At 70.0% G+C, this 55,961-nt stretch carries 57 protein-coding genes, 1 tRNA gene and 1 pseudogene (1 of these 59 running past the window's edge); 26 read left to right on the top strand and 33 right to left on the bottom strand.

The genetic code is table 11. From position 1 onward, the window contains the following. Both H489_RS36625 and H489_RS23870 read left to right on the top strand, forming a co-directional pair. Positions 1-101, top strand: the final stretch of a protein-coding gene (locus tag H489_RS36625; protein WP_017886200.1) for a M23 family metallopeptidase. The gene continues 559 nt to the left of window position 1, outside the view; 101 of the gene's 660 nt are visible here — the last part of the coding sequence; the start codon falls outside the window, past its left edge; it ends in the stop codon at positions 99-101. Positions 102-162: 61 nt separating this feature from the next. Beyond that, positions 163-1,011, top strand: coding sequence for an NAD(P)-dependent oxidoreductase (locus tag H489_RS23870; protein WP_268743723.1), 849 nt, complete (start codon positions 163-165; stop codon positions 1,009-1,011). A gap of 76 nt (positions 1,012-1,087) precedes the next feature. Here H489_RS23870 and H489_RS23865 read toward each other — a convergent pair whose 3' ends face one another. Continuing rightward, complete coding sequence (locus tag H489_RS23865) at positions 1,088-1,291, bottom strand: hypothetical protein (RefSeq protein ID WP_017886198.1); 204 nt, start codon at positions 1,289-1,291, stop codon at positions 1,088-1,090. A 10-nt stretch (positions 1,292-1,301) separates the two neighbouring features. Beyond that, positions 1,302-1,820 (bottom strand): MarR family winged helix-turn-helix transcriptional regulator, encoded by a 519-nt coding sequence (locus tag H489_RS23860; protein WP_031259287.1) that lies wholly within the window; start codon positions 1,818-1,820, stop codon positions 1,302-1,304. A 131-nt stretch (positions 1,821-1,951) separates the two neighbouring features. Between H489_RS23860 and H489_RS23855 the strand changes: the two genes are divergently transcribed. Then, a complete protein-coding gene (locus tag H489_RS23855) occupies positions 1,952-2,845 on the top strand; it encodes an alpha-E domain-containing protein (RefSeq protein WP_017886196.1) in 894 nt (297 codons plus the stop codon). A 182-nt stretch (positions 2,846-3,027) separates the two neighbouring features. On the opposite strand, the gene H489_RS23850 is transcribed toward H489_RS23855, so the two are convergent. The 5 genes from H489_RS23850 to H489_RS23830 form a co-directional block, all read right to left on the bottom strand. Continuing rightward, positions 3,028-4,365: an MFS transporter gene (locus tag H489_RS23850; protein ID WP_017886195.1), complete on the bottom strand. Its 1,338-nt coding sequence runs from the start codon at positions 4,363-4,365 to the stop codon at positions 3,028-3,030. Continuing rightward, the gene (locus tag H489_RS23845; RefSeq protein WP_017886194.1) at positions 4,362-4,772 is read right to left on the bottom strand and encodes a MarR family winged helix-turn-helix transcriptional regulator; all 411 of its coding nucleotides are present in this window, start codon (positions 4,770-4,772) and stop codon (positions 4,362-4,364) included. Before H489_RS23845 ends, H489_RS23850 begins: the two co-directional genes overlap by 4 nt. 200 nt (positions 4,773-4,972) lie before the next feature. Then, a complete protein-coding gene (locus tag H489_RS23840; RefSeq protein WP_017886193.1) occupies positions 4,973-5,914 on the bottom strand; it encodes an acetamidase/formamidase family protein in 942 nt (313 codons plus the stop codon). Positions 5,915-6,070: 156 nt separating this feature from the next. Continuing rightward, positions 6,071-6,340, bottom strand: a complete 270-nt coding sequence (locus tag H489_RS23835) for a hypothetical protein (RefSeq protein ID WP_017886192.1) — start codon at positions 6,338-6,340, stop codon at positions 6,071-6,073. 11 nt (positions 6,341-6,351) lie between these two features. Further along, positions 6,352-7,512, bottom strand: coding sequence for an inorganic phosphate transporter (locus H489_RS23830; protein WP_017886191.1), 1,161 nt, complete (start codon positions 7,510-7,512; stop codon positions 6,352-6,354). A gap of 106 nt (positions 7,513-7,618) precedes the next feature. Here H489_RS23830 and H489_RS23825 point away from each other — a divergent pair, with 106 nt between their 5' ends. Further along, positions 7,619-8,488: an alpha/beta hydrolase gene (locus tag H489_RS23825; RefSeq protein WP_017886190.1), complete on the top strand. Its 870-nt coding sequence runs from the start codon at positions 7,619-7,621 to the stop codon at positions 8,486-8,488. A gap of 131 nt (positions 8,489-8,619) precedes the next feature. Then, positions 8,620-9,669: a biotin/lipoate A/B protein ligase family protein gene (locus H489_RS23820; RefSeq protein WP_017886188.1), complete on the top strand. Its 1,050-nt coding sequence runs from the start codon at positions 8,620-8,622 to the stop codon at positions 9,667-9,669. A 3-nt stretch (positions 9,670-9,672) separates the two neighbouring features. On the opposite strand, the gene H489_RS23815 is transcribed toward H489_RS23820, so the two are convergent. Further along, positions 9,673-11,268: an AAA family ATPase gene (locus H489_RS23815; protein ID WP_017886187.1), complete on the bottom strand. Its 1,596-nt coding sequence runs from the start codon at positions 11,266-11,268 to the stop codon at positions 9,673-9,675. Between the two features lie 176 nt (positions 11,269-11,444). On the opposite strand from H489_RS23815, the gene H489_RS36620 reads away from it, so the two are divergent. After that, on the top strand, positions 11,445-11,774 hold the full coding sequence (locus H489_RS36620; RefSeq protein ID WP_017886186.1) for a hypothetical protein: 330 nt from the start codon (positions 11,445-11,447) through the stop codon (positions 11,772-11,774). 24 nt (positions 11,775-11,798) lie between these two features. Here the strand turns inward: H489_RS36620 and H489_RS23810 are convergent, their stop codons facing one another. After that, positions 11,799-12,089: a GNAT family N-acetyltransferase gene (locus H489_RS23810; RefSeq protein WP_017886185.1), complete on the bottom strand. Its 291-nt coding sequence runs from the start codon at positions 12,087-12,089 to the stop codon at positions 11,799-11,801. A gap of 93 nt (positions 12,090-12,182) precedes the next feature. On the opposite strand from H489_RS23810, the gene H489_RS23805 reads away from it, so the two are divergent. Beyond that, positions 12,183-13,073 carry a DNA-methyltransferase gene (locus H489_RS23805; protein ID WP_031259284.1) on the top strand — a complete coding sequence of 297 codons (891 nt, stop codon included), beginning with the start codon at positions 12,183-12,185 and terminating at the stop codon, positions 13,071-13,073. A gap of 115 nt (positions 13,074-13,188) precedes the next feature. Here H489_RS23805 and H489_RS23800 read toward each other — a convergent pair whose 3' ends face one another. From H489_RS23800 to H489_RS23750, 11 genes are all read right to left on the bottom strand, one after another. Then, positions 13,189-15,600 (bottom strand): MDR family MFS transporter, encoded by a 2,412-nt coding sequence (locus H489_RS23800; protein ID WP_017886183.1) that lies wholly within the window; start codon positions 15,598-15,600, stop codon positions 13,189-13,191. A gap of 222 nt (positions 15,601-15,822) precedes the next feature. Beyond that, complete coding sequence (gene pgm, locus H489_RS23795) at positions 15,823-17,442, bottom strand: phosphoglucomutase (alpha-D-glucose-1,6-bisphosphate-dependent) (RefSeq protein WP_017886182.1); 1,620 nt, start codon at positions 17,440-17,442, stop codon at positions 15,823-15,825. Positions 17,443-17,588: 146 nt separating this feature from the next. Beyond that, positions 17,589-17,834 carry a hypothetical protein gene (locus H489_RS23790; RefSeq protein WP_017886181.1) on the bottom strand — a complete coding sequence of 82 codons (246 nt, stop codon included), beginning with the start codon at positions 17,832-17,834 and terminating at the stop codon, positions 17,589-17,591. A gap of 122 nt (positions 17,835-17,956) precedes the next feature. Then, positions 17,957-18,553, bottom strand: coding sequence for a DNA-binding response regulator (locus H489_RS23785; RefSeq protein WP_017886180.1), 597 nt, complete (start codon positions 18,551-18,553; stop codon positions 17,957-17,959). Then, positions 18,550-19,731: a sensor histidine kinase gene (locus tag H489_RS36615; RefSeq protein ID WP_017886179.1), complete on the bottom strand. Its 1,182-nt coding sequence runs from the start codon at positions 19,729-19,731 to the stop codon at positions 18,550-18,552. The genes H489_RS23785 and H489_RS36615 overlap by 4 nt, the downstream gene beginning before the upstream one ends. Next, positions 19,728-20,714 carry an alpha/beta hydrolase gene (locus tag H489_RS23775; protein WP_017886178.1) on the bottom strand — a complete coding sequence of 329 codons (987 nt, stop codon included), beginning with the start codon at positions 20,712-20,714 and terminating at the stop codon, positions 19,728-19,730. The genes H489_RS36615 and H489_RS23775 overlap by 4 nt, the downstream gene beginning before the upstream one ends. A 101-nt stretch (positions 20,715-20,815) precedes the next feature. Continuing rightward, positions 20,816-21,478 carry a class I SAM-dependent methyltransferase gene (locus H489_RS23770; RefSeq protein WP_017886177.1) on the bottom strand — a complete coding sequence of 221 codons (663 nt, stop codon included), beginning with the start codon at positions 21,476-21,478 and terminating at the stop codon, positions 20,816-20,818. Further along, entirely contained in the window at positions 21,475-22,140 is a 666-nt protein-coding gene (locus tag H489_RS23765) for a DUF2064 domain-containing protein (protein WP_017886176.1), read from the bottom strand. Before H489_RS23765 ends, H489_RS23770 begins: the two co-directional genes overlap by 4 nt. After that, the gene (locus H489_RS23760) at positions 22,137-22,886 is read right to left on the bottom strand and encodes a glycosyltransferase family 2 protein (RefSeq protein ID WP_017886175.1); all 750 of its coding nucleotides are present in this window, start codon (positions 22,884-22,886) and stop codon (positions 22,137-22,139) included. Before H489_RS23760 ends, H489_RS23765 begins: the two co-directional genes overlap by 4 nt. A gap of 384 nt (positions 22,887-23,270) precedes the next feature. Further along, a complete protein-coding gene (locus H489_RS23755) occupies positions 23,271-24,341 on the bottom strand; it encodes an NAD-dependent epimerase/dehydratase family protein (protein WP_017886174.1) in 1,071 nt (356 codons plus the stop codon). Further along, the gene (locus tag H489_RS23750; RefSeq protein ID WP_017886173.1) at positions 24,338-25,297 is read right to left on the bottom strand and encodes an MTAP family purine nucleoside phosphorylase; all 960 of its coding nucleotides are present in this window, start codon (positions 25,295-25,297) and stop codon (positions 24,338-24,340) included. Before H489_RS23750 ends, H489_RS23755 begins: the two co-directional genes overlap by 4 nt. Positions 25,298-25,403: 106 nt before the next feature. On the opposite strand from H489_RS23750, the gene glp reads away from it, so the two are divergent. The 8 genes and pseudogenes from glp (at position 25,404) to H489_RS23715 (ending at position 31,239) form a co-directional block, all read left to right on the top strand. Further along, positions 25,404-26,648 carry a gephyrin-like molybdotransferase Glp gene (gene glp / locus H489_RS23745; protein ID WP_017886172.1) on the top strand — a complete coding sequence of 415 codons (1,245 nt, stop codon included), beginning with the start codon at positions 25,404-25,406 and terminating at the stop codon, positions 26,646-26,648. Further along, positions 26,645-27,172, top strand: a complete 528-nt coding sequence (moaC, locus tag H489_RS23740; RefSeq protein WP_017886171.1) for a cyclic pyranopterin monophosphate synthase MoaC — start codon at positions 26,645-26,647, stop codon at positions 27,170-27,172. The genes glp and moaC overlap by 4 nt, the downstream gene beginning before the upstream one ends. After that, the gene (locus H489_RS23735; protein WP_017886170.1) at positions 27,169-27,681 is read left to right on the top strand and encodes a molybdenum cofactor biosynthesis protein B; all 513 of its coding nucleotides are present in this window, start codon (positions 27,169-27,171) and stop codon (positions 27,679-27,681) included. The genes moaC and H489_RS23735 overlap by 4 nt, the downstream gene beginning before the upstream one ends. After that, positions 27,678-28,118: a molybdenum cofactor biosynthesis protein MoaE gene (locus H489_RS23730; RefSeq protein WP_017886169.1), complete on the top strand. Its 441-nt coding sequence runs from the start codon at positions 27,678-27,680 to the stop codon at positions 28,116-28,118. The genes H489_RS23735 and H489_RS23730 overlap by 4 nt, the downstream gene beginning before the upstream one ends. Then, on the top strand, positions 28,115-28,792 hold the full coding sequence (locus H489_RS23725; RefSeq protein WP_152427167.1) for a hypothetical protein: 678 nt from the start codon (positions 28,115-28,117) through the stop codon (positions 28,790-28,792). Before H489_RS23730 ends, H489_RS23725 begins: the two co-directional genes overlap by 4 nt. Then, positions 28,789-29,187: a PLDc N-terminal domain-containing protein gene (locus H489_RS23720; RefSeq protein WP_017886167.1), complete on the top strand. Its 399-nt coding sequence runs from the start codon at positions 28,789-28,791 to the stop codon at positions 29,185-29,187. Before H489_RS23725 ends, H489_RS23720 begins: the two co-directional genes overlap by 4 nt. A 204-nt stretch (positions 29,188-29,391) precedes the next feature. Then, a pseudogene (locus tag H489_RS38805) lies at positions 29,392-29,860 on the top strand (ATP-binding cassette domain-containing protein); the annotation flags it as partial. A gap of 56 nt (positions 29,861-29,916) precedes the next feature. Then, on the top strand, positions 29,917-31,239 hold the full coding sequence (locus tag H489_RS23715) for an ABC-F family ATP-binding cassette domain-containing protein (RefSeq protein ID WP_411910164.1): 1,323 nt from the start codon (positions 29,917-29,919) through the stop codon (positions 31,237-31,239). Between the two features lie 6 nt (positions 31,240-31,245). Here H489_RS23715 and H489_RS0118410 read toward each other — a convergent pair whose 3' ends face one another. Together H489_RS0118410 and H489_RS23710 are read right to left on the bottom strand one after the other, a co-directional pair. After that, positions 31,246-31,722 carry a VOC family protein gene (locus H489_RS0118410; protein WP_152427166.1) on the bottom strand — a complete coding sequence of 159 codons (477 nt, stop codon included), beginning with the start codon at positions 31,720-31,722 and terminating at the stop codon, positions 31,246-31,248. Between the two features lie 47 nt (positions 31,723-31,769). Continuing rightward, entirely contained in the window at positions 31,770-32,264 is a 495-nt protein-coding gene (locus H489_RS23710; RefSeq protein ID WP_017886164.1) for a MarR family winged helix-turn-helix transcriptional regulator, read from the bottom strand. Positions 32,265-32,343: 79 nt separating this feature from the next. Here H489_RS23710 and H489_RS23705 point away from each other — a divergent pair. Beyond that, positions 32,344-32,415: transfer RNA gene (locus H489_RS23705), tRNA-Gln, on the top strand. 442 nt (positions 32,416-32,857) lie between these two features. On the opposite strand, the gene H489_RS37620 is transcribed toward H489_RS23705, so the two are convergent. Further along, a complete protein-coding gene (locus H489_RS37620; protein ID WP_152427165.1) occupies positions 32,858-33,898 on the bottom strand; it encodes a hypothetical protein in 1,041 nt (346 codons plus the stop codon). 220 nt (positions 33,899-34,118) lie between these two features. Between H489_RS37620 and H489_RS37615 the strand changes: the two genes are divergently transcribed. The 5 genes from H489_RS37615 to H489_RS23690 all read left to right on the top strand — a co-directional run bounded on the left by H489_RS37615 (position 34,119) and on the right by H489_RS23690 (position 40,184). Then, complete coding sequence (locus tag H489_RS37615) at positions 34,119-34,298, top strand: hypothetical protein (protein ID WP_152427164.1); 180 nt, start codon at positions 34,119-34,121, stop codon at positions 34,296-34,298. An 80-nt stretch (positions 34,299-34,378) separates the two neighbouring features. After that, positions 34,379-38,155, top strand: a complete 3,777-nt coding sequence (locus tag H489_RS23695; protein WP_152427163.1) for a hypothetical protein — start codon at positions 34,379-34,381, stop codon at positions 38,153-38,155. A gap of 132 nt (positions 38,156-38,287) precedes the next feature. Continuing rightward, complete coding sequence (locus tag H489_RS38725) at positions 38,288-38,389, top strand: DUF5131 family protein (protein ID WP_268743725.1); 102 nt, start codon at positions 38,288-38,290, stop codon at positions 38,387-38,389. A 358-nt stretch (positions 38,390-38,747) separates the two neighbouring features. After that, positions 38,748-39,221, top strand: coding sequence for a hypothetical protein (locus tag H489_RS37610; protein WP_152427162.1), 474 nt, complete (start codon positions 38,748-38,750; stop codon positions 39,219-39,221). 6 nt (positions 39,222-39,227) lie between these two features. Continuing rightward, complete coding sequence (locus H489_RS23690; protein WP_017886160.1) at positions 39,228-40,184, top strand: P-loop ATPase, Sll1717 family; 957 nt, start codon at positions 39,228-39,230, stop codon at positions 40,182-40,184. A 70-nt stretch (positions 40,185-40,254) separates the two neighbouring features. Here the strand turns inward: H489_RS23690 and H489_RS0118400 are convergent, their stop codons facing one another. Continuing rightward, positions 40,255-41,358, bottom strand: coding sequence for a hypothetical protein (locus tag H489_RS0118400; RefSeq protein ID WP_152427161.1), 1,104 nt, complete (start codon positions 41,356-41,358; stop codon positions 40,255-40,257). A 311-nt stretch (positions 41,359-41,669) separates the two neighbouring features. Here H489_RS0118400 and H489_RS23685 point away from each other — a divergent pair, with 311 nt between their 5' ends. After that, complete coding sequence (locus tag H489_RS23685; RefSeq protein ID WP_152427160.1) at positions 41,670-43,127, top strand: hypothetical protein; 1,458 nt, start codon at positions 41,670-41,672, stop codon at positions 43,125-43,127. A 491-nt stretch (positions 43,128-43,618) separates the two neighbouring features. On the opposite strand, the gene H489_RS23680 is transcribed toward H489_RS23685, so the two are convergent. From H489_RS23680 to H489_RS23665, 4 genes are all read right to left on the bottom strand, one after another. Further along, positions 43,619-45,085 (bottom strand): SDR family oxidoreductase, encoded by a 1,467-nt coding sequence (locus tag H489_RS23680; RefSeq protein ID WP_017886157.1) that lies wholly within the window; start codon positions 45,083-45,085, stop codon positions 43,619-43,621. Positions 45,086-45,115: 30 nt separating this feature from the next. After that, positions 45,116-45,571 carry a GNAT family N-acetyltransferase gene (locus tag H489_RS23675; RefSeq protein ID WP_152427159.1) on the bottom strand — a complete coding sequence of 152 codons (456 nt, stop codon included), beginning with the start codon at positions 45,569-45,571 and terminating at the stop codon, positions 45,116-45,118. A 61-nt stretch (positions 45,572-45,632) separates the two neighbouring features. Then, positions 45,633-46,610, bottom strand: a complete 978-nt coding sequence (locus H489_RS23670) for an SDR family NAD(P)-dependent oxidoreductase (protein WP_017886155.1) — start codon at positions 46,608-46,610, stop codon at positions 45,633-45,635. After that, positions 46,607-47,533 (bottom strand): alpha/beta hydrolase family protein, encoded by a 927-nt coding sequence (locus tag H489_RS23665; protein ID WP_040419100.1) that lies wholly within the window; start codon positions 47,531-47,533, stop codon positions 46,607-46,609. Before H489_RS23665 ends, H489_RS23670 begins: the two co-directional genes overlap by 4 nt. A 154-nt stretch (positions 47,534-47,687) precedes the next feature. Here H489_RS23665 and H489_RS23660 point away from each other — a divergent pair, with 154 nt between their 5' ends. Continuing rightward, positions 47,688-48,290, top strand: a complete 603-nt coding sequence (locus tag H489_RS23660; RefSeq protein WP_017886153.1) for a TetR/AcrR family transcriptional regulator — start codon at positions 47,688-47,690, stop codon at positions 48,288-48,290. Between the two features lie 121 nt (positions 48,291-48,411). On the opposite strand, the gene H489_RS23655 is transcribed toward H489_RS23660, so the two are convergent. From H489_RS23655 to H489_RS23640, 4 genes are all read right to left on the bottom strand, one after another. Next, the gene (locus H489_RS23655; protein ID WP_017886152.1) at positions 48,412-48,603 is read right to left on the bottom strand and encodes a hypothetical protein; all 192 of its coding nucleotides are present in this window, start codon (positions 48,601-48,603) and stop codon (positions 48,412-48,414) included. Next, positions 48,600-49,622: an arsenic resistance protein gene (locus H489_RS23650; protein WP_162243005.1), complete on the bottom strand. Its 1,023-nt coding sequence runs from the start codon at positions 49,620-49,622 to the stop codon at positions 48,600-48,602. The genes H489_RS23655 and H489_RS23650 overlap by 4 nt, the downstream gene beginning before the upstream one ends. Beyond that, on the bottom strand, positions 49,622-50,749 hold the full coding sequence (locus H489_RS23645) for an NAD(P)/FAD-dependent oxidoreductase (protein WP_031259274.1): 1,128 nt from the start codon (positions 50,747-50,749) through the stop codon (positions 49,622-49,624). Before H489_RS23645 ends, H489_RS23650 begins: the two co-directional genes overlap by 1 nt. A 107-nt stretch (positions 50,750-50,856) precedes the next feature. Further along, positions 50,857-51,189, bottom strand: a complete 333-nt coding sequence (locus H489_RS23640; RefSeq protein ID WP_017886149.1) for a hypothetical protein — start codon at positions 51,187-51,189, stop codon at positions 50,857-50,859. 65 nt (positions 51,190-51,254) lie between these two features. Here H489_RS23640 and H489_RS23635 point away from each other — a divergent pair, with 65 nt between their 5' ends. The 3 genes from H489_RS23635 (at position 51,255) to H489_RS38065 (ending at position 53,337) form a co-directional block, all read left to right on the top strand. Next, positions 51,255-52,181: a serine hydrolase domain-containing protein gene (locus H489_RS23635; RefSeq protein ID WP_017886148.1), complete on the top strand. Its 927-nt coding sequence runs from the start codon at positions 51,255-51,257 to the stop codon at positions 52,179-52,181. Positions 52,182-52,238: 57 nt separating this feature from the next. Beyond that, a complete protein-coding gene (mtnN, locus tag H489_RS23630; RefSeq protein ID WP_017886147.1) occupies positions 52,239-52,946 on the top strand; it encodes a 5'-methylthioadenosine/S-adenosylhomocysteine nucleosidase in 708 nt (235 codons plus the stop codon). Positions 52,947-53,181: 235 nt separating this feature from the next. Beyond that, positions 53,182-53,337, top strand: a complete 156-nt coding sequence (locus tag H489_RS38065) for a hypothetical protein (protein ID WP_017886146.1) — start codon at positions 53,182-53,184, stop codon at positions 53,335-53,337. Between the two features lie 54 nt (positions 53,338-53,391). Here H489_RS38065 and H489_RS23625 read toward each other — a convergent pair whose 3' ends face one another. After that, entirely contained in the window at positions 53,392-55,815 is a 2,424-nt protein-coding gene (locus H489_RS23625) for an excinuclease ABC subunit UvrA (RefSeq protein WP_017886145.1), read from the bottom strand. Between the last annotated feature and the right edge of the window lie 146 nt (positions 55,816-55,961).

Genomic DNA, 55,961 nt, shown 5'->3' with positions numbered 1-55,961 from the left:
ACACGGGTGTCTCGACCGGCGCCCACCTGCACTTCGAGGTCATCGTGGCCGGCATCCCCATCGACCCCGCCGCCTGGCTGCAGGCTCGCGGGCTCCTCTGACGGCGTCGGGCGTAGCGTCGGGACGGTCGCGGCACGGTGTCGCGCCAGGACGGAGACGCGCGTGCGAGTGACGGTGTTGGGGACGGGTGCGATGGGTGCCGGCGTGGCGGGATCGCTGCTGCGCGAGGGCCACGAGGTCACGGTCTGGAACCGGAGCGCCGACAAGGCCGCACCCCTCGGTGCCCACGGCGCGACGGTGGCGACCGACCCGGGCAGTGCCGTCGAGCACGCCGAGGTCGTCCTGCTCACCCTGTTCGACACCGACGCGGTCGTCGACGTCCTCGAGCAGGCCGCCGGTGAGGCCCCGACCGACGCCGTGTGGGTGCAGGCCTCGACGATCGGGGTCGACGGCACCGCGACGGTCGTGCAGCTGGGGGAGAAGTACGGCATCACCCTGGTCGAGGCGATGATGCTCGGCACGAAGGCCCCCGCCGAGCAGGGCAAGCTGACGATGCTCGCGGCCGGCCCGGCGGACCTGCTCGACCGTGTCGATCCCGTGCTCGACGCGATCGGTGCGAAGACCGTCCGCGCTGGCGACCACGTGGGCGACGGCACCGCGCTCAAGCTCGCCGCGAACGCCTGGATCGCCTCGATCACCGCGGCGACCGGGCAGTCCCTGTCCCTGGCGGCTGCCCTGGGCCTCGACCCTGCGCTCTTCCTGCAGGCCATCGAGGGCAGCGCGAGTGACTCCGCCTACGCCCACACCAAGGGTGCCGCGATGATCGCTCGGGAGTTCCCCGCGCAGTTCGCTCTCGACGGGCTGCGGAAGGACATCGGACTCATCACCGACGCCGCCCGGACCGCAGGGGTGTCGACGACGCTGCTCGAGGCGCTCGGGCGCGTGTACGCCGACGCCAGTGCGGCCGGGCACGGGGGTGACGACATCGCCGCGGTCGGCACCGCGTTCTGAGGCACAGACGCGCGCAGGTGGAACGACCGATCGGTCAGCCGGCGAGGATCAACCCCGCCGGATCAACCCCGTCGGATCAACCCCGCCGGAACAACTGCCGCAGACGTTTCGTGAGCCGCCCCACGGCCTCGTCGTTCATGGTGTTGGCGAGGTCGAAGGCTTCGCGTGCCGGATCGGAGCCGGCCTGGATCCGCCGGAGTGCGGCGTCGGCACGGGCGCGCGAGTCGAGCTCGGCGAACGGCATGTCGTCCTCGGGGTGGTGCTCGCCACGAGGGTCCATGTGGGCCAGGTTACGCGCGACGGGAGTGGTCGGGCGTGACGTCGAGTTCGTCCACGACCCGGACCATCTCGTCCAGGAAGTCCACGACGACGGCCATCTCGTTGCTCGGCAGGTGCTCGGTGACCTCGAGCGCGCGGGCGTCGAGCTCCTCGATGACGCGCAGCGCGTGCCGCATCGAGGTGCCGGTGGCGGTGAGGATCACGCCACGGCGGTCGTTCGGGTCGGCGTGCCGTTCGACGTGACCGCTGCGGACGAGCCGGTCGACGAGCGCTGACGTCGACGCCGCGGTGATCTCGAGCCGTTCGGCGAGGTCCTTCGCGTTGACGGTGCGGCCGTCGTGCTCGGCGTCGATCAGGAACCGGATCGCCAGCAGCGCGTTCTCGCCGATCCCGAGTGCTTCACGCGCACGGCGCTGCGCTGCGCTCTCGGCCGTCCGGTACCGCCGCAGGGCGTTGAGGACGTCCACGGCGGAGACCGCGGAGTCCTCGTACCAGTACCCCGCGGTGCTGGTCATCACCTCGGACGTCATGCACCAATGCTAGACGCTCTAGTTAGATTGTCTAGCGAGCGTGGAGAGGGGACACCTGCAACACCCGTGACGCGGTTCCGTAACACCCCGGCAACGCCGGCTCGTTAGGTTCTCGACATGCAGGAGCAGCCGTGCTGAGCCGCCTCGCGGGGAACGTCTTCCACGTGGGGAGCGCGGTGGAGCGCACCGACGTCGTCGCACGGTTGCTCGACGTCTACGTTGCCCGCCGGGAACCAGGCACCCTCGACGACGACCGGCTCGTGTCCACCGAGCTCCGTAGCATCATCGGCACCACGGGCCCCGCGAACGACCCGGACCGCGCCGCCACCGTCGACGCCCTGGCACTCGACCGGCACGAACCCGCGTCCATCGCCGTCGCCGTCGCCGTCGCCCGCGACCACGCACGCCGTGCCCGCGAGGTCGTCTCGAGCGAGCTCTGGGACTGCCTCGACGTCACGCGGTCGCGGATGCCCCGGAAGATCGCCCCCGACCGCGCGCACGAGTTCCTGGGCTGGGTGCGGGAGCGCAGTGCCCTGGCCATCGGGGTCGTCGAGGGGGATGCCAGCCGGGATGAGGTGTGGGAGTTCTTCACCCTCGGTCGGTCACTGACCCGCTGCGCCTCCACGGCACGGCTCCTGGCGTCCCGGCTGCTCGAACCGGACTCGGTCACCTCGTGGACGGCGGCGCTCCGGGCGTGCGGTGCGGGCGAAGCGTTCCTGCGCGGCCGTGACCACGCGCCGGTGCCGTCCGACGCCGCAGCCTTCCTGCTCCTCGACGTGCACAGCCCGCGGTCGTTGCGCTTCACGGTGCACCGCGCGGCCGAGTGCCTGGCCGACGTCGCCCCGTCCTGCGTCGCGGACGAGGTCGCCGCGTTCGACGAGGTCCGCGCGCTGCTCGACGCGATCCCCGAGGAGTCCGCGCTCGCCGTGGCGGGGGACGTCGGGGAACGCCTGGCGGCGGCGGCCGACCGCGTCGCCGCGGCACTCGACGAGCGCGTGTTCGCGTCGTCCGCGCCCGTGCTCTGACCCGACCGGGCGCGCGCGACGGAACGGGGCCAGTCAGTGCGTCGCGACCGCGACCGCGACCGCGGCCGTGGACGTGGGACGCGTCGGACGGGAGGCCCGTGGCGGCGCCGGCACGGGCCTCCCGTCCGACGGTCGGTGGCGTCGCGGACCGCTGGCCGACGCGCAGGTCGTCAGCCGGTCCGTCAGACGGCGCTGGAGCGGTCGGCGAGCGTCTCGTCGCGTTCCAGCTCGCGGCGGAGCGCGGCACGCGAGCCGACCACCGGCACGGCGTGCGTGATCGCCAGGTGCAGCCGCGAGTCGGCGTCGTAGCGCAACCGGACCCGCTGGTACCGGACGAGCCACACGAGTGCGATCGCGAGCGCCACGAAGCCCGATGCCGCGCCCACCACGATCGCCCAGCGGGGCCCGAAGGCGTCGGCGACGGCACCGACGAGCGGGGCGCCGATGGGGGTGCCGCCCGCGAAGATCGCCATGTACAGGGCCATCACGCGGCCGCGCATCGCGGGCTTCGTCGTGGTCTGCACCAGGGCGTTCGCGGTCGTCATGAAGGTCAGCGACGCGAGCCCGACGAACATCAGCACGATCGCGAAGGTCCAGTACGTCGGTGCGAGGGCGGCACCGGTGCACGCGAGCCCGAACCCGCCGGCGGCGAGCACGAGGGTGCGCATCCGCGGCTTGTCCCGGCGTGCGGACAGCAGCGCGCCGAGCACCGAGCCGACCGCCATCACCGAGTTGAGCAGCCCGAACTCGCCGGCACCCTGGTGGAACTCGACCCGCGCCATGGTCGAGGTGAAGATCGGGAAGTTCACGCCGAACGTGCCGACGACGAAGATCATGCAGAGCACCACGACGATGTCCGGCCGGGTGCGGACGTACCGGAAGCCGGCGACGATCTGTCCCTTCCCACGGCCGGCTCGGACCCGTTCGGCGAGCTGTGCGGGATCGACGAAGCGGAGCGCGACGAGGACGGCCAGGAACGACCCGGCGTTGATGACGAACACCCAGCCGGAGCCGATCGCCGCGATGAGCACACCGGCGACCGCGGGGCCGATCAGGCGTGCGGCGTTGAACGACGCCGAGTTCAGGGCGACGGCGTTCGAGACGTCCTCGCCCTGCACGACGTCGGAGACGAAGGCCTGCCGGATCGGGGCGTCGAACGCGGCGACGATGCCGAGCGCCAGCGCGAAGCCGTACAGCGCGAGCAGGGTGGCGGTGTGCGTGAGGACCATGACGCCGAGCCCCAGCCCGAGCAGCCCCATCAGGCCCTGGGTGAGCATGAGCATCTTCCGGCGGTCGAACCGGTCGGCGGCGAGGCCGGTGAGGGGCAGGAGCAGCAGCTGCGGGCCGAACTGCAGGGCCATCGTGATGCCCACCGCGACGGCGTTGTTGTCGGAGAGCTGGGTCAGCACGATCCAGTCCTGGGCGGTGCGTTGCATCCAGGTGCCGACGTTCGACACCAGGGCCCCGGCGAACCAGATGCGGTAGTTGCGTCCGGCGAGGGAACGGAACATGGCGGTCACTGCTGGGCCAGCCTCCTCATGATCTCGGTGGCGTCGGCGAGGGTGGTCCGCTCGTCGGCGGTGAGTGCTGCGAGTCGCGGGGTGAGCCAGCCGTCGCGACGACGTCGGGTCTCCTCGACGAAGGCGGCTCCGGCGGGCGTCGCACCGAGCAGCACCTTGCGGCGGTCGTCGCCGTGCCCGTCCTTCGACACCAGCCCCCGGTCGACCAGCACCGCGATGGTCTTGGTCATCGACGGTGGGGTCACGCCGTCCTGCCGGCTCAGGTCGGCCAGGGTCATGGCGCCGTCGCGGTGCAGGCGGGCGAGGGCGGAGAACTGCGCGTCGGTGACGCTCGAGTCGGCCTTCTGGGCACGGAGGGTGCGGGACAGCCGGTTCACCGCGATGCGGAGGTCGGTGGCGTCGGTCATCGGTCGTTAGCCTAGCTCATTAGTTCAGCGAACGAACTGGTTCTCGGGTGTACCTGGTCGAAACGGGCGTCCATGGTCGGTTCTCCCGGCCAGGGACGCCCGTTCCCGCTTCCCAGCGCGGGTGCGATGGGAAGGAACGTCGGACGGGAGGCCCACCCAGCGTGCGCCGGTCGGCTCGCGCTGGGCGGGCCTCCCGGCCTTCAGCGCCGTGCGTCCGTCAGGATCGCGTCGTGCGGGAGCAGCGCGTGCACGCCCCAGGTGCGGTTCGCGACCTGCGTGATGCGCATGCTCACCGCGACGCTCGCCATCGCGAGCGCCTGGGCGCGGCCGATCCCGTGCAGCCCGGCGATCCAGCCGACCATGTGGTCGAGCGCCGTGGCGGTGGCGACGTTCAGGTCGGCGTCGAAGCCGAAGGTGATGCGTCCCGCGGGGGTGTCGGCGTGCACGCCCTCGACCGGGGCGACATCGAGGAGCGTCAGGGTCATCGTCGTCGTCATGCCGCACTCGACCGCCGTTCCGGAGACCTCGCCGTCGCCCTGGGCCGCGTGCCCGTCGCCGACCTGGAGCAGAGCGTCCGGCACCGTGACGGGCAGGTACAGGGTCGAGCCGGCGATCAGCTCACGGCAGTCGACGTTGCCGCCGCCGACCGTGCGGGGCGGGATCGTCGAGTGCTCGCCGGTGGCCTCGGGCGGGACCCCGACGACGCCGAGGAACGGTGCCGTCCGAACCCCGAGGCCGAGCTGGTTCACGGCGACGCCAGCGGCGGCATCGATGTCCCAGAGCAGCGGGCCGCGCGACGCCGGGTCGGTCAGGCCGAGCGCGCGGTTGACGGGGGAGTCGACCCCGCCCGAGGCCGTGTACCCCCAGTCGTCGGGGACCAGCTCGTCGAAGCGCACGGCCAGGACCATCCCCGGACGTGCTCCTGCGACGGCGATCGGCCCGACCAGGCAGTGCCCCCGGCGCGGGTCGATCAGGGTCGGGGCGTCGAGGCCCGGGCCCGGCTGGCGTCCCGTGTAGCCCGCGGCGCTGAGGGTACGGACGGTCACCGTGTCGCCCGGTTCCACGGTCAGGACCGGCTGGCGTTCGGCGGTGAAGACGTCGACGGCGGAGTCGACCGTGGCGTCGAGGCGGTGGCTGGTCACCGCTCGATCATCCCAGGTGGTGCGGGCGCTGGGCGGGGCGGGGCGTTGCGGGGCGTTCCGGGCGTCCCTGGTCGGATCGGGCGTACCTGGTCGGGAGTTCTGACCAGGTACGCCCGGTTCCACCAGTCATCGCGGGTGTTCTGGGAAGGAACGTCCTCAGTGGAACTGGGGGATCGTGAGCCAGATGCCCGCCAGCACGGCGGCGATGCACAGCGCGAAGCACAGCACGGCACCGGCCAGTGCCGCCGGCGGGGTGTGCCCGGAGCGGGGGCTCTCGTCGGAGTACTGCGTGCGCTCGCCGCCGGCGTCGTCCGGCTGCCCGGTGCCGAGCAGCCGCAGGCCGAGCGTGTACACGAGCACCAGGCCCACGGCGGCCACGAAGCCGACGCCGGCGACCGTGCCGATCGCGGTGAAGTCGATGTCCATCGTCGTTCCCCTCAGTTCGCTGCGCCGGTGGGCTGCGGCTCGGGCTGCTCGGTCGGCCCGGCTGCGTCGGCGGTGATGTCCTCGTGCGAGACCGGCTTGCGCTTCGCCAGCACGTAGAAGGTGAGCCCAGCAGCCAGGGCGAGGACCGCGACGAGCACCAGCCCGAACGCCGAGGTCGACGCGAGCCAGGTCGCGAGGGCCCCGACCACCGCGGCGGCGGGCAGCGTGATGACCCAAGCCGCGACGATGCGTCCGACGACCGACCAGTGCACGTCGGCGAGCTTCTTGCCGAGGCCCGACCCGACGACCGCGCCGCTCGTCACGTGGGTCGTCGAGAGCGCGAAGCCCAGGTGCGAGGAGATGAGGATCGTCGCGGCGGAACTCGTCTCGGCGGCGAAGCCCTGCGGCGACTGCACGTCGGAGATCTTCTTGCCGACGGTCTGCATGATGCGCCAGCCGCCCATGTAGGTTCCGAGACCGATCGCGAGTCCGCAGGCCAGGACCACCCAGAGCGCCGGACCGGTGCCCGCGGCCTGGTAGTTCGCGGCGATGAGCGTCAGCGTGATGACGCCCATCGTCTTCTGCGCGTCGTTCGTGCCGTGCGCGAGCGACACCAGCGACGCCGAGATCGTCTGCCCGTGCCGGAAGCCGGTCGCCGCACCGTGGGTCGTCGCGTTCTTCGTGAGCACGTAGGCCAGGTAGGTCGCGACCAGCGCGATCACCGCGGCGATGAGCGGGGAGAGGAGCGCCGGCAGCACGACCTTCGACACCACCGTCGCCCAGCTGATCGAGTTGAGCCCGGCGCCGATGATCGAGGCACCGATGAGGCCGCCGAACAGCGCGTGCGTGGAGGACGACGGCAGCCCCACGTACCAGGTCGCCAGGTTCCAGAGCACCGCGCCGACCAGCCCCGCGAAGATCATCGTGGGGGAGATGTGGATGCCGTCCTGCCCCTCGCGGATGATCCCCTGCGAGACGGTCTTGGCGACCTCGGTGGACAGGAACGCGCCGACCACGTTGAGCACGGCGGAGATGATCACCGCCGTCCGGGGCTTGAGCGCGCCCGTGGCGACCGAGGTGGCCATGGCGTTCGCGGTGTCGTGGAACCCGTTCGTGAAGTCGAACACGAGGGCCACGACGATCACGAGCGTGACGATGACGATGACGTCCATGCGCAGGACGCTAGGCCACACCTCGAACCCGCCGCGTGAACGCCGGGTGAACAGGTCCGGGACGCAGCGCGTCTGCGAGGATGGCAGTGTCTGAAAGGATGCGAGTGTGCCCACCTTCTCCGCCGCTCGCGGCGACGCCTCGTTCACCGACGCGCACGGCGTCGAGATCGTCTACTCGACCTGGCGTGCGGCGCGGCCGAAGGGGATCGTGCAGATCGCGCACGGGGTCGGGGAGCACGGGCTCCGGTACGAACCGCTCGCGCAGGACCTGGTGCGCGCCGGCTACACCGTGCACGCCAACGACCACCGCGGGCACGGTCGCACCGGCCTGACCCAGTGGGACGGCGACCACGCCAAGCTCGGCAGGCTCGGCCCCGGCGGCCTGCGCGCGGCGATCGCCGCGGTCGAGCAGATGAGCGCGGTCGCGCGGGCCGACGAACCGGGGCTGCCGCTCGTGCTGCTCGGGCACTCGTGGGGGTCGCTGATGGCCCAGCGGATCGTGAACACCTCGTCGGACCGCTACGACGGCGTCGTCCTGTCCGCGAGCGCCTACCGGCTGCCCGGCTGGATGAACAGCGGCGACCTCAACGCCCGGCACGCGGGGTCCGGGCCCACCAAGTACGAGTGGCTGACCCGCGACCGGAAGGTCATCGACGCGATGGCGGTCGACCCCCTGGCGGTCGAGGCCGACGTCATCGGGCTGTTCGGGCTCGCCGACACCCTCCGGCTGCTCGGTGTGCCGCGACGGGGGATCCCGCACGACCTGCCGATGCTGCTGCAGGTCGGCTCCGACGACACCCTCGGGGGTCCGCGCTCGATCGAGCGCTTGGCGCAGGCCTACCGCCGACGCGGCCGACTGTCCGACGTGACCGTGCAGGTGTACGAGGGCGCGCGCCACGAGGTCTACAACGAGACCAACCGCGCCGAGGTCATCGGCGACCTGGTCGCATGGCTCGACCGGGTGACGGCGCGCTGACGGCGCTCGCCGCGTCCTCGGACACGACCGGCGACGGACTGGAGGCCCGTGGCGGCGCCGCCACGCGCCTCCAGGCCGTCACCAGGCAGGCCCACTGCCGGGCCGTCGGCCGTCCGGAATAGGGTTGCGGCATGCACGGTGAGTACAAGGTCCCCGGAGGCAAGCTGGTCGTCGTCGACCTCGAGGTCGTCGACGGCACGATCCAGCAGTTCCGCCTGGCGGGTGACTTCTTCCTGGAACCCGACGACGCGCTGCCGCTCATCGACGCGGCCGTGGACGGGCTCCCCGTCACCACCGACGCCGCGGGCGTCGCCGCAGCCGTGCGGGCGGCCCTGCCGACCGATGCGGTGCTGCTCGGCTTCACGCCCGAGTCCGTCGGTGTCGCGGTGCGCCGTGCGCTCTCGCGGGCCTCGACCTGGCGCGACCACGACTGGCAGATCGTGCACGAGGGGCCGATCAGCCCGAACGAGCACCTCGCGCTCGACCAGGTGCTCACGGAAGAGGTCGGCGCCGGACGCCGTGGCCCGACCCTGCGCATCTGGGAGTGGGACCAGCCGGCCGTCGTGATCGGCTCGTTCCAGTCGCTGAAGAACGAGGTCGACCCGGCCGGCGCCGAGAAGTACGGCGTGCAGGTGGTCCGACGCATCTCCGGCGGCGGCGCGATGTTCATGGACGCCGGTGCGGTCATCTCGTACTCGCTCTACGTGCCGTCCGACCTGGTGCAGGGCATGACCTTCGCCGACTCGTACGCGTTCCTCGACGAATGGGTGATCGAGGCGCTCAAGTCGCTCGGCATCGAGGCGTACTACCAGCCCCTCAACGACATCACCTCGACCAAGGGCAAGATCGGCGGGGCCGCTCAGAAGCGTCTCGGCACCGGGTCGCTGCTGCACCACGCCACCATGAGCTACGACATGGACGGCGAGAAGATGGTGCAGGTGCTGCGGATCGGGCGCGAGAAGATGAGCGACAAGGGCACCACCAGTGCCGCCAAGCGCGTCGACCCGCTGCGGTCACAGACCGGGCTGTCCCGCGCCGAGATCATCGAACGGTTGATCGGCACCTTCACCCGGCTGTACGGGGCGACCGAGGGACACGTGACCGAGGCCGAGCGCGAGCGGGCGCAGGAGCTGGTGCGGACGAAGTTCGCGACGAAGGAGTGGCTCGAGCGGGTGCCGTGAGCCTCAGCGCTCGTCGTCCTCGTCGTCGGACCGCAGTGTGAGGTCGACTCGGCCGTCGACCGGTCCCGGGCGGAAGCTGTGGCGGGCGAGCGGGGCGTAGGCCACCCATCGGCCGGCGCCGGCGGAGCCTGCGTCGTCGTCGTCGTCCGGATCGCCAGCCTCGTCGTCATCCGCTTCGTCATCCGCCTCGTCGTCGTCCGCGTCGTGGTCGTCCGCTTCGTGGTCGTCCGCTTCGCCTCGGACGCCGAGCAGCTTCCGGGTGAGTGCCGACCGTTCGGTCAGGAGCGAGTCGAGCGCGGCGACCAGGTCGCCGTCCTCCGGTTCGGCTCCGCGCAGGGCCGCGCCGAGGACGCTCCGACGCATGAGCTCCTTCGCGAACGAGCCGGTCGTCCCCTCGGCGCGCTCGGCGGCACCGGCCAGGGCCTCGTCCGAGAACGGCAGCGCGCCGGCGTACCGACGGAACAGCCGCCGGCGCTCGGGCAGACCCGGCAGGGGGATCTCCACGGCGAGGTCGACACGTCCGGGCCGGTCGGCCAGGGCACGTTCGAGGACGGACACGCGGTTGGTGGTCATGACGAAGGCGACGTCGGCATCCCCGTCCAGGCCGTCGAGCGCGTCGAGCACCTCGAACAAGAGCGGTTGCGGCGACGCGTGCCGTTCCATCGCGACCAGGTCGATGTCCTCGAGCACGACGATCGACGGTTGGAAGGTCCGCGCGATCTCCGCCGCCGCCCCGATCGCCGCGATGCTCGAACCGGTGAGCAGGACCGCCGTCACGCCCTCGGTCCGGGTGAGCAGGTGTCGGATCGTCAGGGTCTTGCCGGTACCGGGCGGGCCGTACAGCAGGACACCACGCTTGAGGTGCTGCCCGGCAGCGAGGAGCGCCTCGCGCTGGTCGCCGATCCCGACGACGTGGTCGACCACCTCGTCCAGGACGCCGTCGGCCAGCACGACGTCGTCGGCGGCGATGTCGGGGCGCCGCAGGAACGTCGCGCCGGCGTCGGCGCCGTACTCGGAGCGCACGAACGACAGGACCTGGCCGCGGAGGACACTGCGCTCGATCATGAGTGCGCGGAGGCGCCGCAGGAACGCCGCGGCGGCGTCCTGGTCGGCCGCGATGACCTCGAGGGTCGCACGTGCCCGGCCGTACTCCGGGTTGGCCGCACGCTGGACGACCGCCACGGGTGATCCGTCGAAGACGAGCATGCGGAGGCCCAGGGACACCACTCGGCGCGTGGTGTCCGGGCCGGTGGCGCGGTCGGTGTAGCTGACCGGCCCCGGTGCCCACTGCATGTGCTGGTTCGCGAGGAACTCGCTGACGGAGCTGTGGAACCGGGAGTCGTCGCCCGCGATGCCGATCAGCGCATCCGGGCGCGCGCCGGTGAGAGCTTCGAGCGCGATGTCCGCGTCGACCAGGCGGTGGTCGGGGAGTTCCTCGGTGACCACCGGGATCGACTGCGGATCGACACCCAGGTGGTCGCGGACCCGTTCGCCGATCGGCGTCAGGACCGCACGTTGCTCAGTCCCCGCGAGTTCGTTCGCGTGGTCGATGTAACGGGCGAACGCCCGCATGAGGTCCCGGTCTGCGTCGTCGAGCACGGCGTCATCATGGCACGCCGATGTGTCCGGTGACGCGGCGGCCGGAGCTGAGGGGGGACGTCCCGGCCGCCGCTGCCTCGAGTGTGCGCCTCGATCTCATGAACCAGACGTGTGGATGATGGGAATCCCCCGCGCGGCTGATCCGCTCGTCGCCCGGCCCACGTAGCGTCGCTGCCGTGAACTGGTTGATCTTCATGGGGGCGGTGGCCGCTGTGGCCGTCGTGGTGTGGATCGCCGATCGCTTGGGGTGGATCGACCTGTCGAACAAATCTCAGCGGAGCGGCGGATCCGGAGGCATGGTCGGGATGCTGGACGAGGTGTTCGCACCGACCCGGCACGAGACGCAAGCCGAGTACGAACGGCAGGCGCGCCTGCCGAAACAGGCACCGTCACCGGCGGACGATGACCACGACCTGCTCAGCGGCAACGTGCTCATCCGGGTGCCGACGGTGCGGAGCGCCGGGCGACACGAGGCACGCGCGGGGACGCACGACCGGTCGTACTGAGCTTCTGCGCGTCGTGCTGCTCGCTCAGCGAGTGGTGAGCTCCTGGTAGTCCGGGTGCCGCTCGATCCACGCGTGCACGTAGCTGCACTGCGCGACGACACGTCGCGACGACCCGGAACGCACGTCGTCGAGCGCGTGCTGCACCAGGATCGACGCGTGCCCGCCGCCGCGGTGCTCGGGATCGACCTCGGTGTGCACGAAGCGGATCTCGTCCCCGTCGATCTCGTACGCGGCGAAGCCGATGACCTCGCCGTCCTCGACCAGGGAGTACTGCTGCTTGTCGGTGTCGTTGCGGACCTCGGGTGCTGCTGCCATGCAGTCGACCGTACGCCGCGGCCTGGGCGTGCGCTCTGTGCTGGAGGCCTGCGCCGCGCGCCGCGTGCCTGCTCGGTGCGCGACAATGGGTCCGTGCGCAGGGGAGACGACCGAGGCCCGGACCGCGTCGTCCTCGGCGACGCCCTCGATGTGGTCCCCGCGTACCCGGACGGCTCCTTCACGCTGGTGTACCTCGACCCGCCGTTCAACACCGGCCGGTACCAGCGCCGGCACGCGACGTCCGCCGTGCCGAAGGCCGACGGCCCCGTGATGGGGTTCCACGGCCGGACCTACGAACGGGTGCGCGGCGACCTGATGCGCTTCGACGACCGGTTCGAGGACTACTGGTCGTTCCTCGAACCCCGCCTCATCGAGGCCTGGCGCCTGCTCGCCGCCGACGGCACGCTGTACCTGCACCTCGACTACCGCGAGTCGCACTACGCCAAGGTGCTGCTCGACGCGCTCTTCGGCCGCGAATCGTTCCTGAACGAGATCGTCTGGGCCTACGACTTCGGCGCCAAGTCCAAGACGCGGTGGCCCACGAAGCACGACACGATCCTGGTCTACGTGAAGGACCCGGCACGGTACTGGTTCGACTCCGAGGCCGTCGACCGCGAGCCGTACATGGCACCGGGGCTCGTCACGCCCGAGAAACGCGAGCGCGGCAAGCTCCCCACCGACGTCTGGTGGCACACGATCGTCTCGCCGACGGGCCGTGAGAAGACCGGCTACCCGACGCAGAAGCCCGAGGGGGTGCTGCGGCGGATCGTGCAGGCGTCCTCACGCGAGGGCGACTGGGTCCTCGACTTCTTCGCAGGCAGCGGGACCACGGGTGCGGTGGCACAGGCGCTCGGGCGGCGGTACGTGCTGGTGGACGACAACCCGTCGGCGATCGACGTGATGCGGAAGCGGTTGCCGGGGGCCTCGTTCGAGGTTGCCGGAGCACCGGCGGCAGCGGCGGGGGACGCGGCGCCGGCGGTCTGAGGCGACGGAGTCGCTCTCGCGGCCGCGACGGGTGCATCCGCGCAGATGCGACGAGGTCGCCGTCGTGCGACAGCGACCTCGTCGTTCGGCATCAGCGGGCGGGCGCCCGCGCCGACTACTCGGCCGAGTGCCGCCCGTGTGCGTGCACGTCGTCAGCGTCCGGCCGGGAGGCCCGGCTCGCTTCCGCCGCATCGGCTGCGGCCCCGGGGGCGCCCGGCTCCACGGCCGTCGCCGCGTGCGCAGCCCGGGTCCGGATGGCACCGGTCGTCGTCGGGGGCTCGTCGACCGGCGCAGCCGCCGAGTGGGCACCGTGCGTCGTGGCGTTCGGCAGCGGCGCGCGGGTGTCGTCCGCACCGTCGGGTGCTCCGGCTGCTCCGGGCGCCCGAGCGGACCGGGGCTGCGGTGTCACGTCCGGTGAGGTCGGCACGTCGCGCGAGGACGCACCCGGCACCGTCGGCTCCGGCCCGGCGCCCGGAGCAGCAGCCGCGGCGTCGGCGGTCCGTGCCGCGTCGGCCTGCTCCTGCAACGCCGAGGTCTTGCGGAGCGGCGGCACCCGGAAGAACCACGTCAGCACGAACGCGAGCAGGATCACCGCGAGTCCGACGTAGTACACGCGGACGGCCGAGTCGCTGAACCCGACCAGGAACGGACGGCTGAGACGGGGGTCGGCCCCGTTCAGGAACGACGTGTCGCTCGTCGCCGAGTCGGTGGAGGAGTTCGCGGCCGAGTCGCCGCTCTTGAGCTGCTTGACGAGCGTCGGCGCGACCTGGTCGACGACGTTCTCCCGCTGCGCCCGGTCGGAGTAGTCGATCTGCAGCTTCCCGTCGACGACCGAGGCGTTCGCCTTCGTGGCGGCGGTCTCGAGCGCCTGCTGCTCGGCGGCGGGCTTCGCGTCGTCGACCTGCTGGGCGATGATCGTGTCCGCAGCGGCGGCGGGGACGGTGCCCGCGGCGACCTGCCGCTGCACGGCTGCGGTCACCTGCTTCGTCACGGCGGCGTCGGCTGCCTGGTTCGCCTGCGCGGTGCCCTGGTCGAGGCCGTCCTGCACGTTCTGCTGCACCGGGTCGACGATCTTCGTCCAGATCTCGTCCATCACGCCCTGGTTCTTCGAGGCGTTCGCGACCGAGGGGGTCATCGCGGCGTTGAGCGCGCTCTTCAGGTCCGACTCGTTCTGCATGGCGGCGCTGATGTTGGTCGGCATCAGGGTGAACAGCACGGAGAGCAGGACGGCGGTGCCCATGGTGCCGCCGATCTGGCGGAAGAACGTCGCGGCGCTCGTGGCGACACCGATGTCCCGGGGGGAGACCGAGTTCTGCGCGGCGAGGGTCAGCGTCTGCATGAGCTGCCCGAGCCCGAGGCCGATCAGGAACATGCCGAGCATCAGGAACCAGAGCGGCCGGTCGGCGGTCAGGAACGTCAGGACGGTGAAGCCGACGGCCGTGAACGCGGTGCCGGTGACGGGGAACACCTGGTAGTTGCCGGTCTTCGAGATGATCTGGCCGGAGGCGATCGACGAGATCATCAGTCCGAGCACCATCGGCAGCATCGCGAACCCGGACTCGGTCGGGGTCACGCCCTTCACGATCTGCAGGTAGAGCGGGATCGTCAGCATCGCGCCGAACATGCCGAAGCCGACCAGCACCGACAGGATCGCGGACATCGAGAACACCCGTGACCCGAACAGCTTCATCGGCAGGATCGCGTCGTCGCCCATGGCCCGCTCGACGATGATGAACGCGATCAGGCCGAGGGCTCCGATGGCGTAGCAGGCGAACGCGGCGGGGGAGTCCCAGCCCCACTCGCGGCCCTGCTCGGCGATGAGCAGCAGTGGCACGAGGGTGACGATGACGAGCGTCGCGCCCCACCAGTCGATGCGGGGCTTGCCGCGGTTGCCGAACTTCGGCAGGTGCAGGAACGTCAGCACCATGAACAGCGCGATGACGCCGATCGGCACGTTGATCAGGAAGACCCAGCGCCAGCCGGCGATGAACAGCAGCTGGTCGGCGCCGGCGAAGACACCACCGACGAGCGGCCCGATGACCGACGAGATGCCGAAGACCGCCAGGAAGTAGCCCTGGTACTTCGCCCGCTCGCGTGGGGCGAGCATGTCGCCCATGATCGCCAGCGGCAGGGACATCAGGCCACCGGCACCCAGGCCCTGCAGCGCGCGGAACCCGGCGAGCATGAGCATCGAGTCGGAGAACGACGCGGCGAACGAGCCGACGATGAAGATGCCGATCGCGGTGATGAAGAGCGGCCGGCGACCGAAGATGTCGGAGAGCTTGCCGTAGATCGGGGTCGTCACCGTCGAGGCGATGAGGTACCCGGTGGTGACCCAGGCCTGCTGGTCGAGGCCGTGCAGGTCGTCGCCGATGGTGCGGATCGCGGTGCCGACGATGGTCTGGTCGAGGGCGCCGAGGAACATGCCGGCCATCAGGCCGTAGATCACCAACAGGATCTGTCGGTGCGTCATCACGACGTTGGACGCCGTGGTGGGGGCCGCGGGTGCGGTCGCCGTCTGGGTCATGAGCAGGGTCTCCCGGGTACCGATGCGCTGGCAGAACGATTTTTGCGCTGCCTGCAAAGTTACAACTGCCGCAAGTGCTCGGTCACACCGAGACCGCTTCCTGAGTGGATCGGCAGTCACGGTACGCCCGGTTCACCCCTGCGGCGCACGGCCTGGAGGCCCGGTTCGGTTCCGGCGGTCGGGCTGCGGGAACCGAGTCCCGCAGCCCGACCGACGAGGGCGTCAGGCGCCCAGTGCCGCGTCGACGATCTCCTTGGCTTCGCGCTGCACCTGCTCGAGGTGCTCCTGCCCGACGAAGCTCTCGGCGTAGATCTTGTAGACGTCCTCGGTGCCCGACGGCCGCGCGGCGAACCAGGCCTTGTCGGTGACGACCTTCACGCCGCCGACGGCCGCGTCGTTGCCCGGGGCCTTCGACAGCTTCGCGGTGATCCGGTCGCCGGCCAGTGTGTCCGCGGTGATGGCGTCGCCGTCGAGCTTGCCGAGGCGGGCCTTCTGCTCCTTCGAGGCCGCGGCGTCGACGCGCTGGTAGACCGGGGCGCCGAAGCGTTCGGTCAGCTCGGTGTAGAGCTGCGAGGGGGTCCTGCCGGTCACGGCGACGATCTCGGACGCCAGGAGCGCCAGGATGATGCCGTCCTTGTCGGTCGTCCACGCGGTGCCGTCGGTGCGCAGGAAGGACGCACCTGCGGACTCTTCGCCGCCGAAGGCCACGGAGCCGTCGATCAGGCCGGGGACGAACCACTTGAAGCCGACCGGGACCTCCCACAGGCGACGGCCCAGGGACTCGGCGACGCGGTCGATGATGCTCGACGACACCAGCGTCTTGCCGATCGCGGCGTCGTCGCGCCACTCGGGTCGGTGCGCGTAGAGGTACTCGATCGCGACCGCGAGGTAGTGGTTCGGGTTCATCAGCCCGCCGTCGGGCGTGACGATGCCGTGCCGGTCGGAGTCGGCATCGTTGCCGGTGAGCACGTCGAAGTCGTCCTTGCGGGCGAGCACCGAGGCCATCGCCGAGGGGCTCGACGGGTCCATCCGGATCTTGCCGTCCCAGTCGAGGGTCATGAACGCCCACGTGGGGTCGACCTCGGGGTTCACGACGGTCAGGTCGAGGCCGTAGTGGTCGCGGATGGCGTTCCAGTACGGCAGCGAGGCGCCACCGAGCGGGTCGGCGCCGATCTTCACGCCGGCCTGCTTGATCGCTGCGATGTCGATGATGTTCTCGAGGTCGGCCACGTACGTGTTGAGGAAGTCGTAGCGCTCGGGCTCGGCGTCCTCGGTGCGCTGCACCTCGGCGTTGCCGCCCTCGATGATCGCGTTCGCCCGGTTCGCGATCCAGCTCGTGGCGTCGCTGTCCGCGGGGCCACCGTGCGGCGGGTTGTACTTGAAGCCGCCGTCGCGGGGCGGGTTGTGGCTCGGCGTGATGACGATGCCGTCCGCCGTGTCCGGGTTGCCGGCGCGGTTGTAGCGGATGATCGCGTGGCTCAGCGCGGGCGTCGGCACGAAGCCGTCCGCGCTGTCGGCGAGCACGCGGACGCCGTTGGCGGCCAGGACCTGCAGAGCGGTCTGCTCGGCGGGGGCGGAGAGCGCGTGGGTGTCGCGGCCGATGAAGAGCGGGCCGTCGGTGCCCTGCTCGCGGCGGTACTCGACGATCGCCTGCGTGATGGCGGCGATGTGGGTGTCGTTGAAGGCGGTGTCGAGCGACGACCCGCGGTGTCCGGACGTGCCGAACACGACCTTCTGCTCGGGGATCGAGACGTCGGGCACTCGGTCGTGGTAGGCGGCGAGGAGCTCGTCCAGGTCGACGAGGTCGTCTGCGGTCGCTGGGGTGCCGGCGCGGTCGTTCATGCGTCCATCCTGGCATCGGCGGCCCTGACGCGTTCGGGGGAAGTGCGCGGGACTCCTGCGAGGACGCGAGCGAGCGGCCGCCCCACCCGGGTTGAGGGGGGACCCCCGGGGTGGACGACCGCTCGCAGTCTGTGGAGGCAGGTGCCTCAGGCGGTGCGGAACGAACCCGTCGCCGTGCGGAACGAGCCGGTCACGGTGCGCGACGAGGACGTCGCGGTGCCGGGACGGCGGAACTGCGTGTCGACGAAGCGGCCGAGTGCGCGGCCTGTGCCGGTGCCGGTGTAGCTGCCGACGGGGCTGCGGGTCGCGTCGCCCGTGAAGGCGCCGAGCTCGGCGCGGGACTCGAGGCCGGTCACGTAGGCGCCGCCCAGGGGGTTCTGACGGTTCTGCATGGGTGCTCCTCGTCGTCGTGCCGAGGTCCGCGGGTCACCGAGCCGGCGACCGCGACGCCGTCGGCTGGATGACCACCACTCTACCCACTTGTCTTGCATGATGCAAAAGAAGGGCGGATCGGTCAGATCCACCCTCGGTCCCAGGCCGCGGCTGCCGCTGCGAGGCGGTTGTCGACGTGCAGCTTCGCGATCGCCGACGACAGGTGGTTGCGGACCGTGCCGTGCGCGAGCGAGAGCTCCCGGGCGATCTGCTTCGTCGCGAGTCCGTCGTGGGTGCAGCGCAGGACGTCGGCCTCGCGCGGCGTGAGCGGGCTCTCGTCCTCGCTGAGCGCAGCCGCCGCGAGACCGGCGTCGATGTACCGCTCGCCTGCCGCCACGTCGCGGATGATCTCGGCCAGCCGGGCGGCCGGCGTGGACTTCGGGACGAAGCCGCGGACCCCGGCGGACAGGGCACGTCGGAGGGTTCCCGGCCGCGCGTGGCGGGTGACGATCACCGTGGGCATCGTGTCCGACAGCGCACGAGCGGCCTCGATGCCGTCGAGGACGGGCATCTCGAGGTCGAGCAGGACGACGTCCGGCAGGTATCTCCGGGCTGCGGCCACCGCTGCGGCACCGTCGGGGACGTCGGCGACGACCTCGAGGTCGGGTTCCAGGCCGAGCAGGGCGACGAGTGCGCCGCGGATGAGCTCCTCGTCATCGGCGATCACGATCCTGATCACGTGGACACCACCGCTCGTGCGGGGGCCGGGATGCGGACCACCAGGGTGAAGCGGTCCGCACGCCGGTCGACGTGGACCGTCCCACCGTGTGGCGTGACGCGCTGCCGGAGCCCGTCGATGCCCGTCCCCGTCCCGGTCCCGGTCCCCGTGCCCGGCCGTTCGGACGACCGCGGCGCGTCGTTCGCCACCGTGAGGGCCCAGGCGTCGCCGTCGCGCAGCAGCTCGATCGACGCGGTGCTGGCGTGGCTGTGCCGGATGGTGTTCGTCGCGGCCTCGCGGATCGCGACGGCGAACAGGGCGCCGACCGCGTCGGGCATGCCGGCGGTCTCGAGCCGCACGCGGCAGTCGACCCCCGCCGACCGCAGGACAGCTGCGGCGTTCCGGGCCTCGACCGCCACCGTCGCGGTGCGGTAACCGCCGACGAGCGCCCGGGTGTCCTCGAGCGCTTCCTGCGCCACGGTCCGGATGTCGGACAGCTCACCCCGGGCACGCTCGGGGTCGGCGTCGAGCAGCCGTTCGGCGAGCTCGCTCTTCAGCGCGATGACCTGCAGGTGGTGGCCCTGGATGTCGTGCAGGTCGGTGGCGAAGCGGAGTCGTTCCTCGGCGACGGCGAGGTCGGAGGCGGTGCGACGTGCGGCTTCGAGCCGGAGCACGACACGGTGGATCCAGACGACGCTGAGCGGCATCAGGGCGAAGAGCGCGAGGGTCCCGACCAGGACGAGTTCGGCGGGCTCGGCGCGGGCGTCGGCTGCCCCGACCAGCAGGACGACGGTGCCGGCGAGCACGGTGACCCGGGCCCACCCCCGCAGCAGGCAGCCGACCGTGCCGCCCGCGATCGCCAGGGTGAACGACCACGCGGAGCCGGTCGCCGACGGGACGAGCGAGACCACCCACGTGGCGACCGCGAGCACCAGCAGGGCGAGCACGGCCGGGTGCCGCGCAGACGCCGCACCGGCGGGACGGAGCAGCAGCGGGATCGATGCGAGCGCCGCCACCGTCGCGGCGACGGTGAGCACGACGAGCACGGGGGTCCGCGCTGTCGGCGGACTGTCGGTGCCGATCAGGACCTGCGCGCCGCCGCCCACCAGCACCACGAGCCACAGCGACGCGACCGAGGACCAGCGGACGACCCGGACGTCGGCTTCGGCGCGGGGCCGCTCCTGCCCGGGTTGCGTCACGCGCCCAGGGTAGCGAGGGTCGCGTCGGTGTCCCTGGCGATCCGTTCCGACAGTGTGTGGTGCAGGTAGTGGTCGCCGACCAATCCGATGACCCGGCCGTGTTCCACGCTCGCGGCCTGACGTTCGTGCAGCCGGACCCAGTTCGGCACGTCGTCGTCGTTGGTCCGCACGAACAACAGCACCGGCAGGTCGGTGGGGAACCGCGAGTCCTCGACGGACCGGAAGTTCTCCGGCGCGTGCCGCATCTCGTCGATGATCGTCGGGGCGGCACCGTTCTTCGCCGAGAGCAGCTGCATCTGGCGCTTCGTCCCGTCGTCGTAGGCGTCGCCGTACGTGTCCGACGACGCTCCGCCGAGTGCGCGCAGCAGGCCGAGCCGATCGAGGGCGACGATCGTGCCGGTCGGGATCGGCTCGTCCCAGCTCGACTGCCGCGGCACACTGCTGTCGATGCCGACGAAGGCGGTCACCTCGTCGCGGTACCGCTCCGTGTAGCGCAGGGCGTAGATGCCCGCGACCGAGTGGCCCATCAGCACGTACCGGTGGACGTGCAGGTGCTGCAGGGCCTCGTGGACCTCGCGGGTGATGTTCGCCGCGGTCCGCGGGACGTCGGTCTGGTCGCTCAGCCCGGTGCCGAAGGGTTCGACGGCGACGACCCGGTGCGAGCGGGTGAGCTGGTCGATGAGCGGCCCGAAGTCGAGCCCGGGGGCGGCGGTGCCGAGCCCCGGCAGGAGCACGATCGTCCCCGTGTCGGACGTGGTGCCGGCGCCGCGGACGACGACGTTCATCTGCTTGCCGTCGACGGGCACGCGCTCGCCGTAGTCGTCGATCTCGGATGCCTCGACGTGGGTCGCGACGACGTTGACGACCGTCGTCGTCGCCAGGGCGAGGACCGGGACCGCCACCAGTGCGCCGAGGGTGATCAGGGTGATGCGCAGGGACTTCCGCACGGAGCTCGTCTCGATCGGGCCGCGCGGGGTCAGCACGGCGGGTCCGATCAGTCAAACGGCGCGGGGCGCGGAGCGGATGTGCCCCGGTGTCACGATCGACCGTGACGGATGTCACGGTCGATCGTGCGGCGGTCCGGTCAGGCGAGCAGCTCGCAGAAGTTCCGGCCCTCGGCCGTCCAGCTCTGCCGCGCGACCAGTCCGGCTTCGGCTGCGTGCCGGTGCAGGGCGTCGAGCCCGACCTCGGCCCACGGGAACCCGGCGCTCTCGTTGCCGTCGGCGTCGACCACCCGGGCGGTGTACACGCGGTCGGCCGTGACCTCGGGGTTCGTCTCGACGATGACCCGGCCGCCGGTGCGCACGATCGCACGGCAACGGGCGAGCAGGGCCGTGGGGTCGCCGCCGATGCCGATGTTGCCGTCGATCACGAGCGCGGTGTCCCAGTGGCCCTCGTCGGGTACGGCATCGAACACGGAGCCCTGCAGGGCGGTGCCACCGGAGCGCTGCGCGATGGCGACGGCCTCGGCGGAGACGTCCACGCCGAGCGCTGGGATGCCCCGGGACCGTGCTGCGACGAGCATCCGGCCCGGCCCGCAGCCGATGTCGATGACCCCGCCGTCGACGTCGTCGAGCAGCGAGCGGTCGACGCGGTCGGCGGCGGCGCTCCAGCGGCCGACGTCCATCGTGGTGACGGCGTCGGGACGGTCGGCGTCGGTGAGGCGCAGGTGGCCGTCGGTGCGCAGGGCACGGGCGTACGGTTCGCCGCCGCCGGCACCGAACGAGACGGGTGCGTGCATGGTCATCGGGTGCTCCCCACGGTCTCGGCACGGAGTGCTCGGGTGAAGTCGGAGTCGGGTGCGAGGTCGGCGACCCGCTCGGCGTCCGGCATGGTGTCGACGTCGAGCAGCTCGCCGAGCACGCCCACGTCGAGGCCGGCGTCGGTCAGTCGTGCCAGCTGCACGGCTCCGGTGTCGTCGCGCGACATCGGCACGCCGCGCAGCAGGTCGCCGGTGGGCTGTCGCAGGTACAGCGACCAGAAGCCGCCGTCCTCGGCCGGGCCGAACCAGGCATCGCGGACAGCATCGTCGAACACGGGCGCGAGGTCCGCGGTGGACACCTGCGGGGTGTCCATGCCGACGAGCAGCAGCGGGCCGTCGACGGCGTCGAACAGGAACCCGAGGCGCTCGTCCAGACCGCCACCGGGCTGGTACAGCACCTCGAAGCCGTCGGCCGACGCCGGCACGACGTCGCCGTCGAAGAACAGGACACGACGCGCCGCGGGCAGGGCCCGGACGGTCGCCAGCGTGTCGCCGAGGCTCGCGGACGCGACACGTGCGGCGCCCTCGGGGGAGAGGGCCGGGGTCAGCCGGGTCTTCACCTTGCCGGGCAGGCACTCCTTCGCCACGACGGCGACGGTCACGTCGGCGCGCGCAGCGTCGGTGCCGTGGGCGTCGGCGGCGGTCACGAGCGGGCCTCCTCGGCCACGGGGGCGGACTCGGCCGCCTGCCGGAGCGGTCCCGGTGCGACGACCCGGACACGGGCCTCCCGGCGGTACGCACGGAGCAGGCGGGACATGTCCCGCACCGCGTTGACGGTGCCGCGGAGCGTGCCGGTCACCTTGCTGTCGCCGATGCGCTGCGCGTACCCGATGTCGGACTCGTCGACGCGCCAGCCGGCCGCGTGGGCGGCCAGGACCATCTCGAGCGGGTAGCCGCTGCGACGGTCGCGCAGGTCGAGGGAGACGAGGTCCTCGCGGCGCATCACGCGCATCGGGCCGAGGTCGCGCAGGCGGTAACCGGTCGCGCGGTGCATGAGGACGGCGAGGACGCGGTTCGCGAAGCGTGCGTGCGGAGCCCACGCGCCTCGCCCGGTCGGGACGCGGCGGCCGAGTGCCAGGTCGACGCGGCCGCTGGCCACGCGGTCGACCAGGGGCGGGAGTTCGGCGGGGTCCATCGAGGCGTCGGCGTCGCAGAAGGCGACGAAGTCGGCGGTCGCCGCGGCGACGCCGGCGGCGCATGCCGAGCCGAAGCCCTTGACGGGTTCGGTCACGACGAGGGCGCCGTGGGCGCGGGCGACGTCGGCCGATCCGTCGGTCGATCCGTTGTCGACGACGATGGCCCGGTAGCCCGTGGGGAGCCGTGCGATGACCTTCGGCAGGGCGTCCGCCTCGTCGAGGCACGGCAGGATCACGTCGACAGTCATGTCCGTCATTCGGTGCGGTCGGTCGGATCGACGGGTCTGTCCTGGCATGTCCTCGACACAACACGACGATGCGCCGCGGGGTACAGGAAACTGCCGGGTCCTGGTCGTTCCGCGCGTTCGGTGCCGGCCGGGTCCCCAGTACGGGGGACAGGGTGCGTTCGTGTCGCGGGTGCGGGTGCCAGAAGACGCCGTCGTGTCGTCGAGACGCCGCCGAATGCGGCGGCGTCTCGCGCGCCAGGGGGCGTGTTGCCGACACGACGGCGTCCTGCGTTGCCGTGGTGGTGGGGACTGCGGACGGGAGGAGCGGGGCGGGGCCGCCACGGGCCTCCCGTCCGACGGCTGCTCGCGCTCTCAGGCGCCGCTCGCGGCGCGCGACCCGCTCGCGTGTTCCGGCTAGCGGACGGCGCTGCGGAGCGGAGCCGTCGCGAACTCGCGCATGCCTGCTTCGAAGTCCACCTCGGCGTGCCAGCCGAGCTCGGCGGCGATGCGTGCCGAACTCGCCGTGACGTGGCGGACGTCGCCCAGTCGGTACTCGCCGGTGACGACCGGCTGCGGGCCGTCGGGTCCGGCGATCGCCGCGGCCATGTCGCCGATGGTGTGCACGGTGCCCGAGCCGACGTTGTACGCGCGGAAGGTGTCCGACGGCAGGTCGGCGGTCGCCGCGATCGAGGCGGCGTTCGCGCCGGCGACGTCGTCGACGTGCACGAAGTCGCGTCGCTGGGCGCCGTCCTCGAAGACCCGGGGGGCCTCGCCGCGGGCCAGCGCCGAGCGGAACAGGGACGCGACACCGGCGTAGGGGGTGTTCGCTGGCATGCCCGGTCCGTAGACGTTGTGGTACCGGAGCGCGATCGCGCGGCCGCCCGTGGCACGCGCCCAGCTCGAGGCGAGGTGCTCCTGCGCGACCTTCGTCTGCGCGTACACGTTGCGGGGGTCGAGCGCGGCGGACTCGTCGATCAGGCCGGGCAGCAGGGGCTGAGCGTCGGGCCCGATCGGGTCGAAGCGGCCGGCGTCGAGGTCCTCGCGGCGGCGGGCCGGCGGACGGGTGGGTTCGCCGGACGCGGTGGTGTACGCACCCTCGCCGTAGACGACCATCGAGCTGGCGACGACGAGCCGGCCGATGTCGTGCCGGTCCATGCCGGCGAGGACGTGGGCGGTGCCGGCGTCGTTCGACGAGACGTAGTCGGGGGCGTCCTGGAAGTCCACGCCGAGGCCGACCTTGGCGGCCTGGTGGCACACGACGTCGATGCCGTCGAGTGCGGCGTCGAGTGCGATCCGGTCGCGGACGTCGCCGTGCACGAACACGATGCCCTGCTGCTGGTGGGCGCGGATGACCTCGGCGGGGTCGCCGTGCACGTCGTCGCGCAGGGAGTCGAGGACGCGGACCTCGTGGCCGTCGGCCAGGGCACGACGGACGATCGCGGAGCCGATGAAGCCGGCGCCGCCGGTGACGAGGAGGCGGCTCATGCGGTCGCGCCCGTGGTGGCGGTGGCGGCGGGCTGGGCCTGCGTGGGTGTCGCACCCGTGGGCTGGGTCTGCATGATGCTGGCGCTCGCGCTGGTGGGGACGAGTTCACGCGGGGTGAAGTCGTCGGGGATCGCGGCGACGATCTGGCCGATGCCGCGGACGATGACCTCGTTGGCGCGGGCGAGGCGTTCCATGACGAGGGCGTGGGTGACGACGGCGCCGGCGTCGTCGACGCCGGGGCCGCTGGCTGCGGCTGCCGCGTCGGCTGCAGCTGCCGCGTCGGCTGCGGCTTCGTCCTCGGTCGGGGCCAGGCCGGCGTCGGCGTCGGTCACGAACGACAGGTTCACGGTCGCGATGCCGAGTTCTGCGGCGAGCGGCACCTCGGGCGTCATCGTCATGTTGATGATGTGGCCGCCGGCCTGGCGGAGCCAGACGGACTCGGCGCGGGTGGAGAACCGGGGACCCTGGATGACGACGCACGTGCCGGTCGGGCGGAACGGCACGTCGAGTCCGGCGACGGCGTCGATCGCCGCACGGCGGAGCGTCGGGTCGAACGGGTCCGCGAAGGACAGGTGCTGCACGTCGTCCTCGAAGAACGTGTCGGCGCGGCCCCAGGTGCGGTCGATGAGCTGGTCGGTCACGACGAAGGTGCCCGGGGCGTAGTCGGGGTGCAGGCCGCCGACGGCGCTCGAGGACACGATCGCGCGGACGCCGAGCGAGCGGAGCGCCCAGACGTTCGCACGGTGGTTGATGCGGTGCGGGGCGACGGAGTGCTCACGGCCGTGGCGGGTCAGGAACGCGACCCGTCGTCCGGACATCGTGCCGATGCTGATCGGGCTCGAGGTCGGGCCGAACGGGGTCGGGACGTCGAGCTCCTCGGCGGTGCCCTCCTCGAACAGCTGGTAGAGGCCGGAGCCTCCGATGACACCGATCGTCACGGCTTCGTCGTTCTCCACAGGTCCTCCGGTTGGTCGTCGGCGCGGGCTGCGCGCTGGATACGCTACTGACGGCGCCACCGGGCGAACCGGGAGCGGCGCCACCAACCCCTGTTCGGAGGCACCTGTGCGAACGATCGGTCAGCACCGCGACGACCTGGCGGCGTTGCTCGCGCCGGTGCTGGCGGGCCTCGGAGCAGAAGAACTGCCGCTCGACGAACTCGCCGGCGCGGGCGAGGGCGCCGGTGCGGGTGCCGGGTTCGCACACCGCGTGCTCGCGGCGTCCGTCCAGTCGCCCGTTCCGCTGCCGCCGTTCGACAACAGTCAGATGGACGGGTTCGCCGTGCGGGTCGCCGAGGTCGGGCAGCAGGTCCGGATCGTCGCCCCGATCCCGGCCGGCGTCATGCCCGAGGCGCTCGAACCCGGCACGGCAGCGCCGATCATGACCGGAGCGCGGATCCCGACCGGTGCCGACGCGGTGTTCCCGGTCGAGGCGATCGAGCCCGGTGCGTTCCCGGCGGCGCTCGAGCTGCCCCGGGTGACGGTGCCCGATGACCTCACCGCCGGCACCTTCGTGCGCGTCACCGGCAGCGATCTGCCGGCCGGCGCCGAGCTGGCTCCGGCCGGTTCTCCGATCACGCCGGCGTTGCTCGGGGCACTGGCCTCGGCCGGGGTGACGAATGTCTCGGTTCGCCGAGCGCTGCGGGTCCTCGTCGTGTCGACGGGGTCCGAGCTGCAGGGAGCCGATGCCGACGCGGCGACCATCGGTGACGCGAACGGCATCGCGCTGCGGGCCGCCCTGGCCCAGGTCGGAGCGGACTCCCGGGCCGTCCGGGTGCCCGACCACGTCGCTGCCTTCGACCAGGCACTCGATGCGGCCGTGGGGGACTGGGCCGACCTCGTGCTGACCACCGGGGGCATCAGCGCCGGGGCGTACGAGGTCGTGCGGCAGGCGCTCGAACCCCGCGGGCTCGCGGTGACGCCGGTCGCGATGCAGCCCGGTGGGCCGCAGGCGTTCGGCAGCGTCGTGTTCGGTGACGGTCGCGCCGTGCCCGTCGTGTCCTTCCCCGGCAATCCGGTGTCGGCGCTCGTCTCGTTCGAGGTGTTCCTGCGCCCCCTGCTCGCTGCCGCCGTCGGACTCGCTCCGGACCGCCCCACGCAGGTCCTGCCGGCGGCATCAGTTGCCGGTTCACCCGCCGGCAAGCACCAGGTCCGTCGCGGCCGGGTGCAGGACGGTGCCGTGCACTTCGTCGGTGGGCCGAGTTCACACCTGCTCGTCCACTACGCCGCCGCCACCCACCTGGTGCACGTCCCCGTCGGCGTCGACACCGTCGAGGTCGGCGACCCCCTGACCGTCTGGAGCCTCCGATGACCGAGCAGTCCCTGTCCGACCCCGTCTCGTCCCGAGCCCAGGCCGACGCCGAGTCCGACGGCCTGTCGCACGTCCGCGCCGACGGCAGTGCGCACATGGTCGACGTCTCCGCGAAGGACGTCACCGACCGATCGGCCACCGCCACCGCCACCGTCGTCACCCGCCCAGACGTCGTCGCACGCATCCTCGACGGCTCGCTGCCCAAGGGCGAGGTCGTCGGCACCGCCCGCATCGCGGCGATCATGGCGGTGAAGAAGACCTCCGACCTCATCCCGCTGTGCCACCCGCTGCCCATCGCCGGCGTGCAGGTCGACATCACCGGCTCCGACGACCGCGTGCTGATCGAGGTGTCGGTCCGAACGACCTCCCGCACCGGCGTCGAGATGGAGGCCCTGACCGGGGCGAGCGTCGCCGCCTTGACGGTGTACGACATGGTGAAGGCCGTCGACCGAGCGGCCGTGATCACGGACGTGCGCGTGCTCGAGAAGCACGGCGGACGCTCCGGGGACTGGAGCAACCGATGACCGCCGAGCCGACCAGGGGCCGGGCCGCCGTCGTCGTGGTGTCCACGCAGGCCGCCGCCGACCCCGAACTCGACCGCACCGGACCCGTCATCGCCGACTGGCTGCGCGAGCACGGGTTCACCACGAGCGAACCGATCATCGTCCCCGACGGCGGCGCGATCACCGAGACCGTCACCGCCGAACTCCTGGCCGACGCCCGGGTCGTCATCACCACCGGCGGCACCGGGGTCACCCCCACCGACCGGACCCCCGAGGCCGTCGCGAGCCTGATCGACCTCGAACTGCCCGGCATCACCGAGGAGATCCGTCGGCGCGGACTCGCGGGCGCCGGCCCGACCGCGCTGCTCACCCGCGGGGTCGCCGGGGTCACGAACGCCGGCTGCCTGCTCGTCACCCTGCCCGGATCGCGCGGTGGGGTGTCCGACGGGCTCGCCGTGCTCGACGGAGTACTCGACCACGTGGTCGCCCAGGTGCACGGCGAAGGCCACGCCCCGCGGAGCGCCTCGTGAGCACCACCGAGTCCGCCGCACGGGTCATGCTCGCCGACGTCGTCGACCGCGACATCAGCGTCGACGAGGTCGCAGCCGTGGTCGCCACCGAGCAGGACGGCGCCGTGGTGACCTTCGCCGGCATCGTCCGTGACCACGACGGTGGCAAGGGCGTCACCGCACTCGACTACGAGCGGCACCCCAGTGCCGACGAGGTCATCACCGCGGTCGCCCGGACCATCGCCGAGGACAACCCCGACGTCCGGATCGCCGTGCTGCACCGGGTCGGGGCGCTCGGCATCGGGGACGTCGCGCTCGCCGCAGCGGTGTCGTCGTCGCACCGGGCGCAGGCGTTCGCGGCGTGCGGTGCCCTGGTCGACCTGGTGAAGGAGCGCGTGCCGATCTGGAAGCACCAGCGGTTCACCGACGGGACGGACGAGTGGGTCGCGGCGCTGTGACATCTGCCGAACGGCCGAACGCCGGACTGACAGCGGTGGAACGCCGGTGGGTCGAGTCCGAGGAACGCGCTCGCGTCGTCTCGGCGAAGTCCCCGGGTGCTGTCCTGCAGGTCCGTTGGTTCGTCCTGGCGACCGTGCTGGTGTTGGTGGTGCTCGGCGTCGGGGCGACCGTCCTGCCCACCGGCTCCGACGCGCGCTTCGCACTCTCGGCGGCGGTCGCCGCACTGGGTTTCGTGGCCGGTATCAGTGAGGCCGTGCAGGTCGGCATCCGCCGGAGACGGAACGGGGTGGCAGCTCGTCCTGCGCCGATGCTCGCGCCGTTGCAGCAACGCGAACAGCGCGCGGTGACCGCGGCTGCAACCGGGCGGCGCGCTGCCCCCGCCGATCGGTTGATGATCGTGCGGGCTCGAGCCGTCGAACTGGCCGACGGCACCGGCCTCCAGCTGACCGTGGGACTCGTCGCCGTGTGGGCGGCGTTCGCGTTCTCCGGCGTCACGTTCTGGCCCGTCTACCTGGCGGGTGGCATCGCCGCCGCGGGACAGTTCGCATGGACGGCACGGTCCGCGGTGCTCGCACGCCGGTACCTCGACGCTGACCCTGTGCACCTTCGCAACCACGACGCTCGTTCGGGGAATGGTGAGACTCCAAGCGGATCCATAGAATCGCGAACATGAGCGTCTTGCTGCCCGGGATCACCGTCATCCTGCTGGTCTTCGCCCTGATCGACATCCTGACGAAGACGGATGACCAGATCCGCGGCCTGCCGAAGATCGCGTGGGTGATCCTCGTGATCCTGGTCCCCGTCGTCGGCAGCATCGTCTGGTTCGCCATCGGCCACGACTGGGCTCCGGGCGAACGGAACCACGGTCGCTACATCGAGCCCACCCGCCACGAGGACCGCTACGCCACCCTCGGCGACGCCCGCAGTGCCCACGGCACGAAGCGCGTGACTGGCACCGAGCAGGAGCTCGCAGAGCTCGAGCGCGAGATCGAGTACTGGGAAGCGCAGGCCCGCCTCAAGCGTGCGAAGGAAGCCGCGGGCGAGGGCGACACCGCTCCCGCGAGCTGAGCCGGGCCTCCAGGCCGACGCACCGTGCGCCCTCTGTCGGCTGGTGCGAGGTTGCGCGCTCCGTGTGCCGCTACAACCTCGCACCGAGCGGGCAACCTCGCACCACTCGAACACGCGCGCACCGTGCGACCAGAGCCGGTCGGCCAACCGCTCCAACCACCCGCGCCGCGCACGCCACCCCGCCGCGCCACCTACCCTTGACGCGTGGCACATCTCCTCGGCGCCGAGAACCTGCATCTCGAGTTCCCCACCAAGGTCGTCTTCGACAACGTCACCCTCGGCATCGACGAGGGTGACCGGATCGGCGTCGTCGGCCGGAACGGCGACGGCAAGTCGACCCTCCTCGCACTGCTGTCCCAGCGACTCGAGCCGGACGGCGGCCGCGTCACGCACCGCCGCGGGCTGACCATCGGCTACCTGGACCAGCGCGACATCCTGCCCGAGGGTGCGACCGTCGGCAGCACCGTCGTCGGCGACCTCGAGGAGCACGAGTGGGCCGGTGACCCGAAGATCCGCGACATCATCGGCGGTCTGGTCTCGGACATCCCGTGGGACGTCAGCGTCGACGAGCTGTCCGGTGGGCAGCGTCGCCGTGTGGCACTCGCGCGGCTGCTGGTCGGCGACTGGGACGTCCTGTTCCTGGACGAGCCGACGAACCACCTGGACGTCGAGGGCATCGAGTGGCTCGCCGGGCACATCAACCGCCGCTGGTCGTCGAACCAGGGCGGCATGGTCGTCGTGACGCACGACCGGTGGTTCCTCGACGCGGTGTCGACCGACACGTGGGAGGTCCACGACGGCGTCGTCGACCCCTTCGAAGGTGGCTACGCCGCGTACATCCTGCAGCGCGTCGAGCGTGACCGGCAGGCTGCCACGATCGAGCAGCGTCGCCAGAACCTGGCCCGCAAGGAGCTCGCGTGGCTCCGCCGCGGCGCCCCGGCTCGCACGAGCAAGCCGAAGTTCCGCATCGACGCGGCGAACGCCCTGATCGACGACGTCCCGCCGATCCGCGACACCGTCGCGCTGTCCCGGACGGCGACCGCGCGCCTCGGCAAGGACGTCGTCGACCTGCTCGACGTGAGCGTCTCGTTCGACGGCACGCAGATCCTCGACCGCATCGAGTGGCGTATCGCACCGGGGGAGCGGACCGGCATCCTCGGCCCGAACGGCGCCGGCAAGTCCACGCTGCTCAACCTGGTCTCCGGCCGGCTGCAGCCGACCAGCGGGCGGGTGAAGACCGGCAAGACCGTGCAGGTTGCCGTGCTCGACCAGCAGCTCGCCGACCTGCAGCAGTTCGCCGACGACCGCGTTCGCGAGGTGGTGGCCCGCAAGAAGACGAGCTACGTCGCCGACGGCAAGGAGATGACGCCGTCGCAGCTGCTCGAGCGGCTCGGCTTCACCTCGGAGCAGCTCTCCACGCCCGTCAAGGACCTGTCCGGTGGGCAGAAGCGTCGTCTGCAGCTCATGCTCATCCTGCTCGACGAGCCGAACGTGCTCATCCTCGACGAGCCCACCAACGACCTCGACACCGACATGCTCGCCGCCATGGAGGACCTGCTCGACACCTGGCCCGGCACCCTGCTGGTCGTCAGCCACGACCGGTACCTGCTCGAGCGCGTCACCGACCAGCAGTACGCCGTGCTCGGCGGGCACCTGCGCCACCTGCCCGGCGGCGTCGACGAGTACATGCGTCTGCGCGAGGCCGGCACCGGTGGCGGGACCGCCTCTGCGGCTGCCGCCGCGTCTGCCGGGAGGCCCGACACCGTCGGCGGGACCGGTTCGGCCGGTGCCGTGGCCGGGTCCACTGCCGCTGGTGCGTCCGCCCTGTCGGGCGCGGACCGGCGAACGGCCGAGAAGGAGATGTCGGCACTCGACCGGAAGATCGCGAAGGTCGGCGCGGACCGCAAGAAGCTGCTCGACCAGTTCGCGACGCACGACCAGTCCGACTACGCCGGGCTCGGCGAACTGCAGTCGAAGCTCGGTGCGCTCGAGGCCGAGGTCGAGCAGCTCGAGGAGCGCTGGCTCGAGGTCGCGGAGCTGCTCGGGGTCTGAGCCGGGCTACTCGACGGACGCGGGGTCGACCGCGTCCTGGCTTGCGTCCGTCGGTGTCGCGTCCTCGGGCGCCCCACTGCCGGGGTTCGCCACGACCTCCCACAGGTGCCCGTCCGGGTCCTGGAAGAAGCCGGACCACATGCCCCACGGGCGCGTGTACGGCGGCTCGAGCATCGTGGCGCCGGCTGCCTGCGCCCGCTCGAGGAACGCCTCGGCCTCGGCCTGACTGCTCGTGAAGTGGCCGATCGTGCTGCTCGGTGCCGTGGCCAGCTGGACACCGGAGTCCTTCGTCATGTCGTCTCGGCCGTAGACGCTGACGATCAGCCCGTCGTCGAGGGTGAACATCGCCGTGGTGCCGCCGGCCTGCGTCTCGGTGGCGGGGTACTCGGTACCGATGACGCCACTGCCCTCGATGCCGAGCAGCGCGCGGTAGAACTCGGCCGATCGTGCAACGTCGGCGACGGCGAGGGTGATGGCGTGCATGCGCCGCACGCTACGCCGGGGCAGCTCGGCCCGTGTGACGCTGTCGGTCAGTCCCCGAGACCCAGGATGAGTCGGCGGAGCAGCCCGGCCAACTGGCCCTGCTCGTCGGCGGAGACCCCGGACAGGATGTCCCGCTCGGCGGCCAGCAGGTCCGCGATCGCCGCGTCCACCGCCACCCGGCCCTGGCTCGTCAGCGAGACGAGGATGCCGCGGCCGTCCTTCGGGTCGGTCCGTCGCCCCACGAAGCCGCGTGCCGCCAGACGGTCCACCCGGTTCGTCATCGTGCCGCTCGACACCAGGGTCTGCTGCAGCAGGGTCTTCGGGCTCAGTTCGTACGGCTCACCCGCACGTCGCAGGGCCGACAGGACGTCGAACTCCCACGGCTCCATGTCGCTCGCGTCGAACGCTGTCCGCCGGGCGCGGTCCAGGTGCCGGGCGAGCCGGTCCACGCGGGACAGCACCTCGAGCGGGCCGAAGTCCAGGTCGGCACGCTCACGACCCCACGCCGCGACGATGCGATCGACCTCGTCCTCATGCGGCATCCCACCATCTTGGCCGAACCCGGAGCGGACAGCCAGCCTCGTCGGTCGTGGGAGGATGGAGGAGCACCCCTCGGTGCGTTCCGCCTTGGTGTAATGGCAGCACGACGGCCTTTGGTGCCGTTAGGTCCGGGTTCGAATCCTGGAGGCGGAGCGGGGACCGCGCCGTTCACGTTGCTTCACCTCGACCGCGCAGACGCGAAGCCGTGAGGTCCGGGTTCGAATCCATATTGAGCCTTATCAGCGCCAGCTACTGACGCGGCGACGCGTAGCCGGCGACGTCCAGCCTTGGAGCAACGGTGGCGCGTGTAGATGTCAGGCCGCCCTTATGTAACGCAGGCGGAGCAGGGCGGATGGGCGTCGCCGGGCACGGCGACTGCTACTTGACAACTGCGGTGCAGGCGGAAGCGCAGCAGGGAGCGGCCTGCAACCGATGGAAGTCGAAGGCGATCACCTACGTGCAGCAGCACCAGACCGCCAATGCGCTCATCCTGACAGATTCAGTACCTCTCTGCCCCGTCGTCGCGCGGCCAGGTCAGATTTTGGAAGAGGCTACGGTCGCGGGAATGACGAAGGCCGCTGCCAGCGCGACCAACTCAGGTGCCTGGCGAAGGCTCCTCGCCTGCTTCCTGGACAGGGCGTAGTACCGTCTCATGCGGCTGTCCATTGGACGACTGCACCAGGACAACTTCTTCTCCTCGGACAACAATGACATCGAGATTCATTGAGCCAGCCCTCAGGGGCTGATTGTTTGGCCAAATCCAATTGGCGCCACCTTTGAAGTCGCCAAAGTCGGTGAGTAGAGAGTAGTTCTCCGCGAGAGCGAAGGTTCGCGTGTCAAAATCTTGCCCATAAAGGCCATCCTTGCTCACGGGATACGAGCCGTACTTTTCTCGGTTGTACTTTGGATCGAGCGTCGAGATGAAGGCTTTTTCGGCGTCAGCGATGACACGCCTGTGGCGTGCTGCATAAGCGTTTTCATCGTCCCGTGAGGAAAGAATGCTATCTTCTGACAGGATGCGAATCCCCATCTCCGCCGCGCTCAGCGCGAAGATTACCACTTCGTCTGTAACACGCGCACCCGCTGAAGGATACTCGTTTGAGAGAATCTCCTGCCGCCTTTCGTGTCCCTTCGCCAGCAATCGGTCAAACGTGGACGATTCCTTCGCAATACCAACATAGAGTAGCCTGTACCTGGCAAAGTCTCGCCACCGGTCGAAGTCGGTGATGGCAGGATGCTGCCGCGAGCGCTCCCATATGAGTCGCTCTGGAGTCAACCATGCGAGGACATCGTCAGGATCGTTCTCGCTGCAGATGAGAAGATGCCTCTCCGTGCAATAGATCTCGTAGTGAGTATCGCGAATCCCCTCAACCTCGAGGAAGCGGGCAACATCGATGGTCACCTGTTGCCGAGTGCCGCCCGTCTCGACTGAAAGCCGAATTGCCCGCCTATCGGTGGTCTGCACCAGACTCCAAGTAACCTCTGCGTGCATGCAGATCATGTAGAAGTCACTCGTCGAAAGAATCGCCTTGAAGGCGGCATCAGTTTTGAGGTGCTCGGCTTCCTGATTTGTCATCGGAGGAAATACAAAAGACAGTTGTACCCCAAGTCCACGATGTTCTCCCATGTTCTGCACATCGGGAAGCATAACGCCTGCTCAGGTCAGCAAACTGGGTCAGCTTCGGCAGCACAGCGAGTACTTCGTTCGACGAGACATCGGCATTCCCGCTTGAGCGTGCGAGGTCTCGTGGCGACTCGCAGGAATGGACGCGCAGGGTGTAGCAGTACAGGTGCTCTCACGGGCGCGCCCGGCACGCAGGGGCTCGATGCTGCCGACCTCGTTCTACTGAGCCGTCATGCGATTGACGAAACAGCTGCTGCGGCGGCCGCTGCGGACCGGCTGCGGGCGTTGGCGATCCTTCGGTTCGCTGACCCGCACCAAGCCACGATCCAACTGGAGCGCGGCCGGTTATGGGCTCGTCGGCGTGACGCAGCGCGGCCGGATCGGCGACGTGCTCATCGACGGTCCGCGCTGAAGGAGAATCGTATGCTGCGCCGAGGGTGATTGACTCCCCGCATCGCGTCGTCAAGGACCTAGGCTTGCGACGAGGAGGGCGTGGAGATGACGGCAGACGGGGGTTCGCCGCACTTGGCGGACGGTACAGACCTTGTTCGATGGGCTGACCAGCGATCGGCGCAGGCGGATCTTCCGCGCCTGGTCCGTCGGTTGATCCGTCATGAGAACGACCAAGTTCAGCGGGTCGAGATGCGCGGCGGAGAAGGCGTGGGTCTGCCGGGTTACGACGGCACCGTCGAAGCGACACGCGGAACGTCATTCGTGCCCGACGGTGCGAGTGTCTGGGAGATGGGGACGAACAAAGATCCCGCTTCGAAGGCAAGAAGTGACTACGAGGCGCGGACCGCCGACTCGCTCGGGGTAGACAAGTCGACCACGACGTTCGTATTTGTTACTCCGCGGCGCTGGCCGAGGAAGAGGGAGTGGGAGGAAGCGCGTCGCGCCGAAGGCGAGTGGCGAGACGTGCGAGTCCTCGACGCGGATGATCTCGAGCAGGCGCTTGAAGAATCTGCTGCAGTTCGGATCTGGCTGTCCGAGCTTCTCGATATGCCGGCGGGCGGGGTCGCGACGATTGAGGACTGGTGGCGTCGGTTCTCGGGCGGATTCGATCCGCGGCTGACCGCAAGCGTCGTCCTCGCCGGTCGAGAGGACAGGGCAGCAGAGCTGCTGAGGCGACTCGCCGTCGACGTGGGTCGCACCCTCATCCGAGCCGCAAGTGTGGACGATGGATTGGCCTTCGCTGCCTGCGCCATGATGGCGCAGGCCCCTGACGCTGCTGAGCCGATGCTCTCGCGATCGTTGTTGGTGCACGACGGAACATCGCTGCGACGGCTCGACAAGACCTCGAGTCTTCTGATTCTCCTTCCTTATGAGGAGCAACTACAGCGCGAGGCGAATCTCGTAGAGAATCACCACGTTGTGTTTGTGGTAACTGAGGGTGATGCGCACATCGAACTACCCCCGCATGATCACCTGGCGTTGCGTGCGGCTTTACGGGAAACGGGGGTTCCCGATGAGAACATCGATCGCTTTGTGCGCGCTGGCACGAAGAGCTTGCTCGCTCTTCAGCGCGTGGCCAGGCCCTTCGGACAAGTGGACCCCGATCAATGGGCATCTGACCTGGCGGCGCCGACGATAAGGCGGCTCTGGCTCGCGGGGGCGTGGAACCAGCATCGGAGTGGCGACGTGGAGGTCGTAGAGGCGCTTGCCGATGAGAGCCAGTCTCACCTGGCGGAGCTACTGGAAGGGCTGGCGCGTCAGGCCGATCCGATCTTCACCCGGGTTGGAGCAACTTGGGCCGTCGCTGCGCCCGAGGAATCCTGGCGCACAGCCCGCCTCAGCGTTCGTGAGGGCGACCTCGAAAGACTCGAAATTGCGGTGCAGACCGTTCTTGGTGCTGTTGACCCACGACTCGAACTGCCTCTCGAGGATCGCTGGAGCGCCGCGGTCTACGGCAAGACGCGAGTTCACTCAACCGATCTCCGGAGTGGCCTAGCAAGGTCCGTAGCGCTCCTTGGGAGCCGTGGAGACGAAGTCCGGCTCGCTGGAGGTCGTTCCGCGCGCCAGTGGGCTGAGCGAGTCGTCCGGAACCTCGTTGTCCGAGCGAACGAGGATGCATCGGCGCAGCTTTGGGCGTCGATGTCGGATGTCCTCCCGTTGCTCGCCGAGGCCGCGCCAGATGTATTTCTCCGAGCGGTTGCTGAAGCGACCGCTGGGCCTGCACCTTTAGCGCTGAGGTTCTTCCAGGATCAGACGGATGCTTGGCAAGCGAGCAGCCCGCACACGGGGCTGCTCTGGGGACTTGAGAGCGTGGCCTGGTCAAGTCGGCATGTGGGGTTCGCGGCAGAGGTGCTCGCTTCTCTCGCCGAGATCGACCCGGGCGGGAAGCTGAGCAACCGTCCCACGACGAGTCTCCATGGAGTATTCAGGCCATGGCTACCGCAGACGAGCGCGTCCGCGGAGACGCGCCTGCTTGTGCTCGACTCGCTCCTTCTTCGTCACGAGGCCGTCACCTGGGCGATCTTGCTGGATTTGCTTCCCCGGCCATCAGAAGTGGCAATGGAGTCTCACAAGCCGCGTTTCCGGGAGTGGGCGCGAGGGGCGAACAGAGAACTCAACTTGCCGGACATCTATAAGTCGGTCGAGGCTATTGCTGAGCGGGTCATACATGGGACGACCGGCAACCCGAAGCGCTGGGCCGAAGTCGTCGGCGTGTTTGATCGGTTGCCCGATCGCGCCAAGCGATCGGCAATTGAGGCACTCAGCACCCTCCGAAGGGAAGAGATCGACTCGTCTGAGTCCGTTCTACTTTGGGATGCGATCGAAGACTTCGTGCGCAAGCACCGTCAGTTCTCCGACTCTGAGTGGTCTCTAGCGGAAGAGTGGCTGGAGCCGCTCGCAGATGCGGCCGCTCGGCTCGCACCGTCTAGCGCGGCCGAGCGATACAAGTGGTTGTTCGACAGCTGGACGCCGGACATCGGCATTTCGATCGGCGACGGTTATGACGCTTACGAGCAAGAACTCGAGCGGCTTAGGGAAGACGCGGTCAGCCGCATCATCGAAGCCGAAGGCTTCCACCGACTGATGGATCTCTCCGCAAATGTAGCCATGCCGTCAGCGCTAGGCTTCGCGGCGGCTCGCGTCGATCGGAAGCACGATGACATTGCGCTTGACGAGTTGGACAGCGAAATTCAAGCCCGCGCAACATTCGCAGACGCGTTCGCGCGCGCCCGCTTTGACCGGGGGATGAGCGGAGTGGTCGCTTGGATGGAGAGGCTCGATGGGCGTCCTTTGGCGCAAGCGCGGTTGCTCCAGACAGTCGAGGATGTGAGCCAGGCGTGGGCGGCGCTGGCAGATCTTGACGACGCGGTCGACGCCGCGTACTGGGCAGAATTCGTCCCTTATGGCCGAGGAGCTGATTTCGGTCACACCAGTGAAGTCGCTCGCCAACTATTGCTCCACGGTCGCGTTGCCATGGCTGTGGACACCCTCAGTCTCTACGTCGAGAGGCTCGCGGTCGATGACGCTGAACGAATCGTGGTCGATGCACTGACGCAATACCGGCCCGGCGACCCAGAATCTGGACGCGTGTCAGAGCATGACGTCTCTCGGCTTCTCGAGTTCCTGCGCTCACGAAGTATCGATGAGAGAGAGGTGGCGCGTCTCGAATGGAAGTTCCTTCCTCTGCTTCACTTCGAAGGCGGGGCCACGTCGCTACAGCGACTCCTCGCGCAAGATCCTCAGTGGTTCGTTGAAATCCTAGAGCTGGCGTTTAAGCCGGCGACTCCGAGCGGTGACGACGAACCTCGAGAGGTCGACACGGCCCTCGCGTCAAATGCGTGGCGCTTGTTGCACGAGTGGCGCGTCGTGCCCGGCACGGACGCAAACGGGAATGTGAACGCGGCTGCGCTTAGAAGCTGGCTCGAGTCAGCGCGAGCGCTCCTCACAGAAAGTGACCGTCGCGACATTGGCGAGTCGCAGATTGGCGAGGTCTTGGCCCATTCCCCAACGGACCCGGACGGGACATTTCCTACGCGCGCCGTACGGGATGTGCTTGAGGTAGCGCCGAGTGATCAGATGGAGCGCGGATTTGTGGTCGGGGTGCACAACATGCGGGGGGTGACCTCAAGGGGAATGACTGATGGCGGCAAACAAGAGTTTGACCTGGCAGCTGAGTTCGAAGCCAGGGCCGATCTAATTGACGCTACACATCCGCGGACCGCTGGTGCGCTCCGAGAGATAGCGGATTCGTATCGCGACGAAGGACGTCGTAATGACGAAGAGGCTCGTCGTTTCCTCGAGGGGCTCGACTTTTAGCTAACGACAGAACCGAACATTCTAGACCGCGTAGCAGACCTCGCCCAAGTTCCAGCTACGGTCCGGTTCCTCTCCTGCGAGCCGCTGATAGCGGCGTTCCCAGACCTCCCCCTCAACTACATTGATTAGGTCATCGCTGGCGGTGAGTCAGGGCCGCGCCATCGCGAGATGCAGGCGGAGTGGGTGCGCGCCATCCGAGACCAGTGTCTGACCGCCAACGTCCCGTTCTTCTGAAAGCAGTGGGGCGGTCGCACGCCCAAGCAGAACGGTCGTGAGCTCGATGGTCGGTTGTGGGATGGGTACCCTCTTGCCTTCAGGCGCGGCGAACGCGGCGAGGTGCGGGCTTAGCTACCGCTGAGGTCCTGCTGCATCGAGCCGGGGCTCGACCTCGTGGAACAGATCCCGAAACCCGTGGAACGCCCGTTGTTGCTGGGATCCGCGATCCGCGCCACTGCTGGCCTGTGCGAATAGACCGAACACCTCTTATCGGTGCGGGTGGCTGAGCCGTTACGCGACGACGGCAGGCAGTGAGTGTGCTGACGCCGCCAGTCCGTCGCTGGGGATCTGAGAGCGCGTCATGTAATCTCAGGTTGTGCCCAATTCGTCCCTTCCGAACTTCAACGAACTCCACTTCGGGGAGATTGATGCAAGCCAGGAAGCATCAGAGACGCCCGAATTGTTGACGCAGGGGTACTACGACTTCCGTGAGGCGGCCTACGGGCTTCAGACAGGCGGTGTCTGGGTACTGCTCGGCCCGAAAGGCTCTGGGAAGTCCGCAGTGCTCGAGAACATCAGGCTCACCTGGCGAGATGATGCGCGGCGGTTCTTCAGTGCGTGGGACCTTGGTGGCTTCCCCGTGAACGATGTGACCCGCATACCAATGGGCCAGACCGCAGGAGCATCTCGCTCCCAGGCGGCATGGGAGTTCCTGCTCCTCTTGCACATCGTCGGATCGCTCGCCGAAGACCAAGGGTTGACTGCACCACCAGCCTTTGGTGCGATGGTCAAGGGTCTACGAAAGGAAGGTTTGCTCAGCGGCAGCTGGACGTCTCGAGTCGTCAATTGATCGTCCATGACGCTGAAGTTCGACGCGAAGATCTTCGGAGCGGAGCGTAGCTACGAGTCGGGTGTGATCACGCCGCTTGAGGCGAGTGCGCATATCAAGAACGTATTGAGCGAGGTGCGCACGGAGAGCCGGCACATAATCGCGCTGGATGGACTCGACTCCTTCTTCTTCGAAGCGGACGACGAGTGGACTTCGCTTGCAGGCCTCGTACAGGCCGTGTACTCGATAAACACTGAAATGGCGCAGCAACAGCAGCCCATCACCGTCGCCGCGGCGATGCGGTCCGACATAATAGACGTGCTACCTGGGCCTAATGTAAACAAGGTTAAATCCAAAGCGATCTACCTTGACTGGCACGCTCGTGGCATCGGAGCAAACAACCACCTCTGGCAGCTGCTCAGTAGTAAGGCGAGCGTCGCCCGTCCGGTCGTCCGCAACGTAGTCAACCAGTACTTTAAGGCTCCGATTGCGATCGGACCTCACACGGACCTTGCTGAGTACTTCTTAGATAACACGCGACTCCTTCCCCGGGACGCCGTTGCTCTCATGAGCTACGTTCAACGCTTCTATAAGGGAAACAAGGGCGTCACTCAGCAGGCGGACGTAAATGCAGTACGCGCCTACGCCGAGGAGTACTTCGTCGGTGAGATCTTTGATAACCTGGCGGGTATTCTGCCATCATCACGGGCCAGAGAGATCGCTTCTTTCAAGGAGGCACTGCGAACCGCGCCGAAGCGGTTCTTTACGTTCGATTACCTGAGAACCGAGCTGGACGGCGAACTTGACCCGGCTGATATCAAGAAGCTCCTCAAACAGATGTTTGAAGTCGGCGGTATCGCAGTACGCAACGGGGGGTACACGGACTTTGTCTTTCGGCGGGTGTCTGGGGCGGGGTTCAGTACTCGGTACGAGTTCCTACTCCACGACGCCCTGACTCGCGCGTGGAACCGTCCATGGCGCTGACTAGGCGGATAAAGCAGATCTAATGCAGGGGGGGGGGCTCCGCACGGGGCCCGATCACCGGGAGCGGTGGTCAAGGCCCGGGGGCTGGTCGTTGCTCCAGCGCTTCCATCAGCATGATGGCTGAGATGAACGCGCTGAACATGTAATCGAGAAATTCATCGCCGTAGTCGATCTGCTGATCCGCACGGCGATGACGTATTCCGAACTGGTTCGCGATCCTAAAGAGATCGGCTTCGTCCTTCTTCAGGACCGCTTTGACAGCACCCCTTCGATGCTCGAGGGCACCGGCAAGCAATGCCAGCGCCGATTTCTTTTGCGTGACAGTGGCACCTCGCGCTCGGAAGCTCCGGATACCGTGTGCTACTTCGTCGGTTGTATCTTCAATCCCGGCAGCAGCTCGGTTGTCCACCGCGACATCCAACGGCGTACCTAGGCGATGCAGCAGACGACCTCGCTCAACGCCGTGGCGGCCGAGCTGCAGCCCTGTCTTGTGCCGGTCGAGGAGCTCGTTCACACGCCATCGGTACACTGCACCGCCAGACTCGGCGCTGTGCAGGTCAAAGTGCGGTCCGCAGTCGCCGTAGTCGTGGATGTAGCCCGTTACCCTCGGCCTTTGGGCGTGGTCGTGAAAGTACTCAATCAGGGACAGGAGCAGTGGTTCGTCCCATTGCTCGCCGTCCGCCGCTGCCCCGTCCCAACTGAATGGCATGTGAATCGCTCGTCGGACCCGTTCGTTGACCTCGTACCAGTTCGTGTTGTTGTCAACGCAGTAGCGTGGCAGGGCGACTGGGAAGTACCCCTGGTCTTGCATGTCAGTAAGTAACGTCGCGAATTGCACGCCGAGGCTATCGAAAGGGTTGTCGGGTGAGGTCGTGTGGCCCTCCCGTTCGGCGTAGTACTGCGGTGACACGAACGGTAGGAGTCTCGATTCGTCAGCAGCGAGGTGTCGGAGCCACTCTCGCGAACGATCGACCCCAGTCGGTACCCCCCAAATGTCTGGGGGCGTTGTCATGCGGTCCCGGAACGAGTCGACGACCGCTGCGTCCTCGAACGCTTCCTCAAGAAGGCGGACGATTCCACCTGTGACTTCGGCTTCGGGTAGTCGGCCGACGCGTCGAGCTTCCCAACGGAACAGGTCCTTCGGCCATACCAGGAAAAAGCGAGCGTCCGACATGATCATCAGCATAAGAGGGGAAAGCAGCAGGACGGCAGCGCCGGAGCCGCGGAGCCGCCGTGTGAAGCAGCGTGGGTCCGACGACGACGCGGGCATGGTTATGGAGCTGAGCCGCGACCTGACGCGCGATGTGGGGCTAGGTGCCGCTGCATCCGCGTCTACGATCGGTGCGGCCTTCCGGCGCTTCAACTCGCGTAACGGCGGCCGAGGCAGCTCCTCGATCGTCAGGTCGTCGTCGGCGCAGGGAACGTCGACAAAAGAGTCTCGGCCGTGGCGAGCGGAGTGTCCTCGGTCTGCGCAATGATCGGAACATGGGGAATCCACACGTCTTCCAGGTCGCGCAAGAAGCTGGCGTCGACGCGATCACCGCCCTGAGGGTGCTGCGGGAGTTGGGATCGACAATCAGCGCGCCGGAGCAGCGGATCGACGAGGAGACCGCTACCAGGCTCCGACGTGCACTCGGGTCACGACCTTTGTCGGAGCCGGGGATCGCGCCGCAGCCAGCAGCATCATCATCGACGCCGCCCACCCATGAGCTAGCGCGTCCAGTGAAGACGCCCCCAGTGAAGAAAGTGGGGGCTAAGCCGCGGGGTGTTGTGCGGCCAATGCCGCGCAATGTCATGTTGGCCGAGCGTGACGCGGCGATCCGAGACATGATCCCGGGCTTCTACGACGAGCTCCTTAGCAGCAGCGTGGCGATCGAGGAGCCCGTGGTCATCTTCCACGAGGTCGTTCAAGACCCGGAATACGGCCTCTGCACATTGCGGGGCGAACGTTGGTCGCCTCCGGCGGGCAGCGGTGTCAGTCGTACGAGGTTGGTCGAGCCGCTGCGGCTGCTCGACCGTCGGTATCGCGAACGGGGATTGATCCCAGGGAACGTGTTCGTCGTCATCGATGTGCGGTCACAACATGCCTGGTTCCACCAGTCCTTGAAGGCCGCGCGGAAGAACACGCAGGGGCCGTTCCTTCATGCGAGCACTCTGGCCGAGATCCCGGTGACGATGCGCCCGCTCGGTGGTCCGCCGGCGCGCCTCGCGCGTCGAGGGCAGACGTTCGTACCGACGGATGTGCCACATCTGGTGCGCAGCGTGAGCGCACCGCGAGACAGGCCGGAGGAGTCGTTCCTGCTCCACGAGGAGTTGCTGCAGCTCGCCGTTGACAGCCTGGACGGTGACGAGCAGCTCGACCCCGTGCCGGTGCACATCAATGGGCTTTGGGTCTTCGCCCGACCGGTGATCATGCACCGCCCTGACGGGACAGAGCGGCACGTCCGAGCGGTCTGGTATCGACAAGGCGAAGTCGTCTGGCGGATGCGCACCTTCGCTGCAGGACGCGGGAACGACGCCAAGGAGGTTGGAGACCGACTCTCCGGCCGATTGCCGTTCGTACCTGTCTGGGACGAGACCCGACCAGAGCAAAAGCTCCTGGCGGCCGTCTGGGCGCTCATGGCGCAGGGGGACGTGACCGAATCGGATCGGCAGGTCGGCGCCCAAGGCGGCCGCGACGGTGCCAGGGCGGGCGATCTGGTGGTGGTTCGTGTGAAGGCGGGAACTGATCATGCCCAGGTATACCGGCACGACGACCCAAGCAACCTCGAGGACCGGCCAGCCTGGAGCGTGCGCGGCCACTGGCGACACCAGCCGTACCCGTCGCTCGGTCGGGACGAGGCCGGGAACGTGCTCACGAAGATGATCTGGATCGCCTCATACGTGAAGGGCAACGCTGCTGGCGAGCTGCCCACTGACAAGGTCATCACCGTTCGCCCCTGATTGGTTGCGCTGCAGGTCAGACGCGAGCCGTTTGCCCTATTTGTATGAGGCCATGACGTTGGGGACGCCGGCGCGGAGGCGGTTGCCATTTTTGCGCGGAACCTTCACCCCGCGAGCATGGTGTTTTCCGGACGAGTCTCGGCGCCGCGGCTGGCTTCGTACTCACGGGTCTTGACGCTGGGGCTGTCGTTGGTGTCGGCGCAGTCTGCTGCATCTACGTGCGCAGTGGGCAGCCGCGATCGACAGAACGGGGCGGGCCGGGGGCCCGTTGAACAGATCCCCGAAACCCGTGGAACGCCCGTCGTTACAGGGATCGGGGATCCGCGCCACTACTGGCATCCGAGAATAGACGGAACACCGCTTCTCGGCGTCGAAGCAGCCACGCGACGACGACGTGTTGCGCGACTTCGTGGTCCGTTTCGGCGCGGTCCTGCCGCAGGTCGACAGCGCTCCGTCGAAGCACTGACGGAACCGAACCGGTCAGTCGCTCGTCACCACGAGCTCGGCGCGTAGTCCTTCAGGAAGACACCGAACACGTCCTCGCCCGCTTCACCCCGGACGATCGGGTCGTAGACACGGGCTGCCCCGTCGACCAGATCGAGCGGCGCGTGGAAGCCCTCTTCGGCGAGCCGGACCTTCGTGGGGTGCGGCCGTTCGTCGGTGATCCACCCGGTGTCGACGCTCGTCATCAGGATGTTGTCCGTCTCGAACATCTCCTGCGCACTCGTGCGGGTGAGCATGTTCACGGCGGCCTTCGCCATGTTCGTGTGCGGGTGACCCGGCCCCTTGTACGCGCGGCCGAACACCCCTTCCATGGCGCTGACGTTCACCACGTAGGTGCGGCGTCCCGTGCTCGCGGCCATCGCGGGGCGGAGCTTCGAGATCAGGATGAACGGCGCGGTGGTGTTGGCCAGCTGGACCTCGAGCATCTCGAGCGGGTCGACCTCGTCGACCTGCTGGGTCCACGAGTTCTCGTCGTGCAGGTCGGGGACCAGGCCACCGGCGTCGATGGCGGTGCCCAGGGCGAGCCGTTCGAGCGAGCTCGATCCCGGCGCCATCGCCTGCTCGGTCAGCTCGTCGGCGCGGGCTGCGGCGGCCGCGAGGATCGGGTGCGCGGCAACTGAACGGGCGAGCGCCAGCGGGTGCTGGTCGTTCGTGTGCCCGAAGGTCACGAGTTCGGGCAGCGGTCCGTCGGGCAGCGGCGCGAGTTCCGCGTCGACGAGCGGCTGGTAGGCGCCGGTCGACCGGCGCACGGTCTGCGTGGCGTTGTTGATCAGGATGTCGAGGGGGCCGGAGGCGGCCACGTCCTCGGCGAGCCCGATCACTTGGGCGGGGTCGCGCAGGTCGATGCCGACGACCTTCAGGCGGTCCATCCAGTCGGCGGAGTCGGGCAGGCTCGCGAACCGGCGCACCGCGTCGCGGGGGAACCGCGTGGTGATGGTGGTGTGGGCCCCGTCGCGCAGGAGCCGGAGCGCGATGTACATGCCGATCTTCGCGCGGCCACCGGTGAGCAGCGCCCGCTTGCCGGTCAGGTCCGTCCGGGCGTCGCGCTTCGCGTGGCTCATGCGGGCGCACGCCGGGCAGAGCTGGTGGTAGAACGCGTCGACGACCGTGTAGTGCTGCTTGCACATGTAGCAGGGGCGCGACTTCAGCAGCGTGCCCGCGGTGGTCGACGCGGTCGAGGCGCTGATCGGGACGCCGCGGGTCTCGTCGTCGATCCGGTCGGCGGCCCCGGTGGCGGTGGCGGCGATCACCCGGCGGTCGGCCTCGGCGATGACGCCGCGCTTCTCGAGCCGGTGCGCACGCTTGACGGCCTTGAACATCTTCGCGGTGGCCTGGCGCACCCGGATGAAGTCCGGGTGCGTCTCGTCGATCGACGGCAGCTGCTCGAGCACCCGGAGCGCGACGGTCAGGTCGTCGGGGTCGATGCCGCTGGGTTCGGGGTGCTCGGAGCTCACACGCGATCCTACGTCGGGAGGCAGCGTCGATCAGACGAGCTGCCGCTCCATGCACACGCTCGTCGGGTCGTCGACGTACGGGCCGAACCGGGGGATGTCCGCGTACCCGGCCTTCCGGTAGAGCGCGATGGCCGCGGCCTGCGGCAGGCCGGTCTCGAGCCGGACGGTCCCGATGCCGACCGCGCGGGCACGGTCGTGCAGGGCGTCGAGCAGCCGCGTCCCCACGCCGAGCCCACGCGCGGCGTCGCTCACGAACATGCGCTTGACCTCGCCGGTGCCGTCGCCGGCGTCGACGAGCGCCACCGTGCCGAGGGCGGTGCCGTCCTCACGCGCCACCAGGAACGCGACGTCGGGCTGGTCCAGGTCGTCGACGTCCAGGGCGTGGTAGTTCTCGGCCGGGTAGAGGCTCAGTCCGTAGTCGTCGCCCTGCTGCAGCAGGTGCAGGACGTCGTCCTGCCGGGGGCTCTCGATCCGCACGGTCAGCACCGTCACACAGTAGCGAGGACGACGAGAACAGTGAGCAGACGAGGCACCCGGCCCACGGCGATCAGGCCAGGAGTCCCTCGCTGACCTCCCACAGCCGGCGCGCGTCGCCGGCGTCGAGCATGGCCGAGTTCGCGTTCGACGGGATGCGGTCCGCGGTGAGGGGCAGGACCCGGTCGTCGATCACGGCGACGTCGCTGTCCTTCAGGTAGACCCCGCCGACGCCGTCGAGCAGCAGGCTCGCGGCACCGAACACGAGCGTGGCTGCGCCCTGCTCGACGGTCTTCTTGCCGACCTCGGGGTCGATGACGGTCACCCCGTGGTCGTCGACCAGTCCCTGCTCCCGGTACGAAGCGATCTGCGAGGCGTCGTGCGGGCCGGGTCCGATGATGACGCCCGGGTGCGCGGCGAAGGCACGGATGCCTTGGCCGGCGTACCGGCGGTCGAGCTCCACCGTGAACAGGACGTTGGCGCGCTTCGACTGCCCGTACGCGGTGACCGGGTCGTACCCGTGGGTGAACGTCAGGTCGTCCCACCGGATCTGCCCGAACCGCGCCGCACCGGAGGTGACGGTCAGGACCCGCGCACCACGGGCCTCCAGGAGGGCGGGGAGGAGCGCCCGCGTGAGCTGGAAGTGCCCGAGGTGCGTCGTCGAGAACGCCAGTTCGTTGCCGCGGCCGTCGAGCCGGCGGTCCGGGGTGAAGAGCATCGCAGCACTGTTCACGAGCATGTGCAGCGGGCGGCTGGAGGCCGACCAGCGCGCGGCGAAGGCGTCGACCGACGACGGGTCGGTGAGGTCGAGGGCCTCGACGCGGATGCCCGGGATGTGGGCGACTGCTGCGGATGCCCGGTCGACGTCACGGGAGGCGACGGTGACGTCGGCGCCGGCCGCCGCGAGGGCGCGGCTGGTCTCGCGGCCGAGGCGGCTGTGGCCGCCGGTCACGACGACGTTCCGGCCGGTCAGGTCGACGCCGTGCAGGACGTCGGCGGCGGTGGACGCGGCGGTGAAGCCGCTGGGCAGGGGGTGCTGGTCGGTGATCACGAGTGGTGCTCCTTCGATTCGATGTGGCCGGCGGCGGTGGCAGGGCCGACGGCGTCGGCGATCGCCGACCACGCGTCGGGGTCGAGGCCGAGCGCGGTCCGGAGGAACGCCGTCGTGGTCTGGCGGACGAGGTCCACACGCTCGGGGCTCTCGTCGGTGGTGGCGGTCGACTCGTAGTCCTGGATCCCGCCGAGCAGGTGCTCGCCGCCGTGGAGTGTCACCAGGTGCCGCGCGCCGGGGCTCAGGTGGTAGACGTCGGTGAACCAGTCCGGGCCTCGCGTCGAGAGCTGGGACTGGTCGTGGTCGCCGGCGACGACGAGTGACGGGGTGTGCAGCTGGCTGAAGTCGGGGCTCATGAACGCGAAGTGCTCCTGCGCGAACGGCACGAGGTCGCCGCGCGCGATCCCGGTGGTGGACAGCAGGACCCCGGCGCGCACGCGGTGGTCGGTCCGGTCCTCGCCCGGCTGTCCGTCGGCGTCCAGGACGCGGGCCCCGAGCAGCATGCCCACGGACTGTCCGCCCCACGAGTGTCCGACCGCGGCGAGGCGTGCGGTGTCGACGCGCCCGCTCAGGCCGGGGACCGCGTCGATGATCTGGTCGAGGTCGTCGAGCACGCGCTCGAGGTCGTCGACCCGCGTCCGCCAGATGGTCGGGTAGCGCGGGTCGTCGAGCGTCAGCCCGTAGGACTTCGCGTCGAGGAACGTCGGTTGGACGACGACGAAGCCGTTCGCGGTCCAGTGGTCGACCAGGGGGTCGCCGCCGGTCATGGACTGGCCGAAGCCGTGGGCGAAGACGATGACGGGCAGGTCCGTGCCGGTCGTCGGTGCCGTGATCCGGACCTCGAGGTCCTGACCGCGCGAGGGTGCGGGGAGTGTGACGGGGCGCACGCTGATGACCTGTGGTCGGGGTGCTGTGGGTGCCATGGGGGCCTTTCCGGGATGCCGTGTCGCCCGCGGACGGAGCGACTGTCGTCCGAAACGGAGCGACGTTCCGGAACGATACGGAACAGCGATCCGGATTGCAAGGGGAAGCGGAGCGCTGTTCCGCATCGCGTCGGTGTCGTGCGATGATCGAGGCATGAGCACCCCGTCGACCGACCCCGCGCCGCGTCGCCGTCGCGACGTGGAGCGCAACGAGCGCACGATCCTCGACGCCGCTGCCGGGGTCTTCGCCGCCTCGGGCGTCGGTGCACCGGTGCGCGAGGTCGCCACCGCCGCTGGGGTCGGAGTGGGCACGCTCTACCGGCACTTCCCGACCCGTTCGGACCTGGTCGTCGCCGTCTACCGGCACCAGATCGAGGCCCTGGTCGACGCGGGGCCGGCGCTGCTCGGCTCGGAGCCGACACCGTTCGCCGCCCTGCTGCGCTGGGTGCACCAGTTCGTCGACTTCCTCGGCACCAAGCACGGTCTGGCGCGCGTCTGGGAGGGCGACGCCGACGGCTTCACGGCGCTGCACACCCTGTTCGTCGACGAGCTCGTGCCCGTGCTCGGCCGACTGCTCGACGCCGCGCGGGCGTCCGGCGAGGTGGCCGCACCGACCCCGCCGTACCAGCTGCTCCGGGCCGTCGGTGACCTGGTGGCGTGGAGTCCCCAGGACCCCGACTACGACGTCCGGACGATCGTGACCCTCCTGGTCACCGGGCTGCGGCAGGCGCAGCCGACGGTGACCGACAGCGCGTAGCCGGCCACGTGCACCGGTCGCGACCGGCACCGGACTGGAGGCGCGGTGCGGGCCCGTCACGGGCCTCCCGTCCGGCATCGTGACCGTCTCGGGCCGTACCAGCGCCGTCGGAGCGCCCCGCTCAGCGTCGGCCCGGCTCCGCGGGGTCGTGCTCGGTGTCCTCGTGCTCCGGCAGCACGTCGACGTCGGTGACCGTGTACCCGAGGGGCACCTGGCCCAGCGCGAGCAGGAGCGCCGTCCGCCGGTCGTCGTGCTCGGTCTCGATCACCCGCCGCTCGGTCGGCACGACGACGAGCCGGACCCGGTGCGTCACGGGTGCCCCCAAGCTGCGGTGCCGCGCAGGCGTCGCCCGGTGCGCTGACCACGTCGCCGACGCAGCAGCAGGTGCCGCACCGCGAGCAGGTGCGGGAACTCGACGAGCATCCCGACCACGATCGCCGTGGTGACCAGGGGCTGGTGGGGGAGCGCGGCGCTCGTCAGCCCGATCATCAGGGGCGCGTTGCGGGCCGCCGTCGTCATCGCGAGCAGTGCTGTCCTCGGGTACGACAGGGCGGCGAGGCGTGACGCGGACTCGGCGGCGACGTACATGACGGCGAAGAACACCACTGCGCACCCCAGCACGGCGACGAACACCGGCAGGTTCGCCAGCAGCAGCCGGATGTGCGAGGCGAAGAGGCCGGCGACCATCGCCCCGACGATCCACGGGATCGCCCGGCCGGGCAGCGCCGCGGCGCGGGCTCGAGTGCCGGTCGGCAGCAGTGCGATGCCGAGGCGGATCGCCACGGCGATCGCGACGGGCAGGACGAACCACTGCAGCAGGGTGCCGACGGTTCCCACGGCATCGATGCCGGCGTTGCCGCCGAGGACCGTGATCCACACCGGGAACAGGAGCAGCTGGGTGACCATGTTGATCGGCAGCAGGGTCGCGCCCACGGCGGTGTCACCGTCGCTCAGGCGGGTGAACGCCAGGAACCAGTCGGTGCAGGGCGCCAGGAAGTACAGCATCACGCCGAGTTGGACGGCCGGGTGGCCGGGCAGGGCCACGCGGGTCAGCAGGAAGGCGACGAGCGGGGCGAGCAGGAAGTTCATGCTCCAGGCGATGCCGATGACCTTCCACGCGCCCGGTGTCCGGGGCAGGCGGTGGAGCGGGACGTCGACGAACAGGGCGACGACCAGGGTGATCACCAGCAGGTCCACCACGGAGCCCATGGCGTCACCGCTCGACGGCGAGACGCCGCCGATCACCGACCCGAGCAAGATGGCACCGCCGACGATCGCGGGGGTGGCCCAGAGTCGTGCACCGGCGGGGCGGGCGGGCCGCTGTGCCGGCATCAGCACGCGCATTCGACACCGCAGCAGCTCAGGTCGTCGGTGAGCATCCCGGCGTCGTCCCACTCCTGCAGCGCACCGCAGTCACGTCCGGCCCGTTCGCCGATGACGCGGGCGACGTGGGCGAACCGCTGCCGGAACTTGTACACGAAGCAGAACTGCAGCCCACCGTGCCGGAGCGCTGTGCCGGCCAGGAACAGCCCGGGCGTGGTGGTCGACTCGTCGTCCTCGGTGAGCAGCGGCCAGCCGTCCGCGCGGGTGTCGAACAGGCTCGCGGCCGGCCCGAGCCCCGGCCCGTACCCGGTGGCGAGGATCGGCGGTGCGTCCGCCACCAGGGCCGTTCGTCCGGCGACCCCGACGGAGAAACCGTCGCCGGACCGCTTGATGCCGGTGACCTGGCCGTCGTCGACCAGGGTGAGGCGTCCGCTGGCCCGCGCGACGGCGAGCCGCTGGCGGGTCCGCGGGGCGAGTCGGAACGACGGGTCCGATCCGCTGCCGGCGTCCCAGGGGTGGGACGGGTCGACGACCGTCACCGTCGCCCCCTGTTCGACGTGGTGGCACGCCAGGTCGATACCGGACTCGAACCCGCCCACGACCACCACGTGCCCGGGCCGTGCCACCCAGGCTGCCTCGGCGGAGGCGTGTACTCCGAGCGACGTACCGGCGCAGCGGGGCAGGGTCGGGTCCGAGAACTCGCCGCCGGCCCAGACCACGTTCCGGGCGACGACGGGGCCGCGGCTGGTGGCCACGCGGAAGCCGTCGTCGTCCGGCTCGATGTCCTCGACCTCGGTGTCCGGCAGGGTCGGCAGGTGGAAGGCGGCGACGACGCCACGCAGGTACCGGGCGTACTCCGGCCCCGACGGGTAGTCCGTCGCCAGGCTGTAGGCGGGTGAGGTGCGCGGGTGGACCGCGTTGAGGTCGGTGGAGCCGAACCCGTTGCCGGTGAAGGACGGTGTCAGGAACCGCTGGTGCTCCGGCCATCGCTGGAACGTGTCCCCGACGACGCCGCGGTCGACGACGCCGAACAGCAGGCCGTCGACGGCGTGGAGCGCCAGGCCGGTGCCGATGCCGGCCGGTCCGGCTCCGACCACGAGGGCATCGAGGGTCTCGGTGGGGTGTGGTGCTGGCATGGGGTCGGTCTTCCCAGCAGCTGTGGCTGCGTCGGTGGAACGGCCACCGTGCGGTGGCCGATGCGCACCATCTTAGTGAGAACCGTTATCAACATGCCATCGTGGCATCAGCCGACGGGCGACGAGTACAGCACCGCCAGGGTCGCCACCAGCCCGACGACCACGATGCCGAGGTCGATGACGGCCAGGGTGACGAGTCGGGCCCGTTTCGGCCGGACGGCGGCTCGCACCACGACCATCGTCACGAACAACAGGGCCACGAGCACCAGGGCGGGCCAGCCGATCGCCGGCGCCCGGATCGCCATGAGCACCATCACGGCGGCGACGATCACGGCCGTGACGGCGCCCCACACGAGCCAGTTCGAGCCCGAGGCCGTGCGGAGCGCGGGCTGGTCGCCGACGCGGGTGGGATCGGGGCGGCGGGGCTGTTCGTCGGACACGAGCCGGACGGTACGCGGCGGACCCTGCCCGTGCCCGCAGCCGCTCGGACACGAGAGGATGGGGTGTGCACACCGCCGCGACCATCCTCGACGCCGTCGTCGCCCACGTCGACGCGACGGGGTTCGCCGCACACGGCATCCACGTGCGCACGCGGACCGGGGCGACGGACACCGACGACGTCGCCGAGCACCGCTGGACCCCCGACGTCCGACGCGAGGTCCGCTCCGTCGCCAAGGGCGTCTGCGTCCTGGCCGCCGGCATCGCCGCCGACGACGGCCTGGTCGACGTCGACGAACCGATCGCCGGGTACCTGACCGGCACCGGCCTCGCCCTCGGCGACGGCGTCGACCGGGTCACCCTCCGCCACCTGCTCACCATGACCAGCGGGATCGACATGCCCTGGTCGGCGACCGAGCTGACGGACTGGCCGGACCTGGCTGCCGAGTTCCTGCGGCGACCGTCCCGCGGCCGGGTGTTCCAGTACGCGAACGCCAGCACCTACACCGCGATGCGCGTGCTCGAGACCCGGGTCGGCGACGTCGGTGCGTTCGTCTCCGAGCGGCTGTTCGTGCCGCTCGGCATCCAGGACGTCGATTGGCAACGCTGCCCGAACGGGTTCGTCGCCGGCGGTGAGGGGCTGGCGCTCCGCACCGAGGAAATCGCCCGCCTCGGACGCCTGATCCGCAACCGCGGGATGGTCGACGGACAGCGGATCGTCAGCGCGCGGTGGTGCGACGCGATGCACACCGACTGGGTCGAGCGCGAGGGCACCGGCCCCGGCTACGAGCGGTACGCCATGGCCGGGTGGGGTGGCCCCGGGCGGCTCTGGCGGCTGCACGGTGCGTACGGCCAGATGCTCCTGTTCGACCAGACCGAGGGCGACACCGGCACCGGCACCGTCGTCACCGTCACCGCCGACGACCACCCCGGCGCCGACGCGCTCGCCGCCTTCGTCGCCGACGAGCTGTCCCGGCAGGTCCCCCGCCCCTAGCGGTTCCGACGGCCCGACCTGCACGTCCGAGCGCGCCCGGCGTGGGAGGATCGGTCAGTGCAGCAGCAACCCGTCGCGATCATCATCGCGGCCATGAGCGAAGAGGTCTCGGCCTTCGCCGACCTCTTCGGCGGTGTCCCCGTGCTCGACGGCCCCGTCGGTGGCCACGACCCGCACCAGCTGCTCGACATCGGCGGCGCCACGGTCGTCGTGCGCCGCAGCGGCATCGGTTTCACGAACGCCACGGCCGCGGTCGCCCACGGCTTCCACGACTTCGGCCCGGGCATCCCGGTGATCAGCGTCGGGACCGCCGGCGGGCTCATGCACGGTGTCGCCATCGGTGACGTCCTGGTCGGTGACCGGTACGTCAACCTCAACGCCGACGCCACGGCGTTCGGCTACGCCCTGGGCCAGGTCCCCGGCATGCCGACCGGCTACGCGCCGGACGCCCGGCTCGTCGAGCTCGCCATGGGGGCCGACATCGCGTGGCCACTGCGGCCGGCGACGATCGGGTCCAGCGAGGTCTTCGTCACCGAGGGCCGCGCCCGCACTCTCCGGGTCGCGTTCCCCGAGGTGGCCGCGGTCGACATGGAGTCGGCGGCGATCGCGCAGTTCGCCCACGTGCACGACATGCCGTTCGTGTCGGTCCGGTGCATCAGCGACCTCTGCGCGCCGGACGGTGCCGAGTTCCGTGAGCACCTGGACGACGCCGCGGCGCGCGCAGCGCGCGTGGTCCACGATCTGGTGCTCGGCCTGCGTTCCTGAGCCGACCCGGGCACCGGTCTGGAGGCGCGACTCGCCCCCGCCGGTCTGCCGGCGGTGATCCGGGCCTCCCGTCCGTCCCCGTGGGTCGCGTGAGCCGCGTTCCGCGGCCATCCCGCGGGCGGAACTGCGTTCGACGGACGTTCCGGGACGGATCGCGAACCCGGGTGGAAACCGCTCGTTAGCCTCCATCTCGGGGGGCCGAGGAACCACGGTTAATCACACAGGGAGATCAGCCATGAGCGCCTACACGAGCGACGAGAGCGTCGAACCAGCACGCATCACCACCTTCAAGCGCGTCCGCAAGCAGTGGCGTCGGACGGGTGAGGTCGGCTACACGCACAGCGGCAGCGACTTCTTCCGCGACGACGCGCCGGAAGCGGTCCAGCGGTAACCAGCGGCAGCGACGAAGTGCCCGTCAGGAGCGATCCTGGCGGGCACTTCTGCGTCAGCGACCGAGCTGGTCCCGCAGGTACGGCGCGGTCCGGCTGGTGGTCGAAGCGGCGACCTCGGCTGGCGTGCCGGAGGCGACCACCTGGCCACCCTCGACACCGCCGGACGGGCCCATGTCGATGACGTGGTCGGCACTCGCGACGACGTCCATCGCGTGCTCCACCACGACGACGGTGTTGCCCGTGTCGGTCAGGCGGGCGAGCTGGGCGGTCAGCAGCTCGACGTCGGCCGGGTGCAAGCCGGTGGTGGGCTCGTCGAGCAGGTACAGGGTGTGCCCGGTCCGCGCGCGCTGCAGTTCGGTCGCGAGCTTGATGCGCTGCGCCTCGCCGCCGGACAGCTCCGGGGCGGGCTGACCGAGGCGCAGGTAGCCGAGCCCGACCTCGCGCAGGGTCTCGAGTCCGCGCCCGGCTGCGGGCAGCGGCGCCAGGAACGGCGCCGCTTCGTCGACGGTCATGCCGAGGACGTCGGCGATGGACGCCCCGTTCCACCGGACCTCGAGCGTCTCGGCGGTGTACCGGGAGCCGTGGCACTCGGGGCACGGGGCCCAGCTGCCGGGCAGGAAGAGCAGTTCGACGGACACCGACCCTTCGCCCTGGCAGACCTCGCACCGGCCGCCGGCGACGTTGAACGAGAACCGTCCGGCGCCCCAGCCGCGGGCCTTGGCTTCGTCGGTCTGGGCGAAGGCGGCCCGGACCGCGTCGAACAGGCCCGTGTAGGTGGCCAGGTTCGAGCGGGGTGTGCGGCCGATCGGCTTCTGGTCGACCTGCACGACCCGGTCGACGATCGGGTGCGACGTGGCGACCCCGGGCAGGACACCACCCACGAGCGACGACTTGCCCGAGCCACTCACCCCGGTGACCGCGGTCATGACACCGAGCGGCAGGTCGACGTCGAGCCCCCGCAGGTTGTGCAGGGTGAGGTCACGGAGCTCGAGCGTGCCGATCGGGGCGCGGACGGCGCGATCCACGGTCGGCTGCCGGGGTTCCAGGAAGCGGCGGGTGACCGAGGCCTCGACCTCGGCCAGGCCGGCGACCGGTCCGCTGTACAGGACCGTGCCACCGCCGCTGCCCGCCCGGGGGCCGACGTCGACGATCCAGTCGGCTCGGCGCACGATGCTCATGTCGTGCTCGACGACGAAGACACTGTTGCCGCCGGCGCGCAGGTCGTCGAGGACGTCGACGAGCGACTCGGCGTCGGCGGGGTGCAGTCCGGCACTCGGTTCGTCGAGCACGTAGACGACGCCGAACAGGCCGGAGCGCAGCTGCGTCGCGATCCGCAGTCGCTGGCTCTCACCGGGGGAGAGCGTCGGCGTGGCGCGGTCGAGCGCGAGGTAGCCGAGCCCCAGGCCGACCAGGACGTCGACGCGGGTCAGCAGGTCGCGGGAGATCGCCACGGCGACCTCGGTGTGCTCGCCGGACGACGCCCGTGACGTCGCCGCTGCCGCGTCGGTGATGCTGGCGATCGGGCGCAGGACGTCGGCCAGGCCGGTCAGCGGCAGGGCGTTCAGCTCGGCGATCGAGTGGCCGCCGATCGTGACCGCGAGAGCCGCACGGGTCAGACCCGTTCCGCCGCACAGCCCGCACGGGCCGGACTCGACGAACTGCAGCACCTTCTTGCGCTGCGTCTCGCTCTGCGAGTCGGCGAGGGTGTGCAGCACGAACTGGCGGGCGCTCCAGAACCGGCCCTTGTAGGGCTTCGCCACGCGGTCGCGCTTCGGCTGCACCTGCACGACGGGCTGTTCCTCGGTGAAGAGCAGCCAGTCACGGTCCTCACGCGACAGCTCACGCCACGGGCGCTCGATGTCGTAGCCGAGCACCGCGGTGACGTCCCGCAGGTTCTTGCCCTGCCACGCACCGGGCCACGCGGTGATCGCACCGTCGCGGATGCTCAACGACGGATCGTGCACGGCCGAGGCCTCGGTGACCTCGTGCGCGGTCCCGATGCCGTGGCACCGGGGGCAGGCTCCGGCGACGGTGTTCGGCGAGAAGGAGTCCGACTCGAGCCGGTCCGCGCCGGACGGGTAGGTACCGGCGCGCGAGTAGAGCATGCGCATCGAGTTCGACAGCGTGGTCATGGTGCCCACGGTGGAGCGGGAACTCGGGGCGCCGCGACGCTGCTGCAGGGCGACGGCGGGCGGGAGTCCGGTGATCGAGTCGACGTGCGGGGTCGAGCCCTGCGCGATCAGGCGCCGTGCGTACGGGGCCACGGACTCCAGGAACCGGCGCTGGGCCTCGGCGAAGACGGTGCCGAAGGCGAGCGAGGACTTGCCGGACCCGGAGACGCCGGTGAACGCGACGATCCGGTCGCGGGGGATGTCCACGTCGACGTCGCGCAGGTTGTTCTCGCGGGCACCACGGACGCGGATGAAGTCGTCCGGCCCGGGTCGGTCGTCGGTCTTGGTCGAGCGAGGAGCGGGCATTCGCTCGATCGTAGGCTCGGCCACTGGGAGAAGCAGTGCCGCCGGCGGAACCGGGAACGACGAAGAGCCGCTCCGCCCTGATCGGCGGAGCGACTCTCCGTGTCGTGCGTGGTGCTGGTGTTGCGGTGGTGCGGGGGTGTTACTTG

Origin of the sequence: Curtobacterium flaccumfaciens UCD-AKU (assembly GCF_000349565.1) — a bacterium.
Lineage (GTDB): Bacteria > Actinomycetota > Actinomycetes > Actinomycetales > Microbacteriaceae > Curtobacterium > Curtobacterium poinsettiae.
The sequence above is the reverse complement of the archived record's forward strand: the minus strand, read 5'-3'. Positions and strand labels throughout refer to the sequence as shown.

What these genes read in the sequence shown, in the direction of transcription:
- H489_RS23865 (WP_017886198.1), bottom strand. Translation starts at nt 1,291, where the DNA reads ATGGACCCTCGTGGCGAGCACCACCCCGAGGACGACATGCCGTTCGCC.
- H489_RS23860 (WP_031259287.1), bottom strand. Translation starts at nt 1,820, where the DNA reads ATGACGTCCGAGGTGATGACCAGCACCGCGGGGTACTGGTACGAGGAC.
- H489_RS23845 (WP_017886194.1), bottom strand. Translation starts at nt 4,772, where the DNA reads ATGACCGACGCCACCGACCTCCGCATCGCGGTGAACCGGCTGTCCCGC.
- H489_RS23835 (WP_017886192.1), bottom strand. Translation starts at nt 6,340, where the DNA reads ATGGACATCGACTTCACCGCGATCGGCACGGTCGCCGGCGTCGGCTTC.
- H489_RS23830 (WP_017886191.1), bottom strand. Translation starts at nt 7,512, where the DNA reads ATGGACGTCATCGTCATCGTCACGCTCGTGATCGTCGTGGCCCTCGTG.
- H489_RS23820 (WP_017886188.1), top strand. Translation starts at nt 8,620, where the DNA reads ATGCACGGTGAGTACAAGGTCCCCGGAGGCAAGCTGGTCGTCGTCGAC.
- H489_RS23810 (WP_017886185.1), bottom strand. Translation starts at nt 12,089, where the DNA reads ATGGCAGCAGCACCCGAGGTCCGCAACGACACCGACAAGCAGCAGTAC.
- H489_RS23800 (WP_017886183.1), bottom strand. Translation starts at nt 15,600, where the DNA reads ATGACCCAGACGGCGACCGCACCCGCGGCCCCCACCACGGCGTCCAAC.
- pgm (WP_017886182.1), bottom strand. Translation starts at nt 17,442, where the DNA reads ATGAACGACCGCGCCGGCACCCCAGCGACCGCAGACGACCTCGTCGAC.
- H489_RS23790 (WP_017886181.1), bottom strand. Translation starts at nt 17,834, where the DNA reads ATGCAGAACCGTCAGAACCCCCTGGGCGGCGCCTACGTGACCGGCCTC.
- H489_RS23770 (WP_017886177.1), bottom strand. Translation starts at nt 21,478, where the DNA reads ATGACCATGCACGCACCCGTCTCGTTCGGTGCCGGCGGCGGCGAACCG.
- H489_RS23760 (WP_017886175.1), bottom strand. Translation starts at nt 22,886, where the DNA reads ATGACGGACATGACTGTCGACGTGATCCTGCCGTGCCTCGACGAGGCG.
- H489_RS23755 (WP_017886174.1), bottom strand. Translation starts at nt 24,341, where the DNA reads ATGAGCCGCCTCCTCGTCACCGGCGGCGCCGGCTTCATCGGCTCCGCG.
- moaC (WP_017886171.1), top strand. Translation starts at nt 26,645, where the DNA reads ATGACCGAGCAGTCCCTGTCCGACCCCGTCTCGTCCCGAGCCCAGGCC.
- H489_RS23735 (WP_017886170.1), top strand. Translation starts at nt 27,169, where the DNA reads ATGACCGCCGAGCCGACCAGGGGCCGGGCCGCCGTCGTCGTGGTGTCC.
- H489_RS23720 (WP_017886167.1), top strand. Translation starts at nt 28,789, where the DNA reads ATGAGCGTCTTGCTGCCCGGGATCACCGTCATCCTGCTGGTCTTCGCC.
- H489_RS23715 (WP_411910164.1), top strand. Translation starts at nt 29,917, where the DNA reads ATGGTCGTCGTGACGCACGACCGGTGGTTCCTCGACGCGGTGTCGACC.
- H489_RS0118410 (WP_152427166.1), bottom strand. Translation starts at nt 31,722, where the DNA reads ATGCACGCCATCACCCTCGCCGTCGCCGACGTTGCACGATCGGCCGAG.
- H489_RS23710 (WP_017886164.1), bottom strand. Translation starts at nt 32,264, where the DNA reads ATGCCGCATGAGGACGAGGTCGATCGCATCGTCGCGGCGTGGGGTCGT.
- H489_RS37615 (WP_152427164.1), top strand. Translation starts at nt 34,119, where the DNA reads ATGCGATTGACGAAACAGCTGCTGCGGCGGCCGCTGCGGACCGGCTGC.
- H489_RS23690 (WP_017886160.1), top strand. Translation starts at nt 39,228, where the DNA reads ATGACGCTGAAGTTCGACGCGAAGATCTTCGGAGCGGAGCGTAGCTAC.
- H489_RS0118400 (WP_152427161.1), bottom strand. Translation starts at nt 41,358, where the DNA reads ATGTCGGACGCTCGCTTTTTCCTGGTATGGCCGAAGGACCTGTTCCGT.
- H489_RS23685 (WP_152427160.1), top strand. Translation starts at nt 41,670, where the DNA reads ATGGGGAATCCACACGTCTTCCAGGTCGCGCAAGAAGCTGGCGTCGAC.
- H489_RS23665 (WP_040419100.1), bottom strand. Translation starts at nt 47,533, where the DNA reads ATGGCACCCACAGCACCCCGACCACAGGTCATCAGCGTGCGCCCCGTC.
- H489_RS23660 (WP_017886153.1), top strand. Translation starts at nt 47,688, where the DNA reads ATGAGCACCCCGTCGACCGACCCCGCGCCGCGTCGCCGTCGCGACGTG.
- H489_RS23650 (WP_162243005.1), bottom strand. Translation starts at nt 49,622, where the DNA reads ATGCCGGCACAGCGGCCCGCCCGCCCCGCCGGTGCACGACTCTGGGCC.
- H489_RS23645 (WP_031259274.1), bottom strand. Translation starts at nt 50,749, where the DNA reads ATGCCAGCACCACACCCCACCGAGACCCTCGATGCCCTCGTGGTCGGA.
- H489_RS38065 (WP_017886146.1), top strand. Translation starts at nt 53,182, where the DNA reads ATGAGCGCCTACACGAGCGACGAGAGCGTCGAACCAGCACGCATCACC.
- H489_RS23625 (WP_017886145.1), bottom strand. Translation starts at nt 55,815, where the DNA reads ATGCCCGCTCCTCGCTCGACCAAGACCGACGACCGACCCGGGCCGGAC.